The following is a 53,039-nucleotide window of genomic DNA, read 5'->3' as shown; positions in this document are numbered from 1 at the left end:
ATCGTGCGCCGCGTCGCCAGCTACAAACTGCCGCAATGCCTGCGCATCACGGTGGGGGACGAGGCGTCTTGCCGCCGCGTCGTCCATGCGATTGCGCAGTTCAAGGGTGTGAAATGACGCAGATCTACAGCCGTGTGGCGCTGATCGGGCTGGGGCTGATCGCTTCGTCCATGGCCCATGCCATGCGCGCAAACGGCTTGGCGGGGCAGATCGTTGGCCATGCCAAATCTGCCGAAACCCGCGCCACCGCGCTGGAAATTGGCCTCTGCGATCACGTCTATGCCACGGCAGCCGAGGCGGTGCAGGGCGCTGATCTGGTGGTTCTGGCGGTGCCTGTGGGCGCAATGGCTGCGATTGCCGCGGAAATCGGCCCGCATCTGGCGCCGGGCTGCACCGTTACCGATGTGGGGTCGGTCAAGCAGGCCGTGGTTGCCGCCGTCTCGCCCTATATCCCTGAGGGTGTTCAGTTTATTCCCGGTCATCCGATGGCGGGCACCGAATATTCCGGGCCGCGTTCCGGGTTTGCGACGCTGTTTCAAAACCGCTGGTGGTTGCTGACGCCGGCGGAGGATGCCGATGCCGCACAGATCGCCAAACTGCGCAACCTGCTGGAAGGCATGGGGGCGAAGGTGGATGAAATGGACGTGGCGCATCACGATCTGGTGGTCGCGGTGGTCAGCCATGTGCCGCATGCCATTGCCTATACGATGGTGGGTGTTGCCGATCACATGCGCCGGGTGTCGCAATCCGAAGTGGTGAAATACTCCGCCGCTGGTTTCCGCGATTTCACCCGCATTGCGGCGTCAGACCCAACCATGTGGCGCGATGTGTTTCTGACCAACAAAGACGCCGTGCTGGATATTCTGGGTCGCTTTGCCGAGGAATTGTTCGTGCTGCAACGCGCCATCCGCATGGGCGATGGCGACTATCTGCACGACTACTTCACCCGCACCCGTGCGATCCGTCGTGGCATTATCGAGGCCGGGCAAGACACCTCGGCCCCCGATTTTGGCCGCAACCCCGCGTCAAAACCCGAGGGCAAGGCGTAACCATGCGGGCCATTGGCCCCCTGCTGCTGTTCTGCGCCAGCCTTGCGGGGATGGCTATGGCCGAGGCCCCCGCAACCTCGCCCCGCCCGCAGCAACGGCCAGCCGCCGCTGTCAGCGCCGAGCCTACACCCGCCGCGATCTTGCGGCCACGCCACCGCCCTGATGGCCTGGCCGCCGCGCCGCAACCTGCACCCGAAGCGGCAAACACGCTGCAAACCGCGACCTTCTCTGCCATGCCGCGCCCGCATGCGCGGCCAAAGGGGTTGGTGGCTGCAGACGAACAGGTCGCGGATGAAGAACCACAAGCCAGCCAAAAACCCGATAAAAAACAAAGCCGTAAAGGCTCGGTCTGCGGTGATCCTGACATTCGCGGTCAGGAAATCCCCGCCATCACCTCAAAGACCAAAGGCTGCGGCATATCCGAACCTGTCCGCGTCACCGCCATCAACGGTGTCCCGTTCAGTCAGCCCGCCACCTTCGATTGCGACACCGCCCGCGCCCTGAAACGCTGGATGCGTGAGGGCATGGCCCCCGCCTTCGGCAACCGCGAGGTGGTGCAACTGCACATCTTCGGCAGCTACATGTGCCGCAGCCGCAACAATGTGCGCGGCGCGAAAATCTCGGAACACGGGCGCGGCAAGGCGGTGGATATCGCGGGCTTTGTGTTCTCGGATGGCAAGGAATGGACGGTAGAGCGCGACTACAACAAACAGATCCGCCGCGCCCAGAAGGCCGCTTGCGGCATTTTCGGCACCACGCTTGGCCCCGGCTCAGACGGTTATCACGAGGACCATCTGCACTTTGACACCGCCGAGCGGCGCGGCTCTGCCTACTGCCGCTAGGCCCCGCTTACGTCGCGCATCCGCGGCGCTGGCCCAAGGGGCAGGGGCCCCAGCACCATGCCGCCATCCTTGCAGATCAGTTTGATCTGCAGCACCTCCAGATCGCCGCCCTGCGCTGCGACAATGCCCAGCATCCGCTCGACCGTCGGGGCCACATCCGGCTTCACCAGCCCCAGCGCGACCAGAATCGGCGGCAGCCGCTTCCACCCCTCGACCCTCAGCGCAATCTCGCCCTCGGCCAGCCCATCCGGCCCGGCGGTGAGCGTGCCTGTCGCAGAAAACTTCAGCGCGCCCCATGTCACGCGGGTATCGGTAATCTCCAGCGCGTTCAGTTGCGGCTTGGTCTGCGCTGCGTTGCGGTCCAAGGGCGCGGTCAGCACCGCATCGGCATCAACGAACACCTCATCTACCAGCTTTGGCAGATCGGTCGTGGCCAGCGCCTGCATCAGCGCCGCATCCGGCGCGATCCCGGCCACTTTCACCCCCAGCCGATAGGAGTTGGCCCGCGTCGCATCCTCCATGGCCGAGGCGACGGCAGATGCAACGCCTACCTGCCAGCCGCTATCCGAGTTCAGCACCAGCCCATGCGCCTCGCCCACCAGTTCATACAGGGCAAGTGCCGTCGAAGGATGCACCTGTACGCTGGCGCGAATGTCATCGGATATGACAGTAACCTTTTGATCCGGCAAGGTAATCACTTGGCCCGAGGGCAGGGCCGCAATCACATGCCACGGCTTCCACGTCATCGCGTAGACCTGAACGAACGGGCTTGTCACCTGCACGCCCTTCGCCGGATCGGCCAGAACCACATCCGACACCGTCAGATCAAAGCGGTTCGGAATGCCATGCACCTCGACGCCCGAAGTGCTGACCACCCCCGGCGGTTGCGCCGCAATCCACGCCTTGACGCCGCTTTCAATCTGCGACGCCCCCACCCACCAATAGCCGGTCCAGACCGCAGTCGCCGCCAGCACAATCCAGATAAGCGCGCGCATCCTCGCCCCTTTTCTTTGCTTTGCCCAATGCTTACACCTAACCCGAACGAAGGGATAGCCAATGCCAGACAGCGCAGAAATTCCACAACCGCTTTGGGTGTTCGGCTATGGATCGCTGATCTGGAACCCCGATTTTCCGGTGGCCGAACAGCGAATCGCGCGCGCAACCGATTGGCACCGCAGTTTCTGCATGCGCTCGATCCACCATCGCGGCAGCGTCGCGGCACCAGGCCTTGTGCTGGCACTCGATCACGCGCCGGGGGCTGTCTGCGATGGCGTCGCCTTCCGCGTCACACCGGGGGCCGAAGCCGCGACCCTGAGTGCCCTGCGCGAACGCGAGCTGATTTCCTCGGCCTACCTCGAAATCACCCTGCCGCTGACTTTGGCCGATGGCCAGCAGATCACCGCGCTGGCCTATGTGATCGACCCCGACCACGACCAATATTGCGGCAATCTGCCCTTGGCCGAACAGGCGCAGATCATTGCCACCGCCGTGGGTGGGCGCGGCCCCAACCGCGATTATCTCTTTGCCACCGCCGATCATCTGGCCAGCCTTGGCATCGCCGACCCCGATCTGGCGTGGCTTTCCACACAAGTTCGCGGCCTGTAAGGGTTTTACTTGGCTTGAGGCCGTCGCGTGCTATGCTTGAGCAGAGCAGAACATCGGGGCGGAACCGACCAAAATGGAAATACCCAAGGCCGCGCAGACGACCTTTTTCAGCCAGCCGATCCGGCAGATTGTCACCATGCTTTTGGCGGTGGCGCTGGTTGGCGCAGGTGCGTGGCTGATCCATGGCACGGTGGCCGGGATCATCGCCACCAATCCGCTGCTGAACGGCTTTATCATTGTGGTGTTCAGCCTTGGCATCATCACCTGCTTTTGGCAGGTGATCACGCTGATGCAATCGGTGGCCTGGATCGAGCGTTTCGTGCGCCACGAAACCGGGTCCGAAGATGCTATCCCGCCGCGCCTGTTGGCCCCCCTCGCGCAACTGTTGCGCGCGCGCGGCGCGCGGATGCAGATATCGTCATCCGCCTCGCGCACCATCCTTGAATCGGTGGAAACCCGCATAGATGAGGCGCGCGATATCACGCGCTATCTGACCAACCTTTTGGTTTTCCTTGGTCTTTTGGGCACGTTCTACGGCCTTGCCACCACGGTTCCCGCCATTGTCGAAACCATCCGCTCGCTTGCGCCCCAGCAGGGCGAAAGCGGCATGGATGTGTTTGGCAAGCTGATGAAGGGCCTTGAAAGCCAGTTGGGCGGCATGGGCACCGCGTTTTCCTCCTCGCTTCTCGGCCTTGCAGGCTCGCTTGTCGTTGGCCTGTTGGAGCTGTTCGCCAGCCACGGCCAGAACCGTTTCGCGCGCGAGTTGGAGGAATGGCTGTCCTCGATCACCCGCGTCGGTTTTTCCAGCGGTGAGGCTGAGGGCGGTGAGGCGGGCGTTACTTCTGCCGTTCTCGACCATATGTCCGAGCAGATCGAAGTGATGCAAAGCCTGTTTGCGCAGGTCGAAGCCAACCGCTCGGGCGTCGAACAGGGTCTCGCGGGTCTGGAACAGGGCCTCGCCGATCTGACCGCCGCCGTCGCGCAACTCGGCCAGCGGGCCGAGGCAGAAAGTGGTCAGACTGCCGCGCTTAACCGCATCGCCGAAGGGCAAGAGCGTTTGATCGCAGCCCTCGTCGGGGCCGAAGGTGGCGCCCATTCCGATGCCGAAAGCCGGATGCGTCTGCGCTCGATCGACGTGCAACTGCTGAGAATCCTTGAAGAAATCTCTGCCGGGCGGCAAGAAAGCATCGCCGATCTGCGCGGCGACATCTCGGCACTGACGGCCTCGGTGCGTCAGCTTGCGCGCAACGCGCCCGCGCGGGGCTAAGATGGCGCTGCGCCGCAAACGCGACTCTGCGATGATCTGGCCCGGCTTTGTCGACGCTGTCACCACGTTGTTGATGGTGCTGATGTTCGTGCTGACCATCTTCACCGTGATGCAATCGGTTCTGCGCGACACCATCACCACACAATCGACCGAGTTGGACAGCCTTACCGCGCAGATCTCAGGCCTCGCAGATGCCTTGGGGCTAGAGCGGCAAAAAGTCAGCGATTTGCAGGGGCAGGTCGGCAGCCTGACCGCCGATCTCACCGAAGCGCAGGCCAAGGGCGAGCAGCAATCGGCGCTGATCGCCACCCTCACCGGCCAGATCGCGACCAAAGAAGGCGAACTCGCCGCAGCCCAAACGCGCATCACCAGCTTTGAAGAACAGGTTGCCGGGCTGTTGTCGGAACGTGACGCCGCGCGGGGGCAAGTGGCGGATTTGGAGGCCGAAGCCGCCAAGCAACTGACCGAGAAACAAGCGCTCGACCTCGCCCTTGCCAAAGCCCGCAGTGAAATTGACGCCGGGGCCGAAGCCGCCCGCCTTGCCGCCGCTCGCAGTGCCGCGCTCGAGGCTTTGCTGGCCGATCTGAAAACCAAAGCCGATGCCAGTGCCACCGATCTGAAAGCCGCCCAGACCAAACTGACCGAGGCCGAAGCCGCCCGACTGGTCGATGCCGCAGCCCTGACCGCCCTGCGCGACAAGCTGAAAAACTCGGATGCCGAACTGACGGCGATGACCTTAGCCCTTGAGGAACAACGCAAAAAGGCCGAAGACACCCTGACCCTGCTTGCCGCCGCCAACACCAAAGCCGCGCAATCGGCCACGGCGGGCGACAAACAGGCCACGCTTCTGGCCACCGCGCAGGCGGCCCTGACCGCCGAACAGCAGAAATCGCTGGAAGCCGCCCGCAAGATGGAAGTGCTGAACCAGCAAATCGCCGCCCTGCGCGTGCAGTTGGGGGAACTCCAAGGCCTGCTTGATGCCTCTGCCATCGCCGATTCCAGCAACAAGGTGCAGATCGAAGCTTTGGGCAGCCAGTTGAACGCCGCCTTGGCGCAGGTCGCCGCCGAGCAGAAGAAGCGCGCTGAATTGGAGGCGGCCGAGCGGGTGCGGCTGGAGACCGAAAACGCCGATCTGGCGAAATTCCGCAGCGAATTCTTCGGCCAGCTTTCGCAACTTCTGGCGGGGCGGCAGGGCGTGCGGGTGGTGGGCGACCGTTTCGTGTTCTCGTCCGAGGTGTTGTTCAACCCCGGCTCGGCTGATCTCGCCCCGGAAGGGCAGGCCCAGATTGCTGATGTGGTGAAGATCCTTGACGAAGTTGCGGGCAAAATCCCCCCCGGCATCGACTGGATCATCCGCGTCGATGGCCACACCGATAACGTGCCCTTGTCGGGGACGGGGGAGTTCAAGGACAACTGGCAGCTTAGCCAAGCCCGCGCTTTGTCGGTGGTGCGCTACATGCAGGATCAGCTTGGCTTCCCACCGCAGCGCTTGGCGGCGACCGGGTTTGGTGAATATCAGCCGGTGGCCCCCGGAGACACGCCGCAGGCCCGCGCACAGAACCGGCGGATCGAATTGAAGCTGACCGAGCGGTAATCTATCCATCGCAAGGGTTCAGGTTACTCGCCCACGCTGATCTCGATGCTCTGCCGCCCCAATTCCACCCCGCGCCGCTGCAAGATCACCGCGCCCTGATAGCGCCCCTCTGGCCATATCGCCGCCTTCAACTTGCGCCCCACTGCGCGAAACGCCTGCGCTTGCGGCTTTTCGATCACCGAGCGTTCAGTCAACACATCGCCCGCAGGCCCGGTCAGCCGGAACAGCACCGCATCGCCCGCCTGCAGGCCGAACATGAAGCCCCAGACCACCAGAGCAGGGGCGGTCGCGGGCAAATCCGGGCTGGCAAGCCCCGCCTTGATCGCGGCATAGTCGGGAACAGCAGGGCTGATGCCCACCGCAAGCATCCCGCCGGGTTGGTAGGGCAGGGCATCGCGCCATAATTCCGAACCCGTCGCCCCACAACCTATCCGCGGGCTGCCGAGTGGGGTTTGCGGCGCGAACGGGTCGATCTTGTCGGCGTTGTGGCGCACCGACAGATGCAGATGCGGGAAGGCGGCGTTGCCGGATTGGCCGATCTGGCCCAGCACCTGCCCCTCGGCCACGGCTTGACCTGAAGAAACCCGCACAGAGCCTTGTTTCATATGGCAATATTGCGTCTGCCAGCCGTCGCCGTGATCAATCAGCACGCCATTGCCGCAGTCTTGCCCCGCAGGAAAGGCGGCGAAATCGGCGACACCATCGCGGGTGCCCAGCACTGTTCCGGCACTTGCCGCCAACACATCCACCCCCGCCGCCATCGCCGCACGGGTTGGCAGGGCGAAATCGGTGCCGTCATGGCCATCGTAGCTTAAACTGCCGCAGGTGAAATCATCCGCCTCGGCGCTGGGGTCATGGTCGGCATATTGCTGGATGTAGCAGGTTTTGCCCAGATCGCAGGCCACCGGCAGCGCCAATTCAAAGGCCCCCGCCGGGAAGGCGAGGGCCAAAGAAATTGTTAAAGCCTTGATCATTCTGCCGTCAGCAGCGGCGGCCTTTGCCCGGTCAGGCGGGCCTTTTGCGGTTCTTCAAAGGTCAGCGACAACTCGCCGTCCTTGACGCCCACATGCACCGTGCCGCCTTTGGTCAGTTTGCCGAACAGCAATTCCTCGGCCAACGGCTTTTTGATGTATTCCTGAATCACCCGGCCCAAAGGCCGTGCGCCCATCTTGTCATCATAGCCCTTGTCACCCAGCCAAGCTGCGGCTTCCGGCGTCAGATCAATATGCACGTTGCGGTCCATCAGCTGCGCCTCAAGTTGAAGCACGAACTTCGACACCACCTCCATGATCACCTCTTTGCCCAAGCGGGCAAAGCTGATCACGGCGTCCAGACGGTTGCGGAATTCCGGCGTGAAGGTGCGTTCAATCGCGGCGGTATCCTCGCCCGTGCGGGCGGCGCGGCCAAAGCCGATGGATTCCTTCGATTGCTCCATCGCCCCGGCGTTCGAGGTCATGATCAGGATCACGTTGCGGAAATCCACCGTCCGGCCGTTATGGTCGGTCAGCTTGCCGTGGTCCATCACCTGCAACAGGATGTTGTAGACATCCGGATGCGCCTTTTCCATCTCATCGAGCAGCAGCACGCAATGCGGGTCTTGATCGACGCCATCGGTCAGCATACCGCCTTGGTCAAAGCCAACATAGCCGGGCGGCGCACCGATCAGGCGGCTAACTGCATGTTTCTCCATGTATTCCGACATATCAAACCGCAGCAGCTTCACGCCAAGGGACGAGGCCAGTTGTTTGGCCACTTCCGTTTTCCCCACACCCGTCGGCCCTGCGAACAGATAGTTGCCGATGGGCTTTTCCGGCTCGCGCAGGCCAGCCCGCGCCAGTTTGATCGCCGAGCAAAGCGCTTCAACCGCCTTGTCCTGCCCGAACACCACGCGCTTCAGGGTCTTTTCCAGATCGCGCAGGGTTTCGGCATCATCTTTCGAGACCGATTTCGCCGGGATGCGGGCAATCTTGGCCACCACAGCCTCAATTTCCTTCACGCCCAAGGACTTGCGCTTTTTCGAATCCGACAGCAGATGCTGCGCAGCCCCGGCTTCGTCGATCACGTCAATGGCGCTATCAGGCAGTTTGCGGTCGTGGATATAGCGCGCCGCCAGTTCCACCGCCGATTTGATCGCATCATTGGTGTAGCGCAGGTCGTGGTGTTCCTCGAAATGCGGCTTTAGACCCATCAGGATCTTGATCGCATCCGGCACCGAAGGCTCGTTCACGTCGATCTTCTGGAAGCGCCGCGACAGTGCACGGTCCTTCTCGAAGTGTTGACGGAATTCCTTGTAGGTGGTGGAGCCCATACAGCGCAGCTTGCCACCAGCCAGCGCCGGTTTCAGCAGGTTCGAAGCATCCATCGCACCGCCGCTCGTCGCCCCCGCACCGATCACGGTGTGGATTTCGTCGATGAACAGGATCGCGTCGGGGTGATCTTCCATTTCCTTGACGACCGCTTTCAGGCGTTCTTCAAAGTCACCGCGATAGCGGGTACCTGCCAGCAAAGCGCCCATGTCCAACGAATAGATCGTCGCATGTGCAAGAATGTCAGGCGTTTGTTTATCCACGATTTTCTTGGCCAAACCTTCGGCAATCGCGGTTTTGCCCACGCCCGGATCACCCACCAGCAGCGGGTTGTTCTTGCGACGGCGGCAGAGCACCTGAATGGCACGCTCCACCTCATCCTCACGCCCGATCAGCGGGTCGACATCGCCCTTGATCGCCTTGACGTTCAGATCCACGCAGTATTTCGACAGCGCAGATTCCTTGGCCTCACCAGCCTCGGCTTTTGGGGTTTCGTGGTGGTGTTCTTCTGCCCCCGTCACCGGGCGCGCCTCGCCATAGCTGGGGTCTTTGGCGACGCCATGGGCGATGAAATTCACCGCGTCATAGCGGGTCATGTCCTGTTCTTGCAGGAAATAGGCCGCATTGGATTCGCGTTCGGCGAAAATCGCCACCAGCACATTGGCGCCGGTGACTTCGGTGCGGCCCGAGCTTTGGACATGGATCGCAGCACGCTGGATCACCCGCTGGAACGCGGCGGTGGGCACCGCTTCCGAGCCTTCGACGTCTGTGACCAGTGTCGACAGATCGTCGTCGATAAACTCGTTCAACGTCTTGCGCAGATCGTCGAGGTTGACCGAGCAGGCCTTCATCACGCGGGCCGCATCGGGTTCGTCGATCAGCGAGAGCAACAGATGCTCCAGCGTGGCAAGTTCATGGCGACGGGCATTGGCAAGCGCCAAAGCACCGTGGATGGCTTGTTCGAGGGTCGTCGAAAATGATGGCACTTGGTCGTGCTCCTGTCCTGCGGGTCGGACGGGCGAGTGGCCCTAATCCAACCATGGCCTCATAAGGTAAAGGATCGGTTTTATTCTGCGATCTTCAAGCCCTATTTCGGCAAGATTTCGGAAATTGTCGGCGCTGATGCAATTTGTGATGAGAACGGTGCATAACGGACTCAGAATTTGTCCTTCCGGGCCCGGATTTCGGTGAAGACTTGGGCATCGCTTGCATCGACCATACCCAGACGCTGCCTGATATAGGGGTCTTGGGCGCGCAGAAAAGGGTTGGTCGCCAATTCTTCCGACAGTGCCACCGGCACCGTGGGCCGATCGCCGGCGCGCTCGCGGGCCACGGCGCGGACACGCGCCTGCAGGGCGGCGTTATCGGGGTCGATGGTGACGGCAAAGGCCAGATTGGCGGTGGTGTATTCGTGGCCCGAACAGATCAGTGTGCTGGGCGGTAATTGTTGCAGCTTGGCAAGGCTGTCGAACATTTGCTGCGGTGTGCCTTCAAACAACCGGCCACAGCCTGCGGCCATCAGGCTGTCAGCGGTAAAACACAGGCCCGAAACCGGCAGATAAAACGCGATATGGCCGATGGTATGCCCCGGCACATCAATGACATAGGCGACCTCAGTGCCCACTTTGATCTGATCCGCCTCGACCAGTTCGCGACTGAGCGGGGGCAGGCGGTGCGAGTCGGCCTTGGCCCCCAGAATCTCGGCAGAGGTGGCTTCGACGATCTCGGCCACGCCGTCGATATGATCCCAATGGTGATGCGTCAGCAGGATCTGATCCAGATGCCAACCGCGCGTCTTCAACTCGGCCAGGATCGGACCCGCTTCCGGCGCGTCGATCAGCGTGGTCTCGGCCCGCGCGGCATCATGCAGCAGATAGGCGTAGTTGTCCTTCAGGCAGGGGATGGTGACAAGTTCCAGGGTCATGACAGCGGCCTTTCCAGATTTGCCCCAGAGTGCGGAAAAATCAGGCGGCCTACCAGACGGAATTTGCGAAATTCCGTGGCACTGCCGCAACGGGCCCGACCAAAGATCATCTTCGCGTTTCGGTCATGGCGTTAAGGCTGCTTCTGGGTATGATCGCGCGACAGTCCGAAGGAACCGCCCCGCCCATGCATCTCGACGTGCTAGACCTGCGCAATTTCTACTACCGCACCCAGTTGGGGCGTGTGGCCCAACGCGCGATCCGCGATCAGGTGGTGGCGCTGTGGCCGCCCGCGGCAGGGCAGACCGTGGTGGGATTCGGCTTTGCGGTGCCACTCCTGCGGCCCTACCTTGTCGATGCGCGCCGCGTGATCGGGCTGATGCCGGGGCCGCAGGGCGTGATGCCCTGGCCTGCCGGGATGGAGAATGTGTCGGTTCTGTGCGAAGAAACCCTGTGGCCGCTGCCAACCGGGCATGTCGATCGGCTGGTGATCATGCACGGGCTTGAAACCTCGGACAACCCGACGGCTGTGCTCGAGGAAGCCCACCGCGTGCTGGCCCCTGGCGGGCGGGCGTTGCTCGTGGTGCCGAACCGCGCAGGGCTATGGGCGCGCCGCGACGGCACGCCGTTCGGCTTTGGCCGCCCCTATTCAGGCGGGCAGTTGGAGGCGCAACTGAAGGCGCATGGATTTACGCCCGAGCGCAGCATGACCTCCCTGTTCGCGCCGCCCTCGGAAAGCCGGTTCTGGCTGGGCACCTCGAACTTCTGGGAAGCCTTCGGCCGTCGCCTGCCGTGGCTTGCAGGCGGGGTGCTGATGGTCGAGGCAAGCAAACAAGTCTACGCCCCCACCCGCGGCGGCCTTGCGGCCAAAGTGCGCAAACCGCTCAGGGTGTTGGAAGGCGTGGGCGCGGTGGTGCCGAGTGCAAAGTCATCGGTGAGCCGCGATGGGGCCTGAAAGCTGAGCAATCAGTGCCACAACATCAAGCAGCGCGGCGGTGTTACGGCGAACGGTCCGGCGAGGTCTGAATGTCATAGCGCACAAGGCTGGGGTCGGTGACGCCATTCAGCCGCAGATGCAGCACTTGCGGCACCGTTTGCAGCGTGTTGCCCGCGACCAACACCTGCATATCCGGCAGGGTGACGGTGACTTCGGTGTAAGTTGCAAAAGCCGTTGTGGTGATCGTGGCATGGGCTTGCTGAGCCTCGGTGATGCCAAGACTAAGATGATCCTGCATGGGGTCGAAATCATTGATGATGAAGGTTTCGTCATCACGTGCATAATCCGCATGGGCGAGGAACGTGTCGCCGCCCTCGCCGCCGGTGACGCTCAATTCGGCGCGCGCGACGCCCGCACCGGTGAAGTGGTTGGGGGCCCAGTTGATCTCCAGCACATCATTGCCCGCGCCGGCATCAGCTAGGCCAGAACTGGTGCGGATCAGGTCGTCGCCAGCCCCGCCTGAAAGCGTGCTGGCATGGCCGAAATCGTCCAACCGATCATTGCCCTCACCGCCATAAAGGTGGCTTGCGCCAAATCCGCGCAAATCGTCGTCCCCGGCATCGCCGTAAGCCGTGCCATTGCCACGCACATCCAGATTGTCGGCATCATCGCCACCATAGATTGTGCTGTTGCCTTCCATATACAGGCTGTCCTGCCCGCTGCCGCCGTAACCAACGGCGGCATCTCGGATGCTGATGCTGTCCCCGCCACTGCCGCCATCGGCAATAACCTCATCGCTTGCAAAGATCAGATCCCTGCCGCTGCCACCATGAACTGTGCTTTCACCCGAAGCGGTGATGGTATCTTGCCCCTCACCGCCGAACCCTGTGGCAGTGTCGCTGACCGTCAGCCGGTCATCGCCTTTGTCGCCATGGCCTTCGGCATCCCCAGAAACCGTAATCTGATCATCGCCGCGCAAGCCGTGAAAGATGCCATGGTCCCCGGCGAGTGTATCATCGCCCTCGGTTCCTCGCTGCGGTTCATCGGGTTTGTCGTCGTCCTTGTCATCGCCGCCGTCAAACACGCCCGCCAGCGCCAGCAAACCGCCCGTCAGCAGTAACGATCCGAGAATCAGCAAATCCATAACGCATCTACCCTCTACGCAAAAATTCGGTACTGAAACGTAAACAACGCCGCGCGGCGCGGTCAATCACTCTGGCAAATATATGACGCATTTGCAGGGGTTTGCGGGGTAATCCCTGCGATACTCCGGATTGTTTCGCCTTGATTAACAAAGCAATGCCGGAAATGTGATGTTTGCGTGACAACCGCGCCTGCCAATCCGCAATCGCTGCGACAAATCCGCCCGCGCCATATGTCGCACGCGCGCACGCGGATATTGAGTGTCCTTCCCTGTTGCGGGATAGCAAACCGTCTGCTAGAGACGCCCGAAATCGAGAAGACGCATGCCCCAAGTATGCGCCGCAAATGGGTTGTAACCCGGATGCGGTCATCGGGAGGGGCCTAACAGCGGAAGGGTTGACGTGTCCGAACCAGCTTCAATCTCCTTGAGCATCGCTTCGCGCTACGCGCAGGCCCTGTTCGAGATTGCGAAAGAAGAAAACGGTCTTAAAGCGCTAGAGGCCGATACCGATGCTTTGGGGGCGGCCTTGGCTGCCAGCCCCGAGCTTGCCAGCATGATCGCCTCGCCCGTCGTGGCGCGCGAAGATCAGGCCAGCGCGATGGCGGCGATTGCTGCCAAGATGGGGCTTTCGGCTGTCATGTCGAACACCATCGCCCTGATGGCCTCCAACCGCCGCCTGTTCGTGCTGCCGCAACTGGTATCCGATCTGCGCGCCCGCATCGCCGCTGAAAAGGGCGAAGTGACCGCCGAAGTAACCTCGGCCACCGCGCTTTCGGCGGAACAATCCAAGGCGCTTGCTGCCAGCCTGAAGGCAAAGGTTGGCAAAGACGTCAAACTGCAAACCACCGTTGATGAAAGCCTCATCGGCGGTCTTATCGTCAAGCTCGGCTCGTCGATGATCGACACCTCGGTCAAGGCAAAGCTCGCAGCACTCCAGAATGTAATGAAAGAGGTTGGGTGATGGGAATTCAGGCTGCTGAGATCTCTGCGATCCTTAAGGACCAGATCAAGAACTTTGGCAAAGACGCAGAGGTGGCAGAAGTTGGCCGCGTTCTCAGCGTTGGCGACGGCATCGCCCGTGTGCATGGGCTGGACAACGTCCAAGCCGGTGAGATGGTGGAATTCCCCGGCGGCATCCGTGGTATGGCGCTGAACCTCGAAGTCGACAACGTCGGTATCGTTATCTTCGGTTCCGACCAGGACATCAAAGAAGGCGACACCGTCAAGCGCACCAAATCCATCGTGGACGTGCCGGCTGGTAATGCTCTGCTCGGCCGCGTTGTCGATGGCCTTGGCAACCCGATCGACGGCAAAGGCCCGATCGCGGCAACCGAGCGTCGCATCGCTGACCAGAAAGCCCCCGGCATCATCCCGCGCAAATCGGTGCACGAGCCGATGGCAACCGGCCTGAAAGCTGTTGACGCCATGATCCCGGTTGGCCGTGGCCAGCGCGAACTGATCATCGGCGACCGTCAGACCGGCAAGACCGCCGTGGCGCTCGACACCATTCTGAACCAGAAATCCTACAACGAAGCCGCTGGCGACGACGAAGGCAAAAAGCTGTATTGCATCTACGTTGCAATCGGCCAAAAGCGTTCGACCGTGGCACAGTTGGTGAAGAAGCTGGAAGAAACCGGTGCTATCAAATACACCATCGTGGTGGCTGCGACCGCGTCCGACCCGGCACCGATGCAGTTCCTGGCACCCTATGCCGCGACCGCAATGGCAGAATTCTTCCGCGACAACGGCCGTCACGCCCTGATCATCTATGATGACTTGTCGAAACAAGCCGTGGCTTACCGCCAGATGTCGCTGTTGCTGCGCCGTCCGCCGGGCCGTGAAGCCTATCCGGGTGACGTGTTCTACCTGCACTCCCGTTTGCTGGAACGCTCGTCGAAGCTGAACGAAGATTTCGGCGCAGGCTCGCTGACCGCTCTGCCGATCATCGAAACCCAAGGCGGCGACGTGTCGGCGTTCATTCCGACCAACGTGATCTCGATCACCGATGGCCAGATCTTCCTCGAAACCGAACTGTTCTACCAAGGCATCCGCCCGGCTGTGAACACCGGTCTGTCGGTGTCGCGCGTGGGTTCGTCTGCACAGACCAACGCGATGAAATCGGTGGCTGGCAAGGTGAAGCTGGAACTCGCTCAGTATCGTGAGATGGCAGCCTTCGCACAATTCGGCTCCGACCTTGACGCCTCGACCCAGCAGTTGCTGAACCGCGGTGCCCGTCTGACCGAGCTGATGAAGCAAGCGCAGTATTCGCCGATGACCAACGCCGAAATCGTCTGCGTGATCTACGCAGGCACCTCGGGCGCGCTGGACAAGATCGCGGTGAAAGACGTGGGCCGTTTCGAAGCTGGCCTGCTAAAGCACCTGCGCGGCGCTGGCAAAGCTTTGCTTGATGATATCACCACGAACGACCGCAAAGTTGCGGGCGATCTGGAAAAGGCCATCAAAGCTGAGATCGCGGCATTCGCCAAAGACTTCGCCTAAGGGCAGGGGGATAGACAATGCCCAGCCTTAAGGACCTTAAAAACAAGATCGCGAGTGTGAAGAACACTCGCAAGATCACCAAGGCCATGCAGATGGTCTCGGCGGCAAAACTGCGCCGCGCCCAGGAAGCCGCTGAAGCTGCCCGGCCTTATGCCGAGCGGATGAATGCGGTGATGGGCGGTCTGGCGGGGGCAGCCTCTGGTTCGGCCAGCGCGCCCCGGCTTCTGGCCGGGACGGGCAGCGATCAGGTGCATCTTCTGGTCGTGATGACCTCGGAACGCGGCCTGTGCGGCGGCTTCAACTCGACCATCGTGCGGCTTGCCCGCGCGAAGGCCACCGAGTTGCTCGCCCAGGGCAAGACGGTGAAGATCCTCACCGTCGGCAAAAAAGGCCGCGAGCAACTGCGCCGTGACTTTGCCGCCAATATGGTGGGCCATGTCGATATGGGCGATGTGAAACGCGTCGGCTACGCCAATGCGCAAAACATCGCGCGTGACGTGCTGGCCCGCTTTGAAGCTGGCGAATGTGATGTGGTAACGATCTTCTACAACCGCTTCCAGTCGGTGATCAGCCAGATCCCCACCGCGCAGCAGATCATCCCGGCCAAGTTCGAATCCGGCGCTGCATCGGCCCTCTATGACTACGAGCCCAGCGAAGAGGCCATTCTGGCCGATCTGCTGCCGCGCGGGGTTGCAACGCAAATCTTCACGGCTTTGCTGGAAAATGGCGCATCCGAACAGGGCGCGCGGATGAGCGCGATGGACAACGCAACGCGCAACGCAGGCGAGATGATCACCAAATACACCACGATCTACAACCGCTCGCGTCAGGCTGCGATCACCAAAGAGCTTATCGAAATCATTTCGGGCGCTGAAGCGCTTTAACGAACCGGAGAAACAACATGGCAAAAGCACCGAAAGCAGCTTCTGCGGCAGGCAAGGTGACGCAAATCATCGGCGCCGTGGTTGACGTGCAGTTCACGGGCGATCTTCCCGCAATTCTGAACGCGCTGACGACTGACAACAACGGCAAGAAACTGGTCCTCGAAGTGGCACAGCATCTTGGCGAAAATACCGTCCGCACCATCGCTATGGACGCAACCGAAGGCCTCGTGCGTGGCGCTGCCGTCACCGACACCGGCGCACCGATCCAGGTTCCGGTGGGCGACGCGACCCTCGGCCGCATCCTGAACGTCATCGGCGAGCCGGTGGACGAAAAAGGCCCGGTCAACGCGACCGAAACCCGCTCGATCCACCAGAAAGCACCGTCGTTCAGCGAACAAGCCACCGAAAGCCAAGTGCTTGTCACCGGCATCAAGGTGATCGACCTGCTGGCACCCTACGCCAAAGGCGGCAAGATCGGCCTGTTCGGCGGCGCTGGCGTGGGCAAGACCGTTCTGATCATGGAATTGATCAACAACATCGCCAAAGTGCACTCGGGCTTCTCGGTGTTCGCAGGTGTGGGCGAACGCACCCGTGAAGGCAACGACCTCTATCACGAGATGATCGAATCCGGGGTTATCAACCTCGAAGACATGACCAAGTCGAAAGTGGCGCTTGTTTACGGCCAAATGAACGAACCGCCGGGCGCACGTCTGCGCGTGGCTCTGTCGGGTCTGACCTTGGCAGAACAGTTCCGTGACCAGTCCGGCACTGACGTTCTGTTCTTCGTCGACAACATCTTCCGCTTTACCCAAGCGGGTTCGGAAGTGTCGGCACTGCTGGGTCGTATCCCGTCCGCCGTGGGCTATCAGCCGACGCTGGCGACCGACATGGGCGCTCTGCAAGAACGCATCACCTCGACCAAAGCCGGCTCGATCACCTCGGTGCAAGCCATCTACGTTCCGGCCGACGACTTGACCGACCCTGCGCCGGCCACCTCGTTCGCTCACTTGGACGCAACCACCGTTCTGTCGCGTGCGATCTCGGAACTCGGCATCTACCCGGCTGTGGACCCGTTGGACTCGACCTCGCGTCTGCTTGATCCGGCTGTGATCGGTGACGAGCACTACGAAGTTGCCCGCTCGGTCCAAGGTGTTCTGCAACGCTACAAATCGCTGCAAGACATCATCGCCATCCTCGGCATGGACGAACTTTCGGAAGAAGACAAACTGACCGTGTCGCGCGCCCGCAAGATCCAGCGCTTCCTGTCGCAGCCCTTCGACGTGGCAAAAGTCTTCACCGGCTCGGACGGTGTGCAGGTTCCGCTGGATGTCACCATTGCCTCGTTCAAGGCCGTTGTGGCTGGCGAATACGACCACCTGCCGGAAGCAGCCTTCTACATGGTGGGCGGCATCGAAGACGTGAAAGCCAAAGCACAGCGCCTCGCTGCGGCTGCGGCCTAAGGGGGTATCATGGCTGGAACGCTGCAATTTGACCTCGTGTCGCCCGAGCGCCGTCTGGCCTCGGTTGTGGCTTCCGAGGTGCAAATCCCCGGCGCCGATGGCGACCTGACGGCGATGGAGGGGCATGCCCCCACCATCACCACCCTGCGCCCCGGCGTGCTGAAAGTCGTCTCGACCGAGGGTGCGAAATCCTATGTCGTAACCGGCGGTTTCGCAGAGATCAGCGCCACCAGCGTCTCGGTTCTGGCCGAGCGTGCGGTGCCGGTTGAAGAGTTGAACGCCACGCTGATGGATCAACTGATCGCCGATGCCTCCGAGGCGACCGCTGTTGCGGTTGACAAGGATGCCGCTGACAAGGCGATGGCCGATCTGGTGGCGATGCGCGCGGCTGCGGGCTTCTAAAGCTCTGGCAGACAGAATAGATCAGGCCCCGCAGCGTCGGGGCCTTTTCATTTGTGCGGCTTTGCGGTTTAACGGGCGGAAGTTGAACAAAAATTTCGCACAAGCCCCGGCTTTAACCCGCAATTAACCTAGTTTCGCCGAAATTCATTGCTACGTTGTTGTCATAACATCCCGAGTGCGCATGAAACGTATCACCTCTAACACCATCGGTATTCAGCAGGGCAGCCGCGTCCTGTTCTCGGACTTCGCCGATGGCGGGGTGATGTGGACAGGGCAGGGCGCGCGCGAAAGCCGCCATGTGGTGACGTTCAAAGAGCCGTTCACCGAGGCCCCCACCGTGATGGCCTCGATCTCGATGTGGGACATTGACCACAAACACACCAGCCGCGCCGACATCACCGCCGAGAATATCACCGAAACCGGCTTTCATCTGGTGTTCCGCACCTGGGGCGACACCCGCGTCGCCCGCGTCCGCGCCGACTGGATCGCGATGGGCTCGGCAGCGAGCGAGGATGACTGGCAGTTGTATTGAGGGGCTCTTGCCCGATTTGGCCCGCGCCAAATCGGGCCGCGCCTGCCTGCCCCCGGCAGGCGCGTTTCGCGCCCGCGAGTCAGGCGCGCCCCGATTTCCAGAACGACAGCATTCTGCATACCTCCCCTTGCTCAAACGGCCTTCGGCCTTATGAGCAACGAACCTGAAAACTCTGCCCCGCAGAGTTTTCTTTCGGTTCGGGTTCAGACCACAATCGTTAAAAATTCCCTAATTTGCCTACCCCAACCCACTGATCTAAAACAAATAAAAAAGGTCCCGAGTTGGGACCTTTCCTTTCGCGTAGGGTGCGTGCTTGCACGCACCACCCCTCAGGGCCGCTGATACATGCCTTCATAAATCGGCACCAAAGTATCCGTCTCAAACAGCGACGACACACTCGTGCCATTCCAGATATTCAAAATCGCCTGCGCAAAAATCGGCGCTGTCGGCACGATCCGAATGTTCGGGCAAGCCTTCACCGCATCCGTCGCCTCGATCGAATCCGTGATCACCAGCGATTTCATCACCGATTTCGTCACCCGCTCCACCGCAGGCCCCGACAAAACACCGTGGGTGATATAAGAATGCACCTCAGTCGCGCCATTCTCGATCAACACCTCAGCCGCCTTGCACAAAGTGCCTGCGGTGTCACAGATATCGTCGACGATAATGCATTTCTTGCCCTGAACCGAACCGATCACGATCATCTCGGCAATCTCACCGGCCTTCTCGCGGCGTTTATCGACGATGGCCAGCGGCGCGTTGATCCGCTTGGCCAACTCCCGCGCCCGTGCCACACCACCCACGTCGGGCGAGACGACCATGATGTCATCCATCTGGCCCTTGAAGTGATGCTCGATATCCAGCGCAAACACCGGGCTCGCGTAAAGGTTGTCCACCGGAATATCGAAGAACCCCTGAATCTGCGCCGCATGCAAATCCAGCGTCAACACCCGGTCCACCCCCGCCTCGGCGATCATATTGGCGACCAGTTTCGCGGTGATCGGCGTGCGCGCCTTGGCGCGGCGATCCTGGCGGGCATAGCCGAAATACGGGATCACAGCCGTGATGCGATCTGCGGAGGAGCGCCGCAGCGCGTCGCACATGATCAGCAGTTCCATCAGATTGTCATTGGCCGGGTTCGAGGTCGGCTGGATGATATACATATCCTCGCCGCGCACATTCTCGAACACCTCAACGAAAATCTCTTGGTCATTGAAGCGCTCAATCCGCGCATCGACCAGATTGACCGACATGCCGCGATGCATCGACATCCGCCGGGCAATGGATTTCGCGAGCGAAAGGTTAGCGTTGCCGGAAATCAGTTTCGGCTCAGTCATAGCGGGCATGGGGTCACTCCGGGGGCCAGATTCGGATTGTTGACACCGCTTATCACCCGGCTAGGGTCTTGCAAACCTTGAAGCCTTGGGGGCGCCTGAAATGACACAGATCGACTACTACTTCGCACCCATTTCGCCGTTTTGTTATCTGGCTGGAAACAGGCTTGAGGAAATCGCCGCCCGCCACGGCGCAACCATCCGCTATATCCCGCTGAACGCGCCCGCTTTGTTCCCGCGCACCGGGGGGCAAGTGCTGGCAGATCGGCACGAGTCGCGCAAAGCCTACCGCATACAGGAACTGCGGCGCTGGTCGGCCCGCCTCGGTCTGCCGCTGAACCTGACGCCTGCGCATTTCCCGGTGAACCCTGCGCCTGCATCTTATGCGATCATCGCGGCGGCCAAGGTCGGCGGCGGTGATCTCGGTGGCCTCGTGCAGGCCTTCCCACGCGCCGTCTGGGCCGAAGGGCGCAACATCGCCGATGATGCGGTCGTGCAGGAAATTTTGGCCGCGCATGGCTTTGATCCCAAGATCGCCGACAAGCACATGCTGTCGGCGGCGGAAACCTATGCCGAGAACCTTGAAGAAGCCGTCGCGCGCGGTGTATTCGGCGTGCCGTTCTATATTGTTGGCGATCAGCGGTTCTGGGGACAAGACCGGCTGGAAGATCTCGACCTGCACCTGTCTGGAAAGTTGTGAATGCCTGAAGATCTGCACCATATCGCGCTGCCACCGCATCGCACCTGGCATCGCGGCGGAGACCGCCCAGTTCTGGCGCTGCATTGCAGCCTTGCCCATGCCGGGGCGTGGTCGGGGCTGGCGGCGGCCTTGCACGGCGTGACGATTACCGCCACCGACGCGCCGGGGCATGGTCGTGCTGCGGATTGGGTGCCGGGCACCGACATGCACGCGCTTGCCACTGCGCAGAGCATCGCCATGGCCGAGTCTTTGGGGCAGGGCGCGCCGATTGATCTGATGGGCCACAGCTTTGGCGGCACCATCGCCCTGCGCATCGCGGTCGAGCGCCCCGATCTGGTGCGCAGCCTGACGCTGGTCGAGCCGGTGATCTTCGCCGCCGCCCGCGCCGTGGATGCCCCCGCCTATGCCGATTTCCGCGCCAGCCATATGGGCTTTGCCGACAAGGTTGCCGCAGGTGATCTGGCCGGGGCGGCTGCCGAGTTTCACAGCCATTGGGGTTCGGGTGAGGCTTTGGCCGACCTGCCTGAGCGCACCCGCGCCTATATGATCGACCGCATCCATCTGATCGTGGCGCAGAATCCGGCGCTGCTGGAGGATGCGGGCGCTATTCTGCGCCCCGGTGGGCTGGAAGCCGTCGACGTGCCGGTGCTGCTGATCGAAGGCGCAGACAGCCCCACGATCATCGACCGCATCCACCGCGCGCTGGCACTGCGGCTGCCGCAGGCCTCGCGGCTGGTGGTGCCGGGGGCGGGGCATATGGTGTCGATCACCCATGCCGCGCAGATTGCGCCGATGGTGCAGGCGCATCTGGACGGTTGCTAAGTCACCCCGCCGCCGCGGACTTGATCCGGGGCCTCATGGTGCAGGGGGAGGCCCCGGATCAAGTCCGGGGCGGCGGGGGAGAGGGGGCACTAGCCCCGCAACACGCTCAGGAACTGATCCACCTCAGCCTCGGTGGTGTTCCACGACGTGACCAGCCGCGCGGCCTCCATCCCCGGGCTCGCGGGCATCTGATAATAAGCGGCCCCTGCGGCCTCCAGCCGCTGATGCGTGCCCATCGCCCATTCCGGGAACATCATGTTGGCCTGCGCCGGATGCTGATGCCGCGCCCCCGCCGCAGCGACCCCCGTCGCCAACCGTGCGCCCATTGCATTGGCATGGGTCGCCATATCCAGCCAGAGATCGCCTTCCAGATAGGCCTCGAACTGCGCCGACAGGAAGCGGTGTTTCGAGAGCAGATGCCCCGCCCGCTTGCGGCGCAACTCGAACTCCCACGCCTTCGCGGGGTCAAACATCACCACCGCTTCGACACCCATGCAGCCGTTTTTGGTGCCGCCGAACGACACCACGTCAATGCCTGCCTTCCACGTCATATCGGCAGCCGTCGCCCCGGTAGCGACCAGTGCATTCGCAAACCGCGCGCCATCCAGATGGCAGGGCAAGTCCCAGCGCTTGGCCACCGTCACCAGATCGGCGACCTCGGCGGCGGTGTAAACCGTGCCAGCCTCGGTGACATTGGTGATCGAGACCATGCCGCGCTGCACGCCATGCACGCCAACTTCGCCAATGCGGCCAATGGCTTGTGCCAAGGCGTCAGGTGTCATCTTGCCGTGATCCCCCGCGACGCCGATCAGCTTGGCGCCATCCGTGTAAAACTCGGGCGCGCCACATTCATCGGTGGCGATATGAGCCTCGGTATGGGCGAACACCGCTGACCACGGCTTACTGTGGATCGCCAAAGCCAAGGAATTGGCGACCGTGCCCGTGGACACAAGGTAAACCGCCGCCTCGGGATGCTCGAACACCTCGCGCACCCGCGCTGTCACCCGCGCCATAATCTCATCCGCGCCATAGCTGCGCGCGAAGCCGTCATTCGCGCGTGTGATCGCCGCCAAGACCTTCGGATGCGCGCCAGAGGCGTTGTCAGAGGTGAAATACATCACATATCTTCCTGAATGATATAATCGTCCCAATCGTCTTCATCGACGGCGGCTTCCGAGACGGTTTGCCCGCGCATCGAATGGCCAGAGCTATGGGTGGATTCGGGATCGCCCGTGCGCAAAGGGTGCCAGTCGGGCAGCGGTTTGCCCTGCTGCAACAGTTTGTAGGCGCAGGTGGCGGGCAGCCAATAGCTGATCTTTTTCAACGTCTTGGGGTTCAGACGAATGCACTCCGGCACAAATTCGAACCGCCGCGCATAGTTGCTGCAACGGCAAGTCTCATTGTCCAACAGACGGCAGGCGACGCGGGTGTATTCAACCTCGCCCGTATCCTCATATTCGATCTTGTTCAGGCAGCATTTGCCGCAGCCATCGCAAAGCGCCTCCCATTCCGGGGTGGTCATTTTCGACAGGGGAATGGTTTCCCAGAACTTCGGGCGCAGGTTTGTCATGGCTGCAAAATGACGCGGGCGCGCGGAAAAGGGAAGGGCGAAAGGTGCCGCTAAAGCGCGCCCAGAATCACGCGCGAACGATCCACATCGGCGGCCATTTGCGTCATCAGACTGGGCAGGCCATCAAACTTCATCTCGGGGCGCAGGTAATCGACAAGGCCGATCGAGACGTGGTGGCCGTAAAGATCACCTTTGAAATCAAAGATATAGGTTTCAAGGTTGGGCGTGTTCTCGCCAAACATCGGGCGCACGCCAAGGCTGGCCGCGCCGTGATAGCTGCCCGCCTGCGGTCCGGTCAGCACGTCAACCTTGACCGCATAGACCCCGAGTTTCGGCAGATGCAGCCCGGCGACCGACATATTCGCGGTCGGATAGCCCAATTCGCGGCCGCGCTTTTCGCCGTGGATCACCTCGCCATCAATGCGGTGCCAATGGCCGAGCATGGCGGCGGCGTCGCGCGGGCGGCCTTCGCTCAGCGCCTGCCGGATCGCGGTCGACGAAATCTCGCGCCCGTTGGACTTCACCAGATCGGCCACGGTAACGCCAAAGCCATAGCGCTGCCCAAGCGCCTGCAGATCGGCAGCCTTACCCGCGCGCCCCTTGCCAAAGCAGAAATCCGCCCCGACCACAACATGCGCAACGCCAAGGCCAGTCGCCAGAACATCGCGTGCAAACGCCTCGGGCGAAAGGCTGGCGAGTTCGGCGTCAAAAGGCAGTTGAAACAACTGCTTGACCCCCAGCTTGGCCAGCCGATTGCTGCGGGCTTCGGCGTTCATCAACCGAAACGGCGGGGCAGCGGGGGCGAAATATTCGCGCGGATGGGGTTCAAAGGTGACAATCCCCAGCGGGCCATGCGGTCGGGCAAGGTCTATGACGGATTGATGGCCCAGATGCACGCCATCAAAATTTCCCATCGCCACCGAAGCGCCGCGCGTATCAGGATCAAGCCCTTGCCAATGCTGGTTTATTTGCATGCTACCCCAGGGTGGGGCGGCCAGCGCCCCTAGTCGAACTTGCGGCTTGGTGCCAGAACCAGCGCCTCGCCTTTCAGAACCACGGTATTGCCCACCGCGCAATGGGTTTCAAGGGTCACGCGGCGGCGGGAATGGTCAATCGCCAGCACTTTCACCACCGCCTCCACCCGATCACCGGGGCGGACGGGGGCGAGGAATTTCAAGGATTGTCCAAGATAAACAGTGCCATGACCGGGAAGCTGTTCGCCGATAACCGCCGAAATAAGCCCGGCCGTTAACATGCCATGCGCGATACGGCCCTGAAAAATTGTGTCCTGCGCGTAAGCTTCGTCCAGATGCACCGGGTTGTGGTCGGTCGAAACCTCGGCAAACAGCTCGATATCGCGGTCGGTGATGGTTTTCTGCAACGACCGGACCATGCCGATTTCCAGGTCTTCGATGCAGATGGTGCCGCGCGGTTGGTTATCAAGCATGGCCGAATCCCTTGAATGTGCTGTTGCAGCGTAGCAGATGCTGCGTTGCGGCGCAAATTCAAAGCGAAGCATTTGTGCGCGAATGCGACGTCAGTTGTAATTTTATTACGAGGCTAACGCAGGTGCCCAATGCTGTAGGTTGGCGAAAGCTGCATGTCGTCTAGCCAATCCTGCAGCAAAGCCGCGTCCGGGTTGTGCTGATCCGCGCCGAAATTATCCTGCGCAATGCCGCTGGTGACGAACAGCGCATCCAGCCCCTCGCCGATCGCGCCCTGCACATCGGTGTGGATACCATCGCCGATGCACAGAATCCGCGCATCCTCTGCGCCGCCCAAGGCCTGCAACCGCCGCCGCGCCAGATCGTAAATCGGCGGATGCGGTTTGCCGAAATACAGCGCCCGCCCGCCCATTTCCTCGTAAAGCTTGGCCAAAGCCCCGGCGCAGTACAAAAGCTTGTCGCCCATATGCACGATGATATCGGGATTGGCGCAAAGCATTGGCAGATCAAGGGTTTTCGCCAGCAGCAGCGTGGCGCGGTAATCTTCGGGCGTCTCGGTCAGATCATCGGCAAGGCCTGTCACCACCAGCCCTTCGGCATCCTTGGTGGCCACCCGTTGCACGGGCGGGTTGGCCGCCGCGACCGCTTGCAGATCGGCGGCGAAATCGGTGAAAAACGCCTCGTCTTTCGGCGCGCCAATGAAATGCACCCGGTGCCCGACCGCTCCCGTCAACATGGCATATTGCGCCGCATCGCCCGATGTCACCACATCATCCCAGACATCGCGCGGCACGCCCATTGCGTCCAGTTGCGCGATGATGCTGGTTTTCGGGCGCGGCGCGTTGGTCAGCAGGATCACCCGGCCACCCTTGGCGCGAAACGCCTGCAAGGCCGCGACGGCTGCGGGGAAGGGGGCGACCCCGTTGTGCAAACAGCCCCACAGATCGCAGAACACCGCATCGTAAGCGTCGGAAATCTCGGCCAGATTGGCGATGATCTGCGTCATGGGGGCCCGCTTTCCTTACAGTTTCAGCGCCGGGATGATCTGCTTTTTACGGCTCATCAAGCCGGGGAACACCACGGTATCGCCCGCCACCTTCACCCCGAACGAGGCTTCGGCCAGCGCCTTGACCAGATCATTCGGCACCAGCAGCGTGGCTTCTTCGCGCAGAATGTCGATCACGAACAGCAAGACCTGCTCGGCACCATCCTCGGCAGCCACCCCCGGCATCGCCGCCATCAGCGCATCCTTGCGCGCCAGAACCGTGGCGGGCGAGGTGGTTTCCAGCACCGAAACCCGCAGTTCGCGGCCAGCGACATTGTATTCCTTGCTGTCCATCCGCAGCAAAGCCGCTTCGGAAAACGCCGAAACGTCCGATTTTGCCGCGAACATCTCGGCGGCAAATTCCGGGATCGAGACGCGCAGATCGGCGGCCAAAGCCTCGGCCACGGCGCGGTCATGCGGGGTGGTGGTGGGGCTGCGGAATTCCAGCGTATCGGACAGGATGCAGGTCAGCATCGCGCCCTTGATCGCCCGTGGCGCGCGGCCCAGATCGCTGCCGATCAGGTCATGCATGATGGTCGCGGTGCAGGCCAGCGGGCGCATGGTAATGTCGATCGGCGTGGTGGATTTGAGACCGCCGACCAGCATGTGATGGTCGATGATCGCCTGAATTTTCGCCGAATTGATCGAGGGCGGCAGTTCCGCCGGATTGTTCGTATCGACGATCACCACCTTATCCTCGGCACGCACGTCTGCGATGATCTCGGGCTTATCCAGCCCCCAATGGCGCAGCATGAAGGCGGCTTCGGTGTTCGGCTCGCCCAGCAGCACCGCTTTGGCGTCGGTGCCCTGCACTTCCGAAAGATACCAGGCCCAGATCAGCGGCGATCCGGTCGAATCGGTGTCAGGGGATTTGTGGCCGAAAACGAGAGTGGTCATGGGGCAAACCTTCGGAAAGGGGATTTGGCGGGCTTATAGGGCCGCAGGGCTGGTTTGTCACGGGGGGGCGGCCTACTGCCACTTCCCCGGTTCGGTCGCGGACTGGCAGCCATAGGGCGGTAGGGTCTTGGTGCCGAAATTGGCCTTCAGGCGCGCGCAGCCCCAGTCTTGCACAAACCCCGGCATCATCTGGTGCAGGTCGATCCCCACCTCATCAAACGGGTCTGGCGCACCTGCGGTGTTGTTGACCCACGCGTAATAGCGATAGCCGCCCGTGCCCAGAACAGCGAAGGCAATGACAACCAAGAACATCAGCAATCGTTTCATAACAATCCTTTACGGGGTAAGATCCAGTCGCGTGATGCTATAACCCTGATCCTGCAACAGCTTCAACACGCCCTTGTCACCCGACAGATGCAGCGCGCCAAACGCCGCCAGCACCGGGCCTTTGGCCCCCGCAGCCTCAATCACCGGAATCCAAGATTCGTTGCGGTCGATCATCAGCGAATTTTCCATCGCGGCGAATTCTTCCTCGACCCGCTCCGGCGTATAGCCGGGCATCTGCGCGGTCTGCATCTTGGAAAACTCCCAGATCAGCCGACCTTCCTGCGAGAAATAGCTGTCAGCCAGCGTCACCGCCATATCTGCCGATTGCCCTTCCAGCGCCAAGGCCGAGGTGATCATGTCAATCTGATCGCCTTGCGGCATGTCCTTGAAGATCGCAAACAACGTGTCATAGGGCTCCAGCGCCTGCACCGGCAGATCGCGGGCACGCGCGGCGGTGATCAGTTGCGCGTCCAATCCATCCGGCAAAGCGGTGCCCAGACTGCACGGCGGCATCGACAGCAGCATCGAGACATACCAGGGCCGGAACTTGGCCACCATGAACGGCGGCATCCCGCGCGCCCGCGCCGCATCGGACAGATGTTGCCAATCTTCCGGGGTCAGGATTTCCGGCAGGGTCGGGCCATCGGTGTTGACGATCAGCGCAGGGTCATCGGCCATCCGCGCCTTCAGGCTGTCTTGCTCTTTCGGCCCGGCCTCGACCAGCAGAACCTTGGCCTCTGCCAGAAACGGCGCAAGCGCTGTCATGCTGGCGGCGTGGCGCGGATCATCCAGATGATAGGTGCCGACCAGCGTGACCACCTGATCACTCTTGCGCGCCTGCCAGAAATTGCCGACGGCAAACGGCTGGCTGTCAGCCTTTTCCCGCAACTCTGCCTGCACGCTGGCGGGCAGGGCGGTGATCAGGTTCTTGCCCTGACATTCGGCCATAGCTGGGCCACAAAGCCCTAAAATCGCAATGAAAAAAGAGAATATCCGGCGCATCGGGCCTCACTGCTTACTGCTTTGCATAGGGTCGCATGTTGCGGCGGGCAGGCCAAGCGCCAAGCCGCGCAATGGGCGGCTTGTTGCAAAAAATTCGCGCAGATGGGTGTTGACTGTGAAAGGCCGAGGGCCTAACTCAAGCGTCGTTAGCACTTGGGAGGACTGAGTGCTAATCTCATTCAAACCTGGAAACTCAAGGGAGTGTAACCAGATGGCATTCACACCGCTGCATGACCGCGTATTGGTCCGTCGCATCGAAGGCGAAGACAAAACCAAGGGCGGGCTGATCATCCCGGACAGCGCCAAAGAAAAACCGGCTGAAGGCATGGTTGTCTCGGCAGGCGCTGGCGCGCGCAAGGATTCGGGCGAGCTGATCGCTCCGGCCGTCAAAGCTGGCGACCGCATCCTGTTCGGCAAATGGTCGGGCACCGAAGTGAAACTGGACGGCGAAGATCTGCTGATCATGAAAGAAAGCGATATCCTCGGGATCATTTCCTAAGGGTCAGGGCTCGGGCCCTTCGCCCTGAGCCCGCTTTCCATTTCAACATCTTAGACAGGAGTCTACACAATGGCTGCTAAAGACGTACGTTTTGATACCGATGCCCGCGACCGCATGCTGCGCGGCGTGAACATCCTGGCTGACGCTGTGAAAGTCACCCTCGGCCCGAAAGGCCGCAACGTGGTGATCGACAAGTCGTTCGGCTCGCCCCGCATCACCAAAGACGGTGTGACGGTCGCCAAAGAGATCGAACTGGCTGACAAGTTCGAGAACATGGGCGCCCAAATGGTGAAGGAAGTCGCTTCCCGCACCAACGACGAAGCTGGCGACGGCACCACCACCGCCACCGTTCTGGCCCAAGCCATCATCAAAGACGGCCTGAAGGCTGTTGCTGCTGGCATGAACCCGATGGACCTGAAGCGCGGCATCGACCTTGCGACCTCGAAAGTGGTTGCAGCGATCAAGGCAGCGGCTCGCCCGGTCAAAGACACCGCAGAAGTTGCCCAAGTCGGCACCATCTCGGCCAACGGCGAAGCTGAAATCGGTCGTCAGATCGCTGACGCGATGCAGAAAGTCGGCAACGAAGGTGTGATCACTGTTGAAGAAAACAAGGGTCTGGAAACCGAGACCACTGTTGTCGAAGGTATGCAGTTCGACCGTGGCTATCTGTCGCCCTATTTCGTCACCAACGCTGACAAGATGATTGTCGAACTGGAAGACGTGCTGATCCTGCTGCACGAGAAAAAACTCTCGTCGTTGCAGCCGATGGTTCCGTTGTTGGAATCGGTGATCCAATCGCAGCGCCCGCTGCTGATCATCTCGGAAGACGTGGAAGGCGAAGCACTGGCGACCCTCGTGGTCAACAAGCTGCGCGGCGGCCTGAAAATCGCGGCTGTCAAGGCTCCGGGCTTCGGCGATCGTCGTAAAGCCATGCTGCAGGACATCGCAGTTCTGACCGGCGGCCAAGTGATCTCGGAAGATCTGGGCATGAAGCTCGAGTCGGTCACGATCGACATGCTGGGCAAAGCCAAGAAAGTCTCGATCACCAAAGACAACACCACCATCGTTGATGGCGCTGGTGTCAAGGCCGAGATCGAAGCCCGCGTTTCGCAGATCCGCACCCAGATCGAAGAAACCACTTCCGACTACGACCGTGAAAAACTGCAAGAGCGCGTCGCCAAACTGGCTGGCGGCGTTGCCGTGATCAAAGTCGGCGGCATGACCGAAGTCGAAGTGAAAGAGCGCAAAGACCGCGTTGATGATGCTTTGAACGCGACCCGTGCGGCCGTGCAAGAAGGCATCGTTGTTGGCGGTGGTGTGGCTCTGGTTCAGGCTGGCAAATCGCTGGATGGCCTGAAAGGTGCGAACTCGGATCAAGACGCTGGTATCGCCATCGTCCGCCGCGCTTTGGAAGCTCCGCTGCGTCAGATCGCTGAAAACGCTGGCGTCGACGGCGCTGTCGTGGCTGGCAAAGTCCGCGAGTCGACCGACCTGTCGTTCGGCTTCAACGCTCAGACCGAAGAATACGGCGACATGTTCGCTTTCGGCGTGATCGACCCGGCGAAAGTCACCCGCACCGCGCTGGAAGATGCAGCATCGGTTGCCTCGCTGCTGATCACCACCGAAGCGATGATCGCTGATCGCCCGGAACCCAAAGGCGCTGCTGGCGGCATGGGCGGCGGCATGGGCGGCATGGGCGGCATGGACGGCATGATGTAATCAGCCCGTCCGGCTGCAAGATAGGGAAGGGCGCAGCGCAGGCTGCGCCCTTTTCGTTTGCGGGGACAACGCTGGCCATTCTTGCCCGATTTGGCCCGCGCCAAATCGGGCCGCGCCTGCCTGCCCCCGGCAGGCGCGTTACCGCGCCAGCCCAGACAGGCGCGCCCCGATTTCTGATGCGTTGGTTTGTGGCACAACACCCCTTGCTCAAACGGCCTCCGGCCTTATGAGCAACAAACCGAAAAACGCTGCCCCGCAGCGTTTTCAATCGGTTTGGTCGCATTCCTATTGTGGCCCGATCAATGAACCGTTGGCAGCTAAAGCGCCTTCACCAACCGATGCAACACATGCCCGGTCTCGTCATCCCGACCACTCTTGCCGGTCGCGGCAAATCCCATCCGTTCCCAGAACGCCCGGCCCCGCGGATTGGCCTCCAGCACCGCGAGGTAAAGCACTGGCGATCCCGCCAAACGCGCCAACCGCTCTACCTCGGCCAGAAACACCGCCCCGGCCCCTTGGCTGCGCAGCCGCGGCGCGATCAGCATCAGGCCCAGATAGGCGTCCCCCGCCTCGGGAAAGCCGAACGACAACTCGGCCAAACCGCTCAGAACGCCATCCGAAAACAGTCCCAGCCGATGACTGACTGCCGGATCACAACCGGGCGGGCCATCGATGAAAAACGCCACCGCCTTGGCGGCAGGGTCGCATTTCCCCTCCGCCAACAGCCAGTAGTCCTGCGCCTCGGCCTGAAAGTCCGTAACAGCGGCCAGATCATCCACGGGATGCAAGCTACTGATCAGCATGGGAAATCTCGATAATCTCCAACGTCACAGCCCCCGCAGGCCTGCGCCATGTCACACTGTCGCCGACCTCGGCCCCAATCAACGCCCGCGCCAGCGGCGACTGCGGCGCGATGCGCCCCCGTGCGGCGTCCGCCTCATCCTCGCCGGTGATCTCATAGCGGCTCTGCACGCCATCGGCATCCTCGACCAGCACCGCCAGCCCAAAGGCAACCTCATCCAGCGGCAACTCTGCCGGATCAATCAAGATGGCCGAACGCAGCCGCGCCTCGACATAGCGGATGTCGCGCTCTGCCGCAGCTTCGGGCAATTTGTCCAACCGCTCGGCCCGCGCCTTCAGGCTGGCGAGCGTCGTTTGCAGATCGCGCAAGCGCGCCTGCAACGCCGCCAGCCCGCGCGGCGTGACGTAATTCGGATGCGGTGACAGCGGCAGGTCGGGCAAAGGATCAAGCGCACCGTCGCCTTCCTTGACGAAAGCCCTGCTCATCGCACGATCACTTCCAGCGGATCATAGAGAATCCCGGAGCCCCAGGCGGTGTCGATCAGACTGTCGGGCTTGAACCGCACCCGGCCCGATTCCAGATCGGCACGGCTGAAAAACCGCCGCTGCGTCACCACGCCCTCGGGGTCGCGCCAACTGGCATTGATCGCCCCTGCCGCGATGGTGCAGCGAAAGAAGATATCCACCTGATGAAACCCCGACACCGGGTCATGAAACTCATTGATCAGCGCAGGCTCCCCGACTGTCACCGACAGCCCGGTTTCCTCATGCACTTCCCGCGCCAGATTGACCGGAAGCGAAGACCCCGACTCGACCCCGCCCCCCGGCGCGCACCACAGATCAGACCGCCCACCCGGATAGGCGTTGACGAGCAGCAGCCGATCCTCATGCAAGATCAGCGCGCGGGTCGCAAGGCGGGTGGGACGTTTGGCCATAGCCTCAAGCTGAAGCCCACATCCGCCAAGGTCAAGACCCTATGCTGCCGCAACGGCAATTTGGCCCTGCCGTTCCGACCACAACAGATACAGCGAGCCCGCCAGTATCAGCGCAACGCCCAGCCAATAGGCACCTTCCGGCGCAAAGCCCAGCACCAGCCAACTGACCGCGATGTTGGAAAACAGCTTCAGATCATCAAACGGCTGCACGAACCCCGCATCGGCACTGGCATAGGCCAGCGTCAGAAAATGCTGCGCCGCATACATCACCGCCCCGCCCAAAATCAGCAGGCCCAGCACGCTGCCCGTTGGCACCTCAAAGCCCGCATGCAGCGAAAACAGCCCGTTGATCGGCGTCAACAGCAGCAGCAGCCACATCGTGATCGCGCTCTGCGGCTCGGTCGCTGTCAGCCGCTTGGTGATCAGTGAGGCCCCACCCCAGCAGATCGCCGCCGCCACCGGATACAGCGTGGCAAGCGTCAGTGCCCCCTCCCACGGCCGCAGCAAGATCATCGCACCCGTAAACCCGATCAGCGCCGCCAGCCAACGGTTCAAAGCCACCCGCTCGCCCAGAAACACCGCAGCCCCCAGCAGCACGAAAAACGGCGAGGTCATCACCAAAGCCACCACATGCCAAGGTGCCATTCCCGCCGCGAAGGCTTGGGTGAAGGCCTGCACCCCCAGCACCGACAGCACGATCCGCAAGCCATGCAGCCAGGGATGCCGCGTGCGCATACTCGCCAACCCCTGCCGCCAGATGAATGGCAGCGAAAACAGCGTTGCAATCGCATATTGCCAGAACGCATCCGACTGCGCCTTGAACCCCAGCTTGTATGTCACCGTCCAGGTGATCGCATTGGCCCCGGCAAAGGCCACACCCGCCAACACCATGAAAGCCGCGCCCTTCAGCGGGAAATTCGTCTGATTCATGCCGTCCTCCTTCAAGACCACATCAATCAGGGGGACATGCCACGCCAACACCCGCCGCAAAACGGCACAGGCTGCGCGCATTCTCTTGCATCCGGACTATACCGTCGGCCCCGGAGTTTCACCGGATCTGCTGACCCCAACCGAAGAAGGGCGCTCGCGGGCTATACCGCCGGTGGGGAATTGCACCCCGCCCTGAGAATGCCCGGAACGACCCGGGCGCCCGATTTCTATCACCGACAAGTGCGGACACAAGCCGCAACCCCCGCTTGCCCTGCACATAAGATGCGCTTTAATGCGGGCATGAGAAAAACGATAACATTCATGCTGTTTGCGATGCTGGCGCAGAACAGCGCAGCGCAGGCGGATTGCTTGGTGCTGCTGCACGGCCTTGCGCGCACCGAAACCTCGCTGGTGGCGATGCAGGCAGCACTCGAAGCTGCCGGCCATACAGTGATCAACGAAAGCTATCCCTCCACCGAAGCCCTCATCGCCGAACTCGCCGCCGGGGTCGGCACCCGCGTCGACCAATGCCCGAAAGGCGCGCGGGTGGATTTCGTCACCCATTCGATGGGCGGCATCCTCGTGCGCTACTGGCTGGCCGCGCACAAGCCCGAAGTAATGGGCCGCGTGGTGATGCTGGGCCCGCCCAACCACGGATCAGAATTGGTCGACACCTTTGCCGAGGTGGGGGCGTTTCAATGGATGAACGGCCCCGCTGGCCTGCAACTGGGCACCGACCCCGACGCCGTGCCACAAGAATTGCCCGCCCCCGATTACCCGGTGGGCGTGATCGCGGGCACACAATCCTTGAACCCAATCACCTCGGCGCTGATTCCCGGCCCGGATGACGGCAAGGTCTCGGTCGCCAGCACCCAACTGTCTGGCATGACAGATCAGATTGAACTGCCTGTCACCCACACCTTCATGATGCTCAACCCAGTCGTGATCGCCCAGACCATGATCTTTCTCGACACTGGCAAGTTTGATCACGACCTCAGCTATGCCGATGCCCTGCGCATCGCCCTGAACAAGGACTAACCCCATGGCACGGCTGGCTTATTCAGAACTGGCAAAAACCGTCTCACATTACTGCGGCCGCCCCAGCACCTTCCTGCTGGCCTGTGGTGTGATCGCGGTCTGGATCGTCACCGGCCCGCTGTTTGACTATTCCGACACCTGGCAGTTGGTGATCAACACCGGCACCACGATCATCACCTTTCTGATGGTGTTCCTGATCCAGAACACCCAGAATCGCGACACCAAAGCCATTCAGTTGAAACTCGATGAGCTGATCCGCGCCACCAACGGCGCGCATAACGCCTTGCTGGATCTGGAAGAATTGGATGAAAAGGCGCTCGACGCCTTCCGCAACCGCTACGAGGCCTTGGCGCGCGAGGCGCGGCGGCTACAAAACAACGGCGGCATCGACACCGACTCGCCCGAGGCTTGACGCCCGCCGCAAGAGAATGCTTTGCGAAAAGCTGGTTTTCGGCTAAACTAAAGGCACATTTTAGAAACGGGTTGTGCGAATGTTTGATCGCCTTGGGCATTTTTTGCGGCTTTGCCTGCTGGGCATCTGGGCGCTGGCGTTGCTGCCAGCGGTGGCAGAGGCTGCGGGGCGCAAGCTTGCCTTGGTGGTTGGCAATCAGGCCTATACCCAGCTTCCCGGCCTTAGCACCCCAGTCGAAGACGCGCAGGCCTTGTCCAATGCGCTGCGCAATCTTGGCTTTGAAGTCACCCTCCTGACCGATGTCGGCCCTGCGGTGTTTCAGGCGGTCTTGGGCACCTTCGCCGAGCAGGTGGACGAATCCGACACCGTGCTGTTCTACTACGCGGGCCACGCCTTCCAGAAAGATGGCATCAACCATCTGGTGCCCGTCAATGCGCGGCTGGCCGATGCGCGCTCCCTTGATACCGAGACATGGCGGCTCGATGACATTGCCAAGGCCTTGAAAGGCAAGACCAATCAGCTTTTGCTGTTCGTCGATGCCTGCCGCGACAACCCCTTGCCCGAAGCCGTGCGCACGGTGGCCGAAGCGGGAGGTCTCGCGCAGTTTGATGGTGGCGCGGGCACTTTCGTGGCCTTTGCCACAGCGCCGGGGCAGGTGGCTTGGGACAAGACCGCAGGTGCGGTGAACAGCCCGTTTACCGCCGCTTTGCTCGCCCATATCACCAAGCCGGGGCAGAATATCTCTGATCTGATGATCGCGGTGCGCAACGATGTCGAAACCGCAACGGACGGCAAGCAAACCCCGTGGGAGCAATCCTCGCTGCGCGAACAATTCTATTTCGTGCCCCCCGCCGTCAACGCAACCGCTGACGAGGCGCTGCCCGAGTTTGAGGTGGTCGCCGACCAGAACACCGCCCTCGCCCCGCCGCCCGGCATCGCGGTGATCGGGCAGGGTGTGGGCGATGACAAACTCGCCTCGCTGCAAACCGACACCCGCAGCACCAACCAGCCCTTGCCCGAAAATCTGGCGCTGGGCGTGCAGACCGAACTCGACCGCATCGGGTGTTACGGAATGCGCGTGGATGGCGATTGGGGCAACGGCTCACGCCGCGCGATGACCGCGTATTACGAGGCTAAGAAACTGCCGCCGGGTGATCTGGAACCCACCGAAGCCGTCTACCGCGCGCTGCTGGCCGAGCCTGAAAACACCTGCGAAAAGGCCGCTGTCGCCACCAAGGCACCCAGCAAAGCCCCCTCGAAATCCAGCACCAAATCCAGCACGACGAAAAAGGCCAGCACCACCACCAAAAAGGCCACGACCACCACCAAAAAGGCCGCCACTGCAGCACCCGCCGAAAAGAAAGGCCCGAAGTGCAAATTCATGGTGATCGCCGTGGTGTGTTCCTAAGGGCGCCGCGCAAAATCATGATCCGAACCCGCACCCATAAACACAGTGTGGGTTCATCCTCTCTGCCTAAATATCCCCGCCGGAGGCTCCGACGTTCTCAACAATCAGATGGTCTCAAGACTTAACAAATCCCTAACGGCACCTGTTAAGCCATTGATCTCCATGGTCCCAAAACTGGTCCCAATTTAGGACCTCAGCCCTTGGGGATCACTCGGTTGACATGCCCCATCTTCCGCCCCGGCCTTGCCTCGGCCTTGCCGTAGAGATGCACTGCACAATCATTCTCGCGCAGCAGCGCCGGCAGACGGTCAATATCGTCGCCGATTAGGTTCTCCATCACCACATCCGAATGCCGCCCGCCATCGCCCAACGGCAACCCCGCAACCGCCCGGATATGCTGTTCAAACTGATCCACCGCGCAGCCGTTCTGCGTCCAATGCCCCGAGTTATGGACACGGGGCGCGATCTCATTCACGATCAACCCCTGCGGCGTGACAAACAACTCCACCCCCATCACACCAACATAGTCCAGCGCGTTCAAAATCCGCGCCGCCAGCAGAATCGCATCCGACCGCATCGACGGCGACAGTTTTGCGGGCAGGGTGGTGGTGTGCAGGATACCATCCTTATGCACGTTCTCGCCCGGATCATAGCAGGCAACCGAGCCATCCAAGCCCCGCGCTGCAATGACCGAGACCTCGTGGCTGAAGTCGATAAACCCCTCCAACACCGAAGCCGCGCCATTCATGCTGGCATGCGCCGCCGCCGCATCCTCGGCGGTCTTGATGCGTGCCTGCCCCTTACCGTCATAACCCAGCCGGGTGGTTTTCAGGATCGCAGGTGCGCCAATCGTGGCAATCGCCGCCTCCAGATCCGCCAGCGTCTGCACCGCCGCATAGGGCGCACACCGCAGACCCAACCCGGTCAGAAAATCCTTCTCCAGAATCCGGTCCTGCGAGATCGCCAGCGCCCGCCGGTTCGGCCGGATCGGGCGCAACGCCTCCAACGCATCCAGTGCTGCCGTGGGCACATTCTCGAACTCATAGGTGATCACATCGACCGAGTCCGCAAACGCCCGCAACGCGGCCATATCGTCATAACTGGCCACCGTCACCGCATGCGCCACATCCGCCGCAGGCGGGTTGGCCGCAGGCTCGAAGATATGGGTCTTGTAGCCCAGACGCGCGGCGGCAACGGAAAGCATCCGCCCCAACTGCCCGCCGCCCAAAATGCCAATGGTCGCACCTAACGCCAGATTACTCATCCTTCGGCTCCTCTGGGATCGAATCCGACAACGCCGCGCGCCACGCATCCAGACGCGCGGCAAGCCCCGCATCCTGCAGCGCCAATATCCCCGCCGCCAGCAACCCCGCATTGGCCGCACCCGCAGCCCCAATCGCCATCGTCGCCACCGGATACCCCTTCGGCATCTGCACGATGGAATACAGGCTATCCACCCCCGACAATGCTTTGGTCTGCACCGGCACGCCAATCACCGGCACGCGGGTTTTGCTGGCCATCATCCCCGGCAAATGCGCGGCCCCACCAGCGCCCGCGATGATCACCTGCACCCGCCCCGCCGCAGCGCGGCCATAGGCCCACAACCGATCCGGCGTGCGATGCGCCGAGACGATCTTGGTCTCATACGACACACCAAGCTGATCCAGCACGAGGGCGGCTTCCTTCATCGTCGGCCAGTCAGACTGGCTTCCCATGATAATCCCGACATCCACAGTCATTGGCGCCTCCGGCTGTTGCTGCCCGCTTCATAGCAAGGCCCACACCGTAGGCAAGGAAAAGCCTGAACATCCCCCGTAGGGTGCGCTTTTCACGCACCATCCGCCGCTCAGGCAATGATATTCGGGATCAGCAAATCCTCGATCCGCACGATCTGATCCTTCATCTGCAGCTTTTGCTTCTTCAGCCGCCGCAGCGTCAGCACATCGGGCCGCCCCGAGGTTTCCAAGGCATGCACCGCCTCATCCAGATCGCGATGCTCACGCCGCAAAACCTCAAGTTTCACCCGCAGCATATCGTCAAAGTTCATCTCAGATGAGGCATTCATGGCAGGACCGAATCCAGTCTTTTTGGCTTTTCCCAAAGATACAGTGATTCGTGTGCAATCGGCGCAAAATTTCTGCATTTGACCCCAAGTTTTCTTGCGCAGCGCAGCACTTGCAGCCATCCATCGCTGCCCCCATATTGAAACCACGTGGGTGCCGCTGTCTGGGCCCGCGCGAAAGTGTCGCTTGTTGCAAAGGGCATCGGTCATGACGAAACTGACGTTTGGGTCGCACCCGTTCCTGCTGGGGTTTGAGCAGTTGGAACGTCTGGTCGAGCGCACCGCCAAAACTGCCTCTGAAGGCTATCCGCCGTTCAATATCGAGGCCACTTCGGAAAATACCTACCGCATCACGCTAGCGGTGGCCGGTTTCCGCGATGAAGATCTCGCGATCACCGTCGAAGACCGCCAACTTGTCGTGCGCGGGCGTCAGGGTGATGATCTGGCCGATCGGGTTTTCCTGCACCGCGGCATCGCAGCCCGCGCCTTCCAGCGCTCGTTCGTGCTGGCAGACGGCGTAGAGGTGGCCGGGGCCGATCTCGACCATGGACTGCTGCACATCGACCTGCGCCGCATGGTGCCAGACACCATCGTGCAAACCATTCGTATTGGCCGCAAGTAAGGAGAGACGAACATGGATGTGAAATTCGAAGGCCTTGATGCTGGCGACAACCGCATCGTCTATGTCCGCCCGATTGCGGTGGAAACCCTGCCGCAGGCCGTGCAGGCACAGATCAACGGGATGAAAACCGTCTACGCCGTGCATGGCGAAGATGGCGAGCAACTGGCCTTGGTCGCCGACCGTGACCTGGCGTTTTCGCTGGCGCGCCAGCACGACATGGCCCCGGTCAACGCGCACTGACGCGACAGTCGATTGGTCTGGCGCGCCGCTCTCAAACGGCCCGCCGGATCGTCGTTCCAAGCAGCGCAAAGGCGAACCTTGACATAATAACACAACATGTTGTGGAAATCGCGCCAAATTCGCGTGTTGGGCACAAGTCATTCCACGCGGGGAAGGCTATTCAGGATAACAAAGGCCGCGCCAATGGCGCGGCCTTTTGCTTGCAGGGCAGGTGGCTTTCGATGCCGCCTCTGCCTATTCCGCAAGACCTGCGTTCTCGGCCTGCTCTTGCAGCCAACGCTCGGCATCCAGCGCCGCCATGCAGCCCATGCCAGCCGAGGTCACGGCCTGGCGGTAAACATGGTCGGTCAGATCGCCCGCCGCAAACACGCCCGGAATGGCGGTGCGGGTAGAGCCTGCCTCGACTTTCACATAGCCACCCTCATGCAGCGGCAACTGGTCTTTCACCAGTTCCGACGCAGGCGAGTGGCCGATGGCCACAAAGAAGCCATGGCACGGCACATCCTTGACCGACCCGGTTTTCAGATTGCGCGTGCGCACCGCGGTGACAGAGGCGGGGGCCTCGCTGCCCAGCACTTCGATCACTTCCGAATCCCACAACATCTCGATCTTCGGATGTTTGAACAAACGGTCCTGCATAATCTTTTCCGCCCGCAGCGTATCGCGGCGGTGGATCAGCGTGACCTTGGTGGCGAAATTGGTCAGGAACAAAGCCTCTTCCACCGCCGTATTGCCGCCGCCGATCACCACCACTTCTTTGCCGCGATAAAAGAACCCGTCGCAGGTGGCGCAAGCCGACACGCCAAAGCCCTTGAACTTTTCCTCCGAGGGCAGCCCCAGCCATTTGGCCTGCGCGCCGGTGGCAAGGATCACCGCATCGGCAGTATAGGTGGTGCCGCTGTCGGCCTTGGCGGTGAAGGGGCGGTTTTGCAGATCAAGGCTGGTGATGTAATCGCTGATCACCTCGGCCCCCATCGCCTCGGCATGGGCCTGCATGTTGACCATCAGATCGGGGCCCTGAATGTGCTTCTCGCCCGGCCAGTTTTCCACCTCGGTGGTGATCGTCAACTGCCCGCCGGGTTGCAGCCCCTGCACCAGAATGGGCTCCAACATCGCCCGCGCCGCGTAAACTGCGGCGGTATAACCTGCCGGGCCGGAGCCTATGATCAGAACTTTGCTGTGGCGTGTCGTGGTCATGGCGCATCCCCGGATTCGTGTGGAGCCTGATATAGGATGTCCGCGCTCAGGGGGAAAGGGTCGGCAAACGCATGGCGGAAATGTGCGGGGGTTTGGTGTTTTGCGAAAACATCTTGCGCAATTGTGAAAGATTGTTGCGCAAGCTGGGGTCTGGGCATAGATACAAGCCAAAAAGGAGGCCCCGATGGCCGGCACCAAACTCGACCCGATTGACCGCCACATCCTTGCCGAGTTGCAAGCCGATGGCCGCATGACCAACGTGGAACTCGCCAGCCGCGTGGGGATTTCAGCCCCCCCCTGCCTGCGCCGCGTGCGCACCTTGGAAGAAGCGGGCTATATCAAGGGCTATCACGCTGACATCGACGCGCGCGAAATGGGGTTCGAGGTGCAGGTTTTCGCCATGGTGCGGCTGCAAAGCCAGGCCGAGGCGGATCTTTCCACCTTTGAAGGCCGCTGCCGCGCCTGGCCTTTGGTGCGCGAGTGCCACATGCTGAACGGCGAGATTGATTTCATCCTGAAATGCGTCGCCCCCGATCTGTCGAGCTTTCAGTCCTTCCTGACCGAGCAGCTTCTGAAGGCCGAAAACGTCGCGAACGTCAAAACCTCGCTGGTGATCCGCTGCGCCAAGGACGAACCCGGCCTGCCGTTCGATGTGCTGGAAGCACGGCTGGCGAAAAACGCCTGATCTGGCCAACGGTCTGCTAAAAATGTTTAGGCGGCCCCTTGATGGTGTCAGAGCACACCAGGGCCGCCTTAACTGAGCATCATCCGCGGCCCGACCATTGCCGGACCACTGCGCTGAGGGGGGAGCCTTTGCAAGGTCTTACCACGCCCGCCACCGCCTGTTTTCACAGAGGGACATCTGTAAGGCCAAACATGGCGGAAACGCGCCCGCCTGTCAAAGTTTATTCTTAATTGATCTGCAGTTATGGCGCGATCTTCACGTTGTTGCCGCGATTGTTCGCGCTGTGGATGCAATACTGTGGTTGCAGACATGAAAAAGAAAAAAGCCGGGGATTGTCCCCGGCCTTATAGCGAATCACGCGTGGTTTTTGCGCCGGATCAATGCGCAGCCTGCGCACGCGGTTTGGCTGGTGCGGCTTTCAGCGCGGCGGGGCGACGGCGTTGGCCGCGGGCCCAAGGCAGTGCCACTTGCGGCTCGGTGCTGGCGGCGAGGACCGACTTCATCCAACGAGGTTGTTTCTTCATGGCGTGCTCCCTTGCAGGTTTGTTCGTGCGTTGGAGACAATCTGCCCCTGCTTTGCGGCGGGGTTTTGGCGCGACACGGCAGAGATCAAGGTAAATTTGTGCAGCCCAAGGCCGAATTGTGGCGCAAAGGGCGGCTTACAGCCGGATCACCGAGAGAAGGCGGCCATAGTCGGCCTCACCTGCATGGGTGGTGCGGCGATACGAGAAGAATCGCGCGGGGTCTGAAAACGTGCAGTGCCGCGTCCATTCGGCGTGCCCCACACCCGCACTGCGCAACCGCCACAGGCCATAGCCGGGCAGGTCAAACAGCATCCGGTCGCCGCTGCCTTGCGCGAAAAAGCGGCGGGTTTCGGGATCGTCGTCAGTAAAGCTTTCAAAAAACTCCGGGCCCACTTCATAGGCGGCCTGACTGATGCAGGGGCCGATCACCGCGGCGATGTTGGCGCGGGTGGCCCCCAAAGCCTCCATCGCCTGCACAGTCGATTCCAGCACGCCTTCTTTGGCACCCCGCCACCCAGCATGGGCAGCACCGATCACCCCGGCGCGCGCGTCGGCGAACAGCACCGGCTGGCAATCGGCGGTCAGGATCGCAAGCCCAAGCCCCGGTGTTGCCGTCACCATCGCATCGGCTTGCGGGCGGATCGCCAGCGGCGCAGTCACATGCAGCGCATCGGGCGAGTGGACCTGATGCACTGACACCAGATGATCGGCGGCAAGATCCAGCGCTTCGGCAACCCGGCCCCGGTTGATCGCCACAGCCTCGGCCTGATCGGTAGAGCCTGTGCCACAGTTCAGCCCGGCGAAAATCCCCGACGACGCGCCGCCTTTGCGGGTGAAAAACCCGTGGCGGGGGGCGAGGGCGTCTGAGGTGATGATTTCAAGCATGGTAGGGATCAAAACCGGGAGGGGCAGGGGTATTGGGCGCGTGAAAGGCGATGGCTTTGAACAGCGAACCCATTTCTGCGGGATCGGTCAAGCGGTGATATGCGGCAAGATGATTTTCCAAGGCCGCGCCGCTGAGTTTATCGGCAAGCCGCGCCGAGCGGGTGGCGATACCCAGCCGATGCAGCAGCGCGCCCTGATCGGTCAAGCCAGAGCGGGCCAGGTTGATCCGGTCGGCGAGTGCTTCGAAATCAACATGAGCTGTCAGGTCTGCCTCGCCGGGATTGGCGAGCGGGTGTTCAAAGCGATGGTCGCGCAAGGCTTGCAGTGTATCGCCCTTCGATCTCCAACCGCCATAGTCGATGATCAGTGCGGCACCGCCGAAGTGATGCAAACGGTGGCCAAGAGTGGTGGCGATGGTCCAGGCTTTTGGGCAAATCTCGATGATGGTGCCATCGGGATCGGTCTGAAATCTCTGCCCGATAGTCGCGGGGTTCACCGGACCCGAGAGCAGGAATGTAAGCTGATCACCGTTCAGGCCGACCATACGCTGCCGCCAATCTGCGCCGTTGCGTTGAAACTGATGGATCGGCAGCGCATCGAAGAACTCGTTGGCCAGCAGAAACAGCGGTTGTTCTGGCAGATCATCGACGTTTTCAACCCAGCGTGGGGCGCGCCCCTGCTGGCGAGACAGCGTTTCAGCTTGAACCTGTCGCAGGGTGGGCGAGGCTTCGACCATCACCACTTCGGCTGCGGCATGAAAGCCCGGCACCGCCTTGGTGGCGCGCAACACATCGGCCATCAGCGTGCCGCGACCGGGGCCAAGCTCGGCCAGCGTGAAGCGTGTGGGCGCGCCTTGGTCGAGCCAAGTCTGCGCCAGACAGAGGCCCAGCAGTTCGCCGAACATCTGGCTGATTTCGGGGGCGGTGGTGAAATCGCCGCGCGCGCCAAAGGGGTCGCGGGTGGAGTAATAGCCGTGCTGCGGATGCAGCAGACATTCGGCCATGTAATCCGCCACCGAGATCGGCCCATTGGCGTGGATGCGTGCGCGCAGATGCTCGGCCAGCGCGGTCATGCAGAGGGGGCAGCCGGTTTGGCGCGGGCGATGAACCAGATGCCGACAGCGATCATCGGCAGGGTCAGGATTTGCCCCATCGTCAGCCCATAGCCGCCCGCATGCAGCGCCAGCCCCAGCGGATTGCCGTCCGATACGAATTGCGCATCGGGCTGGCGCACGAATTCCACCAGAAACCGCGCCACGCCATAGCCCGCAAAGAACAGCCCCGCAATCTTGCCGGGGGCTTTCAGCCAATCGCGCCGCCAGATCAGATAGTTGAGCACCACCAGCAACAGCAGGCCTTCCAAAGCAGCCTCGTAAAGTTGGCTCGGATGGCGGGCGCAGACCGTCAGCACCCCGGCGCAGGTCTGCGCGGCCTCGCCCGGAAAGGCGACGCCCCAGGGCAGATCGGTCGGACGGCCCCAGAGTTCGGCATTGACGAAATTGGCGAGGCGACCCAGCAACAGGCCAATCGGCGCCACCGCCGCCATCAGATCGGCCAGCGGCAGCATGGCGATCTTCTCACGCTTGCAGAACCAGATGCCAGCGATGGCCACCCCGGCAAAGCCGCCGTGGAAAGACATGCCACCCTCCCACACCCGCAGGATTTGCAGCGGGTTTTGCAGGAAGTGATCGGGCTGGTAGAAGATGACATAGCCCAGACGCCCGCCCAGGATGACACCGAAGATCACCCATGTCAGCAAACGCTCGACCGCTTCGGCGCTCAGCGGCGGCGGGCCTGACCACAGCCGCGGCGTGTTGATCATCCGCACCATCAGTTTCCACCCGGCCAGCAGGCCGACGATATAGGCCAAGGCATACCAGCGCAGCGTCAGCGTCATCGGCCCCAGCGGGATCGAGAAGATATCGGGCGACAGGTTCGGGAAGGGGATATAAGACATGCGGCTTCCTGCGGTGTGCCTTGCCTTGTCGGCAACAGGCGGCACGATGTCAACGTAGCATCGCGGCAGATCGCCATCTTGTGCAAGGGCGCTTGGCGGCTCATATAGAAGACAAGCGAAAGGAGGCCCCAGATGACGGCCGGAAACAAATTCTTCGACGACATGTCCAAGCTGATGACGAATGCAATGGGTGTGGCGCAGGGCGCCAAATCCGAGGCGGAAACCGCGATGAAAGGTTTCGTCGACCGCTGGCTTGCCGACCGCGATTTCGTCACCCGCGAAGAGTTCGACGCGGTGCGCACGATGGCGCAAAAAGCCCGCGAAGAAAACGCGGCGCTGGCGGCACGTCTAGCGGCACTTGAGGGAAAGCAGGGCTGAGCCTGGGGGCGCTACGCCCCCGCCCCGTGCCTTCAGGGCAAAGTCCAAAAAGCAAAAGGCCCACCGAAAGGCGGGCCTTTTTGCTTTGGAGATTTCTTCAGGTTGAAGATCTGAAGGATTTGGTGGAGCCAGGGTCTACCAATCTACTGTTTCAAGCAATCTCATTACATCCCATATCATCCTGTTTTTATTGCTATCATACTCCACATCGCGTATCAATGTGCTTCAAGTGAAGCCAGCTTGTCCCACCACATCCAGCGCTAAATGGCGGGACAGTTGGCGGGACAGCGGAAAACGATCTGGGGGCCGACATGGCGCTGACTGTCAAAGGTGTGGACGCGAAGAAAGAGCCCGGCATGTATGGCGACGGTGGCGGACTTTACCTGCGTGTCGGGCCGACCGGCGCAAAGTCTTGGATCCTGCGAACCGTCATTCTTGGGAAGCGTCGTGAACTTGGCATCGGTAGCGCTGATTTGGTGACGCTTGCAGAGGCCCGCGACAAGGCCGCAGCATTGCGCAAGGAGGCCCGCGACGGAGGCGACCCAGACGCCACCCGCAAGACCGTCCAGCGCGCTGCAATCGCGGCACAATCGCGCGACCTCATGACCTTTGCAAAGGCGGCCGATCACGTCCACAAGAAGCTTCTGCCGAGTTGGCGCAATAAGAAGCACGGCGAGGTCTGGCTTGCCGGTATCGAATTGCACGCTAACCCGACGATGGGAAAGAAGCCGATCCACTCCCTAGGTCGTGATGATGTGCTTAAGGTTCTAGAGCCGATCTGGACCGAGAAGCCGGAGACGGCCAAGCGACTGCGGCAGCGCATGGCGACGGTTTTTGATTGGGCTATCGCAGAGGGGCACTATCCACACGCGAACCCGGTGCAGGGTCTGAAATTCGCGCTGCCAAAGGTGGCGACGAGGCTATGCGACGCGTAGGAGAGGCGAGAGAGGCCCAAGTCGGAGGGCTGCGCCCCTTGGGCGGGTACTAATAACGCATATCTGCTGGAGTCGTTTTTGTGCTAGGCTGCGATGGGCAATCTGCGAGAGGAATTTGCGCGTCTGGGGCTGTGCCGATCCCAGTGAGCTTCGCCAACCTGCACATGCCCACGGACTTTAGATTCCCGCGCGAAACAATGGGGCATCGAGGCCTAATGCGAGGTACTTTGAAACAACGCCTTGCTGGCGGGGTTTCATGTGAACGAATCACTCTTCGAAAGTTGTCCTTGCACTCGGCAGCGCGGCCTAACTGTAAGCGCGTTGACAAGACGCGACGTAAATTGATTCAACTTTACCGTGAAAGGCCCGTCCGCGACGTTGTCATGTCACTTTTAGACCTAGCGCAAAACCACGAAATGTGTTCATAACTATCATCGTGATAGGTTGGCATGGAGACAACGAGATGCCAAATGAGATGGTCGGAGGTCAACAGACAGGCGGTAACAACCCACAGAAAGCTGGGAACCTGCGTCGTCCAGAGGCGTTTACGAGAGTGGTGAGATTCTTGGCACAGGAATCTTCTCAAGTGATCATCACCACTCACGCGGAAGAGCGCATGTACGAGAGGGGTATCACAACAAAGATGCTCTTCGATACTTTGCGGAAGGGTGTACTTGTTGGAAACGTTGAGGAGGCAAAGAAGGCTGGAGATTATCAGGGAAAAATTGCGGCGCAAATGCCCAATAGGCGACATGTGGGCGTAGTGACGGTGGTGAAACAGGGAGAAAAACTGATCATCGTTACAGTTGAATGGGAAGACGGCAGATGACTAGAGAGTTTTACGTGGATGGGAAAGAAAAGGCAGAATCCCCGTTCGTTTACCGTATGTCAGGACTGGACGATGTGGTCCTGTTGAACGGGTTCGTACGTCACGAAACTGAGTATGGCGACGGCGTGTCGATCGATCATGTCGACAATCTCCACTTGGCAATCGCCCTGCACATCCTAACAACCAAAAAGGCGCTTTCACCAAAAGAGTTTCGCTTTCTGCGCGGCGAATTGGAGTTGACCCAAGATGCATTGGGCGACCTAATTGGCGTAGATGGGCAAACCGTAGCACGGTATGAAAAAGGATCGACGCCAATTTCTGGCCCAGCAGATCGGCTTATTCGGGTTTTCTTCGTTATCAACCTTATGCCCGAAGACCAGATGAAAAATCTCCTCTCAGAGATGAAAGATGCCATTAAGCAGGACGAACTAGACCAGAAAGAACCAGCCCGCTTCCGTGAAAATCACGGCAAATGGGAAGAGGCCTATTGCGGCTGACAGTTTTGCTTTTTTGAAATGCAAAGGTATGGTCTTGGTGGCCATACCTTTTTTTATTACAAAAGGACGACCTTCCCCGCACCATCGCGTCTGTTCACGGTCGGCTCGCTGCTCGATTCTGCCAGACGTTGGCTTTGTTTAAGTAGGAGATCAGATTGGCTGAACTATTAAGCCGAGGACTACAGCGCCAAATTCTTACCGACCTGGCGGGTGTTTACCCCAAGCGCGTAAACATTAGTGGCGCTTGGGATGACGTTGACCGCAACACCCTGATCGTTAACCTCCGTTATCTGACCGAACATCATATGGTCGATATGCAGTGGTTGGCGCTGCAAAATGGAGAGATGAAGCTTGGGGCTCCCTGCATCACCGCGCGCGGCCTAGACTTCCTTCAAGATGATGGCGGCTTGTCCGCAATCCTCGGCGTAGTTACCGTCAAACTGCACGATGACTCGATCAAGGCCCTGCTGATAGCACGAGTGAACAGTACGGACGCCGAAGAGGGGGTTAAAGACCAGCTTAAAGATGCGATCCGCTCCTTGCCAGCAGAGGCTACCAAATCGGTTGCCATGCGGCTTTTGGAATATGGAGTATCGCAGTCACCTTTGGCGTTGGCAGCTTTTCAGAAATTGATCGGTCTTTGATGATCGCCAGCCGCCCCGCCACATCGGTTCGAACTGCTGATTATCCAGCGCCCCCGGCAGCGTGAAGCGATCCATCAGCGAGGGCGGCGTTGCTGCGCTTGCTCTAGGCGTTGCCGCTCTGTGATGGATTTGACGCCTTGCCGAGCAAGTCTCTGCTCTCTTGCGTCAGTCTGCTCGACCGCCCGATCACCGCCCGCTTCACCCGCTCTGCCGCCGCCAGTTGCCCCGGCGTTTTGTTCTCCGGCTGCGCCAGCGCCGCTTCCGCGCGCATCAGGAGCGGAAGAAGCCGCGGAGATACCCATGGTTGCTTGTTTGGAGATTGCATCGCGATTGGGCTCCTTCGTCGGCAGTGCGTGATAAGCGACTTGGCGCAACAAAATCCACTCTAGCAGATTTTCTTCTTTCCGACGAGGTCCATACCCGGGCCCGCGCGTTGGCAACGGGCTTTCGGGCATCCACCAAGCATCATTGCCGTTGAGGTTTTTGCGCCGCGTGTTGCTGTCCGTCTTATCGTTGATGCTGTCGGGGTCCAGCGCAAGCTGGAATTTATCTAGGCGTATCCTGTCGTAAGCCGCGCCGTCTGCGGTGCTGCGCGGTGAAGCTGTGTTGCTGAACACTAGCGAGGGACTGTTGACCTGCGCCGATTGGGATTTGATCATCCGGAACGGTCGTCAGCGCGCCTGTCGGCCGTCGCTGTTAGAGGTCGCAAGTAGCCGCTCTGTGACCGCGCCTGCGGCAAAGCTGCTTCCCAAACGTATCAATGCTGAAATAGTTGCGCCATGAACCGGGCTGACCCTTGCTTGGCCTCAGAGCATGGTTCCATTCGCGCTGCGCCTGTTGCTGTCAGACCCGCGGCCCATGCCCGTTTTAGGTTTGGAGGCCGATGACTGGCCGATCAGGCTGAACAGCGACATGCCACCGGCCCCGCCGTTCATGCCGTAGATCGAGCGCAGATCGGTGGTCAGGCCAGCCGCGTTGTTTTGCGTGGCCTTGGTCAGTTCCACCTCGGACATGCGCATTTCACGCAGACGAGCAGCTTTCGCGTTCGGATCTTCTTTCGGTTTCATGCATCACCCTTGCGCCGTTTCGCAGCAATTTCCGCTTCAGGGTGCTGGGCAACAATGCACGGAGCGCGACAAAAGAGCCGCAGACAGACGGAAATGCCTGCGGTCTCTGCTTCGCGTGTTGCTTGCAATCGCCTCGTCGCCAGTCCGATCATTCCTAACGCAAGAATGGGTTGCTGCGCCGACTGCTGCGAATGTCGTTCAACTTTCCAACCCGGTTCAACTCTGCAAGATCGAAAAGCGACAATCCTGATTTGAAAACTCCCGCCATTACGCTCTGCCCCGGCCTGATCGACCGGGCCTGCGCAGAGTAATCCGCTGCCTCCTGCATCCGATTGCCGACCTCAATCCGTCGCTCACGGTTTCGGGTGTCACGCATGGCGCTGAACACTTCCGCTGTGCCGGAGTTGGGCCGCTGTCCATTGGCCGCCAGTGTGGCGCGCAGAGTGGACAATTCGGATCCAAGGTCTTGCCGCGCCGTGGTGTTGGTCTGGTTTGCGCGGGCCTGCCCGATCTGGGCGCTGATCTTGGCCTGCTGTTTTGCCGCCGCAGCCTCACTGGCCGCACCCACCCCGCCGAGTATAGAACTGCCCGCGCTAAACATGGTCGCGGCTGTCGTCGCTGCCGTAGCGCTTGCGGCCGTGCCGCCGAGAAGGGGGAGGAGTGCTGCCTGCATCTTACACCTATAATTCGCGTGTTGGGGCCAACTTGTCGGGGATGGGCCTCAGGACTTCGATTTTCGAATGATCACGCATGATCAGCATCGTCTTCGATAATTTCGACAGTGCGCTGACCGGGGCGAACAAACTCGTAGCCGCCTCTTTCCTGCCGCGCGTCAATATGAACGGCAACAGGCGAAACCTTGGCATCACCCGCCAAGAATTCAGCCATCCTCGCCCGGATGACCTCGGATTTGCTGTTGAGCATAAGATCCAGCGCCACATCCAAAGCGCGAGCCCGATAAAGGGACTTTTTGGTGTCGGCGCCCAAGATAAAGCGCTTTTGCACCTCCTCCAAGTGATCGCGGACAGCGGCCCGTTTCATGGCCTTGTGATACCCGGCCCGCGAAACGCCCGCCTTGTCGCAGGCGGCGGCAATGGTAAGGCCTTCTGTGACGTTCAATTCAATTGCTTGCCGCAGTTTTGCAGAAATGCGAGGGATAGGGCGGGGCGCAAGGGCAATGAGTTTGGACATGTGCGGATCATGCCTGCTTTTGGCTAGTATCCCGATGCACCGCGCCGCGCGTGCGGCTGCTTGGCCCGAGTGGGCGTGAGAAGCATCGCCAGCGGGCGCCTGCGCTAGACGGGTTGCGGCGGTTGGTGGCGGATAGGTTGAGAAATAATAATGGGAGCCAATTTTGACAGTATGCGTTTCAGTTAAAGTGAATGACTGCATTGTGTTTGCAGCGGATAGCGCCATGACAGTTACTGATGCAACAGGGCAGGTGATCAACGTCTATAATGGCGGCGACAAAGTGTTCAACCTGCATCGTGAGTGTCCGATTTCTGGCATGTTTTGCGGCATGGGAAGTATTGGTGAGCGATCAATCAGCAGCCTCTCGAAAGAGCTACGATGGGAACTGATGAATGGCGGTCACCCCATAAACCCCAAGGACTACACCATCGAGCAAATTGCCGACCGCGCTTACGAATTTTTTAACCTAAAGTATGTTACGCCGTTTCAAGACCCATCCCACAACCTTGAGTTCTTCGTAGGTGGATATGGTGACCCAGGAACACATGCTGAGATATGGAAAATGACGATCACCAGTGGTGTCTTGAACAAACCTTCTTTGCTTCGGGGCGAGGGAAATCATGGCGTAGACTGGGCAGGACAAACATCGCCAATCATGCGGCTATTGATTGGAATTGATGACAGATTTGTGCAGGTGTTGACTGATGCCGGCGTTGATCAGGCTGGTGCGCGCGCGGCCTTCGATCTTGCTCGTCCCGGCCTTGAAACACCTATGGCTTTCCCAGTTATGCCAACTTCGGATGCGATCAGGCTCGCGCGCTTCCTCGTTGACGTAACAAAGGGTTACTTCTCTTTTGCACCCGGCGCTGATATCGTTGGGGGCGAAACCGATATAGCCACCATTACCAAGTGGGAAGGTTTCCGGTGGGTAAAGAGAAAGCACTACTATCCACGCGATCTAAATGGAGGCGATCATGGCCATGTATGCTGACTACACTGCTCCACAGAAGCAGCCGACCTACAATTATCAGACACCGGAAAATGGCGCAGGCGGCACATCGCCGACGGGTCAGGGCAAGCCCCCAGTGGCCAATCCTGAATTTGTGCGCATCGCGGTTGACCAACTGAACAAGGCGTTCGGCAAGTAGCGCAGTAGAAGACACCTCTACCCCAACCCCGCTCCGGCGGGGTTTTTCTTTGCCCTCATGACGCCCAATACCCGGCTATAACCGCACCCGGTTCGCCTGCCTACAACCGCTTGCAGTGAAGTCCCGAATGTTCGGCAGAAGATCGGGCGTCAGTTCAGTTTGGCCTGCGCCGCCCTGAATGCCTCATCGACCCGCACAGCAAAATTCTTGTCGCCCCTCCGTAAAGCGGGAATGATTCCGCCGAGATAACTGGAAGAGACAGCCAAGTACCCACTAAAATCGCTCTTGTTTGGCCTATCTGGCCCCTGCAATCCAAGCGCTTTAAGCGTTTCGACTACTGCTGTGATTTCAACCAAAAGCATGTTGAGGCGGTCCTGACGACCAAATGGGGGCCCCTCGGCCAAAACATCTTGGCAATGGCTCAGGACGTAAACGGCCTCGTCAGCCGCTGCGTCGGCCCTTCCCTTCCAACTGATCGGGCGCCTCCCATGATGCGCTGCTACGAAGCTGTCCAACCATAGACCGGATAAAAACCCGAGCCCGCCACCAACCAACCACGACAGAGCCGCCCAATCAAGCAGCTTGGCAGACCATGCCACCGACCAACGCAGAGCCTCCGGCATCAGCGGTGTGGCAATGTCCACGATCAAACCAACAATGACCGGCGCAAGTAAGGCTGCCACTATCCAGGATACGATTTTTTTCATGGCTGAGACGCTGATCTAACGCCCTCGATTCGTCCAGCGCCGACATATCCTTCGCCCCCTGTGCCGAACCCCTAAGCAGGCGCCCAACGTCGTCTGAGGGCTTTTGCAATCCGGGTGCGCCCAATATTCAAATGCTTCTCCCAGCTTCCCAGCCAAGCATGCCAAGGATGACTGGAACTTTCAAAAAAAATCAAAATCCGCGCGAGGTAGGGTCGAGTATATACCAGCGCGACCCCGATTTTCCCCCCACCCCCTCTGCCAAGCACCCCCCGGGGGGCTATTCGGTCGAGCCCCTCCTGCATGCCTAAGGCCCGCAACCTTTAACAGTTACGGGCCTACCATCGTTTCCCCATCACAGGATAGGGTTTCGCCCTAGGCCTAGACCTGAGACGCTATCCCCAGCGCAGAGAGCGCCCGCCGGTAAAGGGCCGCCTCGGGCTGGCCTGCGTCTCCCTCACCAAGCGCATCCGTCAGCGCCATCACGATCTGCCTGTAAACGTCGAGGGCGTCAGAAGCTGGCAGTTCGACGGCTTCAAACTCAAGCAAGCGCCGGTGCGCCGCTTCCTCGTCTTCGCTCTCAGGTGTTGAAAAGTGGCCGCTCGATGTTTTCAAGCGACTTGACTGCCACTCGGTAAAGACCGCGGTGACTGTGCGTTCGGATTGTTGCGGCATAGTTCATTCTCCTGCGTTGCCTCTCGGCGTTTGCGCGGCGCGCGGATGCGAGCCGGAGGATGAAAGGAAAAGCCGCGCTTTTGAGCCGCGTGGCGGGACCAATGGTGGGACAAGAAGTCTGCCCGCAACAAAAGTCTTTAAAATTCAATTGCTTGGACTTGGTGGTTTGGTGGAGCCAGGGAGGATCGAACTCCCGACCTCTTGAATGCCATTCAAGCGCTCTCCCATCTGAGCTATGACCCCATCTTTGGCACAACGTTGGGCGCGTCGTGATCGTCTTGGTGCGCGGTGTTTAGGCGAGGGCGCGGGGGGGTGCAAGAGGAAAAATGCACGGGCCCGCGCCCAAATTGCGCCACGCTGAGAAAAGCTTAAACGTCTTCCTCGTCGCCGGGAACGTCGGTCAGATCATCCAGCGAAACGGTGTCGTCGGCGTCATCTTCCAGCAGTTCATCGTCGAGTTCGGCATCATCGGCAACGCCTGCAACCAGCAGATCATCATCTGCTTCCAGATCATCGACCAGAACCGCGTCATCGTCTTTCTCAGGTTGCACGCGCGCGATTACGGCAGCGGCCATCTTGCGGCGAGCCGATTCGATATCGACGATCTCGCCCGTGTAGGGGCTGACGATCGGCGTGCGGTTCAGGTCGTAAAAGCGCTTGCCGGTGGTCGGGCAGACGCGCTTGGTGCCCCATTCAGCCAATGGCATGGTGTTCCCTTTGTTCAGTCTGGCCCTTGCGGGCTGTCAATTCGGAATGAAGCCGCTTGCCACAAGGCAGGCCGAGTGTCAAAGGCTTTTGTCGCCACCGGACCTTTTGCAGCGGTTGCGGCCAAGGCTCAGATAGGTATGCTCTGCCCCCATGTCCAGATCAGCGCAGTTTCTGCTTCCCGGCCCGCCCCCGATCACCATCACCTTGCGCCGCAATGCGCGCGCGCGACGGTTTTCGCTGCGGGTGTCGCAGGCGAATGGCGGGGTGACATTATCTTTGCCGACCCATGCGCGCGAGGCCGAGGCTTTGGCCTTTGCCCGCGCACAGGAAGGCTGGATCCGCGCGGCGGTGGCGCGGATGCCGCAGGTTGTCGGCGTCGGGTTGGGCTCGGTCCTGCCGGTCGAGGGTCGGCTGTTGCGGCTGGAAAGCGGGGAGGGTCGGTCGGTGCGCATCGAGGGCGATGCGTTGATCGTGCCGGGCGATCCAGACCGGGCTGCGGCGCGGGTGTCGGCCTATCTGCGGGTGCAGGCACGCAACAGGCTGGTGGCGGCATCCGATCACTACGCCGGGATGATCGGGCGCAAGGTGACACAAGTGAGCTTGCGCGACACCCGGTCGCGCTGGGGCTCGTGCACCTCGGACGGGGCGCTGATGTATTCGTGGCGGCTAATCATGGCACCGCCACGTGTGCTGGACTATGTCGCCGCCCACGAGGTCGCCCATATGCTGGAGATGAACCATTCAGATCGGTTCTGGGCGGTG

Annotated in this window: 64 protein-coding genes, 1 tRNA gene and 1 riboswitch (2 of these 66 cut by a window edge); of the genes, 31 read left to right on the top strand and 34 right to left on the bottom strand. The window is 60.9% G+C overall.

The annotated features are described in order from the left end of the window. The 3 genes in view from hisC to ACFOGH_RS08120 are tightly spaced (at most 2 nt apart) and all read left to right on the top strand, a layout consistent with a single transcriptional unit that may run on beyond the window. Positions 1–117 carry the end of a histidinol-phosphate transaminase gene (gene hisC, locus ACFOGH_RS08130; RefSeq protein WP_380072570.1) on the top strand. Its footprint begins 969 nt before the window's first position, so 117 of the gene's 1,086 nt are visible here — the last part of the coding sequence; its start codon lies beyond the left edge, outside the window; it ends in the stop codon at positions 115–117. Beyond that, a complete protein-coding gene (locus ACFOGH_RS08125; protein WP_380072569.1) occupies positions 114–1,049 on the top strand; it encodes a prephenate/arogenate dehydrogenase family protein in 936 nt (311 codons plus the stop codon). Before hisC ends, ACFOGH_RS08125 begins: the two co-directional genes overlap by 4 nt. 2 nt (positions 1,050–1,051) lie before the next feature. Further along, complete coding sequence (locus ACFOGH_RS08120) at positions 1,052–1,891, top strand: extensin-like domain-containing protein (RefSeq protein WP_380072568.1); 840 nt, start codon at positions 1,052–1,054, stop codon at positions 1,889–1,891. Here ACFOGH_RS08120 and ACFOGH_RS08115 read toward each other — a convergent pair. Beyond that, entirely contained in the window at positions 1,888–2,886 is a 999-nt protein-coding gene (locus tag ACFOGH_RS08115) for a DUF2125 domain-containing protein (RefSeq protein WP_380072567.1), read from the bottom strand. The two genes, ACFOGH_RS08120 and ACFOGH_RS08115, sit on opposite strands and share 4 nt — an antisense overlap. A 79-nt stretch (positions 2,887–2,965) precedes the next feature. Between ACFOGH_RS08115 and ACFOGH_RS08110 the strand changes: the two genes are divergently transcribed. The 3 genes from ACFOGH_RS08110 to ACFOGH_RS08100 all read left to right on the top strand — a co-directional run bounded on the left by ACFOGH_RS08110 (position 2,966) and on the right by ACFOGH_RS08100 (position 6,357). Then, positions 2,966–3,496: a gamma-glutamylcyclotransferase gene (locus ACFOGH_RS08110; protein ID WP_380073980.1), complete on the top strand. Its 531-nt coding sequence runs from the start codon at positions 2,966–2,968 to the stop codon at positions 3,494–3,496. 73 nt (positions 3,497–3,569) lie between these two features. After that, complete coding sequence (locus ACFOGH_RS08105) at positions 3,570–4,763, top strand: biopolymer transporter ExbB (RefSeq protein WP_380072566.1); 1,194 nt, start codon at positions 3,570–3,572, stop codon at positions 4,761–4,763. A gap of 1 nt (position 4,764) precedes the next feature. Continuing rightward, positions 4,765–6,357 (top strand): peptidoglycan -binding protein, encoded by a 1,593-nt coding sequence (locus ACFOGH_RS08100; RefSeq protein WP_380072565.1) that lies wholly within the window; start codon positions 4,765–4,767, stop codon positions 6,355–6,357. Positions 6,358–6,380: 23 nt separating this feature from the next. Here the strand turns inward: ACFOGH_RS08100 and ACFOGH_RS08095 are convergent, their stop codons facing one another. The 3 genes from ACFOGH_RS08095 to gloB all read right to left on the bottom strand — a co-directional run bounded on the left by ACFOGH_RS08095 (position 6,381) and on the right by gloB (position 10,587). Then, a complete protein-coding gene (locus tag ACFOGH_RS08095) occupies positions 6,381–7,331 on the bottom strand; it encodes a M23 family metallopeptidase (protein WP_380072564.1) in 951 nt (316 codons plus the stop codon). Then, positions 7,328–9,649, bottom strand: coding sequence for an ATP-dependent Clp protease ATP-binding subunit ClpA (gene clpA / locus ACFOGH_RS08090; RefSeq protein WP_380072563.1), 2,322 nt, complete (start codon positions 9,647–9,649; stop codon positions 7,328–7,330). Before clpA ends, ACFOGH_RS08095 begins: the two co-directional genes overlap by 4 nt. Positions 9,650–9,819: 170 nt before the next feature. Next, positions 9,820–10,587 (bottom strand): hydroxyacylglutathione hydrolase, encoded by a 768-nt coding sequence (gene gloB, locus ACFOGH_RS08085; protein WP_380072562.1) that lies wholly within the window; start codon positions 10,585–10,587, stop codon positions 9,820–9,822. Positions 10,588–10,772: 185 nt separating this feature from the next. On the opposite strand from gloB, the gene ACFOGH_RS08080 reads away from it, so the two are divergent. Beyond that, entirely contained in the window at positions 10,773–11,540 is a 768-nt protein-coding gene (locus ACFOGH_RS08080) for a class I SAM-dependent methyltransferase (protein ID WP_380072561.1), read from the top strand. A gap of 43 nt (positions 11,541–11,583) precedes the next feature. Here ACFOGH_RS08080 and ACFOGH_RS08075 read toward each other — a convergent pair whose 3' ends face one another. Continuing rightward, positions 11,584–12,666: a calcium-binding protein gene (locus ACFOGH_RS08075; RefSeq protein WP_380072560.1), complete on the bottom strand. Its 1,083-nt coding sequence runs from the start codon at positions 12,664–12,666 to the stop codon at positions 11,584–11,586. 400 nt (positions 12,667–13,066) lie between these two features. Here ACFOGH_RS08075 and ACFOGH_RS08070 point away from each other — a divergent pair, with 400 nt between their 5' ends. The 6 genes from ACFOGH_RS08070 to ACFOGH_RS08045 all read left to right on the top strand — a co-directional run bounded on the left by ACFOGH_RS08070 (position 13,067) and on the right by ACFOGH_RS08045 (position 18,443). Further along, positions 13,067–13,627 carry a F0F1 ATP synthase subunit delta gene (locus tag ACFOGH_RS08070; RefSeq protein WP_380072559.1) on the top strand — a complete coding sequence of 187 codons (561 nt, stop codon included), beginning with the start codon at positions 13,067–13,069 and terminating at the stop codon, positions 13,625–13,627. Further along, the gene (gene atpA / locus ACFOGH_RS08065) at positions 13,627–15,165 is read left to right on the top strand and encodes a F0F1 ATP synthase subunit alpha (RefSeq protein ID WP_380072558.1); all 1,539 of its coding nucleotides are present in this window, start codon (positions 13,627–13,629) and stop codon (positions 15,163–15,165) included. The genes ACFOGH_RS08070 and atpA overlap by 1 nt, the downstream gene beginning before the upstream one ends. Positions 15,166–15,182: 17 nt before the next feature. Continuing rightward, positions 15,183–16,049: a F0F1 ATP synthase subunit gamma gene (locus ACFOGH_RS08060; protein WP_380072557.1), complete on the top strand. Its 867-nt coding sequence runs from the start codon at positions 15,183–15,185 to the stop codon at positions 16,047–16,049. Positions 16,050–16,066: 17 nt separating this feature from the next. Beyond that, complete coding sequence (gene atpD, locus ACFOGH_RS08055) at positions 16,067–17,509, top strand: F0F1 ATP synthase subunit beta (RefSeq protein WP_380072556.1); 1,443 nt, start codon at positions 16,067–16,069, stop codon at positions 17,507–17,509. Between the two features lie 9 nt (positions 17,510–17,518). Further along, on the top strand, positions 17,519–17,911 hold the full coding sequence (locus tag ACFOGH_RS08050; protein WP_380072555.1) for a F0F1 ATP synthase subunit epsilon: 393 nt from the start codon (positions 17,519–17,521) through the stop codon (positions 17,909–17,911). A gap of 181 nt (positions 17,912–18,092) precedes the next feature. Beyond that, the gene (locus ACFOGH_RS08045) at positions 18,093–18,443 is read left to right on the top strand and encodes an H-type lectin domain-containing protein (protein WP_380072554.1); all 351 of its coding nucleotides are present in this window, start codon (positions 18,093–18,095) and stop codon (positions 18,441–18,443) included. 329 nt (positions 18,444–18,772) lie between these two features. On the opposite strand, the gene ACFOGH_RS08040 is transcribed toward ACFOGH_RS08045, so the two are convergent. Next, a complete protein-coding gene (locus ACFOGH_RS08040) occupies positions 18,773–19,792 on the bottom strand; it encodes a ribose-phosphate pyrophosphokinase (protein ID WP_380072553.1) in 1,020 nt (339 codons plus the stop codon). Between the two features lie 91 nt (positions 19,793–19,883). On the opposite strand from ACFOGH_RS08040, the gene ACFOGH_RS08035 reads away from it, so the two are divergent. Together ACFOGH_RS08035 and ACFOGH_RS08030 are read left to right on the top strand one after the other, a co-directional pair. Beyond that, entirely contained in the window at positions 19,884–20,480 is a 597-nt protein-coding gene (locus tag ACFOGH_RS08035; RefSeq protein WP_380072552.1) for a 2-hydroxychromene-2-carboxylate isomerase, read from the top strand. Continuing rightward, positions 20,481–21,302: an alpha/beta fold hydrolase gene (locus ACFOGH_RS08030; protein WP_380072551.1), complete on the top strand. Its 822-nt coding sequence runs from the start codon at positions 20,481–20,483 to the stop codon at positions 21,300–21,302. A gap of 89 nt (positions 21,303–21,391) precedes the next feature. Here the strand turns inward: ACFOGH_RS08030 and ACFOGH_RS08025 are convergent, their stop codons facing one another. From ACFOGH_RS08025 to ACFOGH_RS07990, 8 genes are all read right to left on the bottom strand, one after another. Further along, positions 21,392–22,420, bottom strand: a complete 1,029-nt coding sequence (locus ACFOGH_RS08025; protein WP_380072550.1) for a threonine aldolase family protein — start codon at positions 22,418–22,420, stop codon at positions 21,392–21,394. Beyond that, the gene (locus ACFOGH_RS08020) at positions 22,420–22,872 is read right to left on the bottom strand and encodes a YcgN family cysteine cluster protein (RefSeq protein ID WP_380072549.1); all 453 of its coding nucleotides are present in this window, start codon (positions 22,870–22,872) and stop codon (positions 22,420–22,422) included. The genes ACFOGH_RS08025 and ACFOGH_RS08020 overlap by 1 nt, the downstream gene beginning before the upstream one ends. Before the next feature lie 50 nt (positions 22,873–22,922). Beyond that, positions 22,923–23,846, bottom strand: coding sequence for a bifunctional riboflavin kinase/FAD synthetase (locus tag ACFOGH_RS08015; RefSeq protein WP_380072548.1), 924 nt, complete (start codon positions 23,844–23,846; stop codon positions 22,923–22,925). 29 nt (positions 23,847–23,875) lie between these two features. Further along, entirely contained in the window at positions 23,876–24,319 is a 444-nt protein-coding gene (locus ACFOGH_RS08010) for a MaoC family dehydratase (RefSeq protein ID WP_380072547.1), read from the bottom strand. A 113-nt stretch (positions 24,320–24,432) separates the two neighbouring features. Further along, positions 24,433–25,323, bottom strand: coding sequence for a TIGR01459 family HAD-type hydrolase (locus ACFOGH_RS08005; RefSeq protein ID WP_380072546.1), 891 nt, complete (start codon positions 25,321–25,323; stop codon positions 24,433–24,435). A 15-nt stretch (positions 25,324–25,338) separates the two neighbouring features. Continuing rightward, positions 25,339–26,259, bottom strand: coding sequence for a manganese-dependent inorganic pyrophosphatase (locus tag ACFOGH_RS08000; protein WP_380072545.1), 921 nt, complete (start codon positions 26,257–26,259; stop codon positions 25,339–25,341). Positions 26,260–26,331: 72 nt separating this feature from the next. After that, positions 26,332–26,586 (bottom strand): hypothetical protein, encoded by a 255-nt coding sequence (locus tag ACFOGH_RS07995; RefSeq protein ID WP_380072544.1) that lies wholly within the window; start codon positions 26,584–26,586, stop codon positions 26,332–26,334. A gap of 9 nt (positions 26,587–26,595) precedes the next feature. After that, on the bottom strand, positions 26,596–27,534 hold the full coding sequence (locus ACFOGH_RS07990; protein ID WP_380072543.1) for a TraB/GumN family protein: 939 nt from the start codon (positions 27,532–27,534) through the stop codon (positions 26,596–26,598). Between the two features lie 265 nt (positions 27,535–27,799). On the opposite strand from ACFOGH_RS07990, the gene ACFOGH_RS07985 reads away from it, so the two are divergent. Together ACFOGH_RS07985 and groL are read left to right on the top strand one after the other, a co-directional pair. Then, a complete protein-coding gene (locus ACFOGH_RS07985) occupies positions 27,800–28,087 on the top strand; it encodes a co-chaperone GroES (protein WP_380072542.1) in 288 nt (95 codons plus the stop codon). 69 nt (positions 28,088–28,156) lie between these two features. Next, positions 28,157–29,806, top strand: coding sequence for a chaperonin GroEL (groL, locus tag ACFOGH_RS07980; RefSeq protein WP_380072541.1), 1,650 nt, complete (start codon positions 28,157–28,159; stop codon positions 29,804–29,806). A gap of 317 nt (positions 29,807–30,123) precedes the next feature. On the opposite strand, the gene ACFOGH_RS07975 is transcribed toward groL, so the two are convergent. Genes ACFOGH_RS07975 through ACFOGH_RS07960 form a run of 4 tightly spaced genes read right to left on the bottom strand, consistent with a single transcriptional unit; the run spans position 30,124 to position 32,472 of the window. Further along, the gene (locus ACFOGH_RS07975) at positions 30,124–30,609 is read right to left on the bottom strand and encodes a GNAT family N-acetyltransferase (RefSeq protein ID WP_380072540.1); all 486 of its coding nucleotides are present in this window, start codon (positions 30,607–30,609) and stop codon (positions 30,124–30,126) included. Beyond that, a complete protein-coding gene (locus ACFOGH_RS07970) occupies positions 30,596–31,093 on the bottom strand; it encodes a GreA/GreB family elongation factor (protein ID WP_380072539.1) in 498 nt (165 codons plus the stop codon). The genes ACFOGH_RS07975 and ACFOGH_RS07970 overlap by 14 nt, the downstream gene beginning before the upstream one ends. Further along, the gene (locus tag ACFOGH_RS07965) at positions 31,090–31,542 is read right to left on the bottom strand and encodes an NUDIX domain-containing protein (protein WP_380072538.1); all 453 of its coding nucleotides are present in this window, start codon (positions 31,540–31,542) and stop codon (positions 31,090–31,092) included. The genes ACFOGH_RS07970 and ACFOGH_RS07965 overlap by 4 nt, the downstream gene beginning before the upstream one ends. A 39-nt stretch (positions 31,543–31,581) precedes the next feature. Beyond that, positions 31,582–32,472 carry a DMT family transporter gene (locus ACFOGH_RS07960; protein ID WP_380072537.1) on the bottom strand — a complete coding sequence of 297 codons (891 nt, stop codon included), beginning with the start codon at positions 32,470–32,472 and terminating at the stop codon, positions 31,582–31,584. 75 nt (positions 32,473–32,547) lie between these two features. Further along, a riboswitch (FMN riboswitch) is annotated at positions 32,548–32,676 on the bottom strand. 96 nt (positions 32,677–32,772) lie between these two features. Between ACFOGH_RS07960 and ACFOGH_RS07955 the strand changes: the two genes are divergently transcribed. The 3 genes from ACFOGH_RS07955 to ACFOGH_RS07945 all read left to right on the top strand — a co-directional run bounded on the left by ACFOGH_RS07955 (position 32,773) and on the right by ACFOGH_RS07945 (position 35,330). Then, positions 32,773–33,510, top strand: a complete 738-nt coding sequence (locus tag ACFOGH_RS07955; RefSeq protein WP_380072536.1) for an esterase/lipase family protein — start codon at positions 32,773–32,775, stop codon at positions 33,508–33,510. A 4-nt stretch (positions 33,511–33,514) separates the two neighbouring features. Then, positions 33,515–33,922 (top strand): low affinity iron permease family protein, encoded by a 408-nt coding sequence (locus ACFOGH_RS07950; protein WP_380072535.1) that lies wholly within the window; start codon positions 33,515–33,517, stop codon positions 33,920–33,922. Positions 33,923–34,001: 79 nt separating this feature from the next. After that, entirely contained in the window at positions 34,002–35,330 is a 1,329-nt protein-coding gene (locus tag ACFOGH_RS07945; protein WP_380072534.1) for a caspase family protein, read from the top strand. 193 nt (positions 35,331–35,523) lie between these two features. On the opposite strand, the gene ACFOGH_RS07940 is transcribed toward ACFOGH_RS07945, so the two are convergent. From ACFOGH_RS07940 to ACFOGH_RS07930, 3 genes are all read right to left on the bottom strand, one after another. After that, on the bottom strand, positions 35,524–36,594 hold the full coding sequence (locus ACFOGH_RS07940; protein WP_380072533.1) for a 5-(carboxyamino)imidazole ribonucleotide synthase: 1,071 nt from the start codon (positions 36,592–36,594) through the stop codon (positions 35,524–35,526). Then, entirely contained in the window at positions 36,587–37,069 is a 483-nt protein-coding gene (gene purE / locus ACFOGH_RS07935) for a 5-(carboxyamino)imidazole ribonucleotide mutase (RefSeq protein WP_380072532.1), read from the bottom strand. The genes ACFOGH_RS07940 and purE overlap by 8 nt, the downstream gene beginning before the upstream one ends. Positions 37,070–37,176: 107 nt before the next feature. After that, a complete protein-coding gene (locus tag ACFOGH_RS07930; protein WP_380072531.1) occupies positions 37,177–37,395 on the bottom strand; it encodes a YdcH family protein in 219 nt (72 codons plus the stop codon). A 205-nt stretch (positions 37,396–37,600) separates the two neighbouring features. Between ACFOGH_RS07930 and ACFOGH_RS07925 the strand changes: the two genes are divergently transcribed. Further along, a complete protein-coding gene (locus ACFOGH_RS07925; protein ID WP_380072530.1) occupies positions 37,601–38,014 on the top strand; it encodes an Hsp20 family protein in 414 nt (137 codons plus the stop codon). Between the two features lie 12 nt (positions 38,015–38,026). Beyond that, complete coding sequence (locus tag ACFOGH_RS07920; RefSeq protein ID WP_380072529.1) at positions 38,027–38,254, top strand: DUF1150 family protein; 228 nt, start codon at positions 38,027–38,029, stop codon at positions 38,252–38,254. Between the two features lie 234 nt (positions 38,255–38,488). On the opposite strand, the gene trxB is transcribed toward ACFOGH_RS07920, so the two are convergent. Further along, the gene (gene trxB, locus ACFOGH_RS07915) at positions 38,489–39,451 is read right to left on the bottom strand and encodes a thioredoxin-disulfide reductase (protein WP_380072528.1); all 963 of its coding nucleotides are present in this window, start codon (positions 39,449–39,451) and stop codon (positions 38,489–38,491) included. Between the two features lie 184 nt (positions 39,452–39,635). On the opposite strand from trxB, the gene ACFOGH_RS07910 reads away from it, so the two are divergent. Beyond that, on the top strand, positions 39,636–40,136 hold the full coding sequence (locus tag ACFOGH_RS07910; protein ID WP_380072527.1) for an Lrp/AsnC family transcriptional regulator: 501 nt from the start codon (positions 39,636–39,638) through the stop codon (positions 40,134–40,136). 377 nt (positions 40,137–40,513) lie between these two features. On the opposite strand, the gene ACFOGH_RS07905 is transcribed toward ACFOGH_RS07910, so the two are convergent. The 4 genes from ACFOGH_RS07905 to lgt all read right to left on the bottom strand — a co-directional run bounded on the left by ACFOGH_RS07905 (position 40,514) and on the right by lgt (position 43,501). After that, on the bottom strand, positions 40,514–40,660 hold the full coding sequence (locus ACFOGH_RS07905; protein ID WP_380072526.1) for a hypothetical protein: 147 nt from the start codon (positions 40,658–40,660) through the stop codon (positions 40,514–40,516). A gap of 135 nt (positions 40,661–40,795) precedes the next feature. After that, positions 40,796–41,545, bottom strand: a complete 750-nt coding sequence (gene pgeF, locus ACFOGH_RS07900; protein WP_380072525.1) for a peptidoglycan editing factor PgeF — start codon at positions 41,543–41,545, stop codon at positions 40,796–40,798. Next, the gene (locus tag ACFOGH_RS07895) at positions 41,538–42,617 is read right to left on the bottom strand and encodes a class I SAM-dependent methyltransferase (RefSeq protein WP_380072524.1); all 1,080 of its coding nucleotides are present in this window, start codon (positions 42,615–42,617) and stop codon (positions 41,538–41,540) included. The genes pgeF and ACFOGH_RS07895 overlap by 8 nt, the downstream gene beginning before the upstream one ends. Then, on the bottom strand, positions 42,614–43,501 hold the full coding sequence (gene lgt, locus ACFOGH_RS07890; RefSeq protein WP_380072523.1) for a prolipoprotein diacylglyceryl transferase: 888 nt from the start codon (positions 43,499–43,501) through the stop codon (positions 42,614–42,616). Before lgt ends, ACFOGH_RS07895 begins: the two co-directional genes overlap by 4 nt. Positions 43,502–43,633: 132 nt before the next feature. Between lgt and ACFOGH_RS07885 the strand changes: the two genes are divergently transcribed. From ACFOGH_RS07885 to ACFOGH_RS07865, 5 genes are all read left to right on the top strand, one after another. After that, positions 43,634–43,879: an accessory factor UbiK family protein gene (locus ACFOGH_RS07885; protein WP_380072522.1), complete on the top strand. Its 246-nt coding sequence runs from the start codon at positions 43,634–43,636 to the stop codon at positions 43,877–43,879. Positions 43,880–44,190: 311 nt separating this feature from the next. Continuing rightward, on the top strand, positions 44,191–44,814 hold the full coding sequence (locus ACFOGH_RS07880; RefSeq protein ID WP_380072521.1) for a tyrosine-type recombinase/integrase: 624 nt from the start codon (positions 44,191–44,193) through the stop codon (positions 44,812–44,814). A gap of 463 nt (positions 44,815–45,277) precedes the next feature. Next, complete coding sequence (locus ACFOGH_RS07875; protein ID WP_380072520.1) at positions 45,278–45,643, top strand: DUF4258 domain-containing protein; 366 nt, start codon at positions 45,278–45,280, stop codon at positions 45,641–45,643. 56 nt (positions 45,644–45,699) lie between these two features. Continuing rightward, positions 45,700–46,140 carry a helix-turn-helix domain-containing protein gene (locus ACFOGH_RS07870; protein WP_380072519.1) on the top strand — a complete coding sequence of 147 codons (441 nt, stop codon included), beginning with the start codon at positions 45,700–45,702 and terminating at the stop codon, positions 46,138–46,140. A gap of 155 nt (positions 46,141–46,295) precedes the next feature. After that, a complete protein-coding gene (locus ACFOGH_RS07865; RefSeq protein ID WP_380072518.1) occupies positions 46,296–46,784 on the top strand; it encodes a hypothetical protein in 489 nt (162 codons plus the stop codon). A 74-nt stretch (positions 46,785–46,858) separates the two neighbouring features. Here ACFOGH_RS07865 and ACFOGH_RS07860 read toward each other — a convergent pair whose 3' ends face one another. The 4 genes from ACFOGH_RS07860 to ACFOGH_RS07845 all read right to left on the bottom strand — a co-directional run bounded on the left by ACFOGH_RS07860 (position 46,859) and on the right by ACFOGH_RS07845 (position 49,042). Continuing rightward, on the bottom strand, positions 46,859–47,443 hold the full coding sequence (locus tag ACFOGH_RS07860) for a hypothetical protein (protein WP_380072517.1): 585 nt from the start codon (positions 47,441–47,443) through the stop codon (positions 46,859–46,861). Between the two features lie 147 nt (positions 47,444–47,590). Next, positions 47,591–47,851, bottom strand: coding sequence for a hypothetical protein (locus tag ACFOGH_RS07855; RefSeq protein ID WP_380072516.1), 261 nt, complete (start codon positions 47,849–47,851; stop codon positions 47,591–47,593). A gap of 154 nt (positions 47,852–48,005) precedes the next feature. After that, positions 48,006–48,524 (bottom strand): hypothetical protein, encoded by a 519-nt coding sequence (locus ACFOGH_RS07850; protein ID WP_380072515.1) that lies wholly within the window; start codon positions 48,522–48,524, stop codon positions 48,006–48,008. Between the two features lie 71 nt (positions 48,525–48,595). Next, the gene (locus tag ACFOGH_RS07845) at positions 48,596–49,042 is read right to left on the bottom strand and encodes a hypothetical protein (RefSeq protein ID WP_380072514.1); all 447 of its coding nucleotides are present in this window, start codon (positions 49,040–49,042) and stop codon (positions 48,596–48,598) included. Positions 49,043–49,265: 223 nt separating this feature from the next. Between ACFOGH_RS07845 and ACFOGH_RS07840 the strand changes: the two genes are divergently transcribed. Together ACFOGH_RS07840 and ACFOGH_RS07835 are read left to right on the top strand one after the other, a co-directional pair. After that, positions 49,266–50,033, top strand: coding sequence for a hypothetical protein (locus ACFOGH_RS07840; protein ID WP_380072513.1), 768 nt, complete (start codon positions 49,266–49,268; stop codon positions 50,031–50,033). Beyond that, entirely contained in the window at positions 50,017–50,190 is a 174-nt protein-coding gene (locus ACFOGH_RS07835; protein ID WP_380072512.1) for a hypothetical protein, read from the top strand. Before ACFOGH_RS07840 ends, ACFOGH_RS07835 begins: the two co-directional genes overlap by 17 nt. Positions 50,191–50,339: 149 nt before the next feature. On the opposite strand, the gene ACFOGH_RS07830 is transcribed toward ACFOGH_RS07835, so the two are convergent. From ACFOGH_RS07830 to ACFOGH_RS07815, 4 genes are all read right to left on the bottom strand, one after another. Continuing rightward, a complete protein-coding gene (locus ACFOGH_RS07830; protein ID WP_380072511.1) occupies positions 50,340–50,897 on the bottom strand; it encodes a hypothetical protein in 558 nt (185 codons plus the stop codon). 378 nt (positions 50,898–51,275) lie between these two features. Beyond that, positions 51,276–51,569 (bottom strand): hypothetical protein, encoded by a 294-nt coding sequence (locus ACFOGH_RS07825; protein WP_380072510.1) that lies wholly within the window; start codon positions 51,567–51,569, stop codon positions 51,276–51,278. A gap of 167 nt (positions 51,570–51,736) precedes the next feature. Then, a tRNA-Ala gene (locus ACFOGH_RS07820) sits at positions 51,737–51,812 on the bottom strand. 125 nt (positions 51,813–51,937) lie between these two features. Next, positions 51,938–52,276: a TIGR02300 family protein gene (locus ACFOGH_RS07815; protein ID WP_322320703.1), complete on the bottom strand. Its 339-nt coding sequence runs from the start codon at positions 52,274–52,276 to the stop codon at positions 51,938–51,940. A 151-nt stretch (positions 52,277–52,427) separates the two neighbouring features. Between ACFOGH_RS07815 and ACFOGH_RS07810 the strand changes: the two genes are divergently transcribed. Then, positions 52,428–53,039, top strand: partial view of a M48 family metallopeptidase gene (locus tag ACFOGH_RS07810; protein WP_380072509.1) — the 5' portion only. The gene runs 99 nt beyond the window's last position; only the first 612 of its 711 coding nucleotides appear in the window; its start codon is at positions 52,428–52,430; its stop codon lies beyond the right edge, outside the window.

The organism is Cypionkella sinensis (genome assembly GCF_042646385.1).
Lineage (GTDB): Bacteria > Pseudomonadota > Alphaproteobacteria > Rhodobacterales > Rhodobacteraceae > Cypionkella > Cypionkella sinensis.
Note: the sequence above shows the minus strand (reverse complement) of the source record. Positions and strands in the feature narration are given on the sequence as shown.

Coding starts and splice junctions, on each gene's coding strand:
- ACFOGH_RS08075 (WP_380072560.1), bottom strand. CDS start 12,666: ATGGATTTGCTGATTCTCGGATCGTTACTGCTGACGGGCGGTTTGCTG.
- ACFOGH_RS07895 (WP_380072524.1), bottom strand. CDS start 42,617: ATGACCGCGCTGGCCGAGCATCTGCGCGCACGCATCCACGCCAATGGG.
- purE (WP_380072532.1), bottom strand. CDS start 37,069: ATGACTGTGGATGTCGGGATTATCATGGGAAGCCAGTCTGACTGGCCG.
- ACFOGH_RS07970 (WP_380072539.1), bottom strand. CDS start 31,093: ATGAGCAGGGCTTTCGTCAAGGAAGGCGACGGTGCGCTTGATCCTTTG.
- pgeF (WP_380072525.1), bottom strand. CDS start 41,545: ATGCTTGAAATCATCACCTCAGACGCCCTCGCCCCCCGCCACGGGTTT.
- ACFOGH_RS07880 (WP_380072521.1), top strand. CDS start 44,191: ATGGCGCTGACTGTCAAAGGTGTGGACGCGAAGAAAGAGCCCGGCATG.
- gloB (WP_380072562.1), bottom strand. CDS start 10,587: ATGACCCTGGAACTTGTCACCATCCCCTGCCTGAAGGACAACTACGCC.
- ACFOGH_RS07875 (WP_380072520.1), top strand. CDS start 45,278: ATGCCAAATGAGATGGTCGGAGGTCAACAGACAGGCGGTAACAACCCA.
- ACFOGH_RS08080 (WP_380072561.1), top strand. CDS start 10,773: ATGCATCTCGACGTGCTAGACCTGCGCAATTTCTACTACCGCACCCAG.
- ACFOGH_RS08040 (WP_380072553.1), bottom strand. CDS start 19,792: ATGCCCGCTATGACTGAGCCGAAACTGATTTCCGGCAACGCTAACCTT.
- ACFOGH_RS07985 (WP_380072542.1), top strand. CDS start 27,800: ATGGCATTCACACCGCTGCATGACCGCGTATTGGTCCGTCGCATCGAA.
- ACFOGH_RS07855 (WP_380072516.1), bottom strand. CDS start 47,851: ATGAAACCGAAAGAAGATCCGAACGCGAAAGCTGCTCGTCTGCGTGAA.
- ACFOGH_RS07990 (WP_380072543.1), bottom strand. CDS start 27,534: ATGGCCGAATGTCAGGGCAAGAACCTGATCACCGCCCTGCCCGCCAGC.
- ACFOGH_RS07860 (WP_380072517.1), bottom strand. CDS start 47,443: ATGATCAAATCCCAATCGGCGCAGGTCAACAGTCCCTCGCTAGTGTTC.
- ACFOGH_RS07925 (WP_380072530.1), top strand. CDS start 37,601: ATGACGAAACTGACGTTTGGGTCGCACCCGTTCCTGCTGGGGTTTGAG.
- ACFOGH_RS08100 (WP_380072565.1), top strand. CDS start 4,765: ATGGCGCTGCGCCGCAAACGCGACTCTGCGATGATCTGGCCCGGCTTT.
- ACFOGH_RS08010 (WP_380072547.1), bottom strand. CDS start 24,319: ATGCTTGATAACCAACCGCGCGGCACCATCTGCATCGAAGACCTGGAA.
- ACFOGH_RS07995 (WP_380072544.1), bottom strand. CDS start 26,586: ATGAAACGATTGCTGATGTTCTTGGTTGTCATTGCCTTCGCTGTTCTG.
- ACFOGH_RS07885 (WP_380072522.1), top strand. CDS start 43,634: ATGACGGCCGGAAACAAATTCTTCGACGACATGTCCAAGCTGATGACG.
- ACFOGH_RS07840 (WP_380072513.1), top strand. CDS start 49,266: ATGACAGTTACTGATGCAACAGGGCAGGTGATCAACGTCTATAATGGC.
- ACFOGH_RS07905 (WP_380072526.1), bottom strand. CDS start 40,660: ATGAAGAAACAACCTCGTTGGATGAAGTCGGTCCTCGCCGCCAGCACC.
- ACFOGH_RS07940 (WP_380072533.1), bottom strand. CDS start 36,594: ATGAGTAATCTGGCGTTAGGTGCGACCATTGGCATTTTGGGCGGCGGG.
- lgt (WP_380072523.1), bottom strand. CDS start 43,501: ATGTCTTATATCCCCTTCCCGAACCTGTCGCCCGATATCTTCTCGATC.
- ACFOGH_RS07965 (WP_380072538.1), bottom strand. CDS start 31,542: ATGGCCAAACGTCCCACCCGCCTTGCGACCCGCGCGCTGATCTTGCAT.
- ACFOGH_RS07945 (WP_380072534.1), top strand. CDS start 34,002: ATGTTTGATCGCCTTGGGCATTTTTTGCGGCTTTGCCTGCTGGGCATC.
- ACFOGH_RS08000 (WP_380072545.1), bottom strand. CDS start 26,259: ATGACCACTCTCGTTTTCGGCCACAAATCCCCTGACACCGATTCGACC.
- ACFOGH_RS07930 (WP_380072531.1), bottom strand. CDS start 37,395: ATGAATGCCTCATCTGAGATGAACTTTGACGATATGCTGCGGGTGAAA.
- ACFOGH_RS07835 (WP_380072512.1), top strand. CDS start 50,017: ATGGCCATGTATGCTGACTACACTGCTCCACAGAAGCAGCCGACCTAC.
- ACFOGH_RS07815 (WP_322320703.1), bottom strand. CDS start 52,276: ATGCCATTGGCTGAATGGGGCACCAAGCGCGTCTGCCCGACCACCGGC.
- ACFOGH_RS07830 (WP_380072511.1), bottom strand. CDS start 50,897: ATGAAAAAAATCGTATCCTGGATAGTGGCAGCCTTACTTGCGCCGGTC.
- ACFOGH_RS07960 (WP_380072537.1), bottom strand. CDS start 32,472: ATGAATCAGACGAATTTCCCGCTGAAGGGCGCGGCTTTCATGGTGTTG.
- atpD (WP_380072556.1), top strand. CDS start 16,067: ATGGCAAAAGCACCGAAAGCAGCTTCTGCGGCAGGCAAGGTGACGCAA.
- atpA (WP_380072558.1), top strand. CDS start 13,627: ATGGGAATTCAGGCTGCTGAGATCTCTGCGATCCTTAAGGACCAGATC.
- ACFOGH_RS08095 (WP_380072564.1), bottom strand. CDS start 7,331: ATGATCAAGGCTTTAACAATTTCTTTGGCCCTCGCCTTCCCGGCGGGG.
- ACFOGH_RS08030 (WP_380072551.1), top strand. CDS start 20,481: ATGCCTGAAGATCTGCACCATATCGCGCTGCCACCGCATCGCACCTGG.
- ACFOGH_RS08005 (WP_380072546.1), bottom strand. CDS start 25,323: ATGACGCAGATCATCGCCAATCTGGCCGAGATTTCCGACGCTTACGAT.
- ACFOGH_RS08125 (WP_380072569.1), top strand. CDS start 114: ATGACGCAGATCTACAGCCGTGTGGCGCTGATCGGGCTGGGGCTGATC.
- ACFOGH_RS07975 (WP_380072540.1), bottom strand. CDS start 30,609: ATGCTGATCAGTAGCTTGCATCCCGTGGATGATCTGGCCGCTGTTACG.
- ACFOGH_RS07910 (WP_380072527.1), top strand. CDS start 39,636: ATGGCCGGCACCAAACTCGACCCGATTGACCGCCACATCCTTGCCGAG.
- ACFOGH_RS08015 (WP_380072548.1), bottom strand. CDS start 23,846: ATGCAAATAAACCAGCATTGGCAAGGGCTTGATCCTGATACGCGCGGC.
- ACFOGH_RS08045 (WP_380072554.1), top strand. CDS start 18,093: ATGAAACGTATCACCTCTAACACCATCGGTATTCAGCAGGGCAGCCGC.
- trxB (WP_380072528.1), bottom strand. CDS start 39,451: ATGACCACGACACGCCACAGCAAAGTTCTGATCATAGGCTCCGGCCCG.
- ACFOGH_RS08020 (WP_380072549.1), bottom strand. CDS start 22,872: ATGACAAACCTGCGCCCGAAGTTCTGGGAAACCATTCCCCTGTCGAAA.
- ACFOGH_RS08035 (WP_380072552.1), top strand. CDS start 19,884: ATGACACAGATCGACTACTACTTCGCACCCATTTCGCCGTTTTGTTAT.
- ACFOGH_RS08120 (WP_380072568.1), top strand. CDS start 1,052: ATGCGGGCCATTGGCCCCCTGCTGCTGTTCTGCGCCAGCCTTGCGGGG.
- ACFOGH_RS07825 (WP_380072510.1), bottom strand. CDS start 51,569: ATGCCGCAACAATCCGAACGCACAGTCACCGCGGTCTTTACCGAGTGG.
- ACFOGH_RS08025 (WP_380072550.1), bottom strand. CDS start 22,420: ATGTATTTCACCTCTGACAACGCCTCTGGCGCGCATCCGAAGGTCTTG.
- ACFOGH_RS07955 (WP_380072536.1), top strand. CDS start 32,773: ATGAGAAAAACGATAACATTCATGCTGTTTGCGATGCTGGCGCAGAAC.
- ACFOGH_RS07845 (WP_380072514.1), bottom strand. CDS start 49,042: ATGTCCAAACTCATTGCCCTTGCGCCCCGCCCTATCCCTCGCATTTCT.
- ACFOGH_RS07950 (WP_380072535.1), top strand. CDS start 33,515: ATGGCACGGCTGGCTTATTCAGAACTGGCAAAAACCGTCTCACATTAC.
- ACFOGH_RS07920 (WP_380072529.1), top strand. CDS start 38,027: ATGGATGTGAAATTCGAAGGCCTTGATGCTGGCGACAACCGCATCGTC.
- ACFOGH_RS07870 (WP_380072519.1), top strand. CDS start 45,700: ATGTCAGGACTGGACGATGTGGTCCTGTTGAACGGGTTCGTACGTCAC.
- ACFOGH_RS08115 (WP_380072567.1), bottom strand. CDS start 2,886: ATGCGCGCGCTTATCTGGATTGTGCTGGCGGCGACTGCGGTCTGGACC.
- ACFOGH_RS08060 (WP_380072557.1), top strand. CDS start 15,183: ATGCCCAGCCTTAAGGACCTTAAAAACAAGATCGCGAGTGTGAAGAAC.
- ACFOGH_RS08105 (WP_380072566.1), top strand. CDS start 3,570: ATGGAAATACCCAAGGCCGCGCAGACGACCTTTTTCAGCCAGCCGATC.
- ACFOGH_RS08050 (WP_380072555.1), top strand. CDS start 17,519: ATGGCTGGAACGCTGCAATTTGACCTCGTGTCGCCCGAGCGCCGTCTG.
- groL (WP_380072541.1), top strand. CDS start 28,157: ATGGCTGCTAAAGACGTACGTTTTGATACCGATGCCCGCGACCGCATG.
- ACFOGH_RS07850 (WP_380072515.1), bottom strand. CDS start 48,524: ATGCAGGCAGCACTCCTCCCCCTTCTCGGCGGCACGGCCGCAAGCGCT.